General features: G+C 53.5%; 41 protein-coding genes, 1 tRNA gene, 3 rRNA genes and 3 pseudogenes (2 of these 48 only partly in view). 21 read left to right on the top strand and 27 right to left on the bottom strand.

Annotated features, from left to right (window positions below; all coding sequences use genetic code 11):
- The 5 genes and pseudogenes from SPI6313_RS08685 to SPI6313_RS08705 form a co-directional block, all read right to left on the bottom strand.
- Positions 1–496, bottom strand: the 5' portion of a protein-coding gene (locus SPI6313_RS08685) for a hypothetical protein (RefSeq protein WP_072623065.1). Its footprint begins 173 nt before the window's first position; only the first 496 of its 669 coding nucleotides appear in the window; its start codon is at positions 494–496; its stop codon lies off the left edge, out of view.
- Positions 497–635: 139 nt separating this feature from the next.
- Positions 636–968 carry a Uma2 family endonuclease gene (locus SPI6313_RS08690; protein WP_245788664.1) on the bottom strand — a complete coding sequence of 111 codons (333 nt, stop codon included), beginning with the start codon at positions 966–968 and terminating at the stop codon, positions 636–638.
- Positions 969–1,190: 222 nt separating this feature from the next.
- A pseudogene (locus SPI6313_RS08695) lies at positions 1,191–1,490 on the bottom strand (Uma2 family endonuclease); the annotation flags it as partial.
- Between the two features lie 120 nt (positions 1,491–1,610).
- Entirely contained in the window at positions 1,611–2,375 is a 765-nt protein-coding gene (gene tatC / locus SPI6313_RS08700; RefSeq protein WP_072620638.1) for a twin-arginine translocase subunit TatC, read from the bottom strand.
- Between the two features lie 129 nt (positions 2,376–2,504).
- Positions 2,505–2,822, bottom strand: coding sequence for a DUF3067 family protein (locus tag SPI6313_RS08705; RefSeq protein ID WP_072620639.1), 318 nt, complete (start codon positions 2,820–2,822; stop codon positions 2,505–2,507).
- Between the two features lie 219 nt (positions 2,823–3,041).
- On the opposite strand from SPI6313_RS08705, the gene petC reads away from it, so the two are divergent.
- Both petC and petA read left to right on the top strand, forming a co-directional pair.
- Positions 3,042–3,578: a cytochrome b6-f complex iron-sulfur subunit gene (gene petC / locus SPI6313_RS08710; protein WP_072620640.1), complete on the top strand. Its 537-nt coding sequence runs from the start codon at positions 3,042–3,044 to the stop codon at positions 3,576–3,578.
- A gap of 65 nt (positions 3,579–3,643) precedes the next feature.
- Positions 3,644–4,606 (top strand): cytochrome f, encoded by a 963-nt coding sequence (gene petA / locus SPI6313_RS08715; RefSeq protein WP_072620641.1) that lies wholly within the window; start codon positions 3,644–3,646, stop codon positions 4,604–4,606.
- Between the two features lie 316 nt (positions 4,607–4,922).
- Here petA and SPI6313_RS25070 read toward each other — a convergent pair.
- A pseudogene (locus SPI6313_RS25070) lies at positions 4,923–6,088 on the bottom strand (RRXRR domain-containing protein).
- Positions 6,089–6,436: 348 nt separating this feature from the next.
- Positions 6,437–6,754: a P-II family nitrogen regulator gene (locus tag SPI6313_RS08725; RefSeq protein WP_072620642.1), complete on the bottom strand. Its 318-nt coding sequence runs from the start codon at positions 6,752–6,754 to the stop codon at positions 6,437–6,439.
- 938 nt (positions 6,755–7,692) lie between these two features.
- Between SPI6313_RS08725 and SPI6313_RS08730 the strand changes: the two genes are divergently transcribed.
- Positions 7,693–8,763 carry a sodium-dependent bicarbonate transport family permease gene (locus SPI6313_RS08730; RefSeq protein ID WP_072620643.1) on the top strand — a complete coding sequence of 357 codons (1,071 nt, stop codon included), beginning with the start codon at positions 7,693–7,695 and terminating at the stop codon, positions 8,761–8,763.
- A gap of 340 nt (positions 8,764–9,103) precedes the next feature.
- Here SPI6313_RS08730 and SPI6313_RS08735 read toward each other — a convergent pair whose 3' ends face one another.
- Together SPI6313_RS08735 and SPI6313_RS08740 are read right to left on the bottom strand one after the other, a co-directional pair.
- On the bottom strand, positions 9,104–11,305 hold the full coding sequence (locus SPI6313_RS08735) for a PhoX family protein (RefSeq protein WP_072620644.1): 2,202 nt from the start codon (positions 11,303–11,305) through the stop codon (positions 9,104–9,106).
- Between the two features lie 246 nt (positions 11,306–11,551).
- A complete protein-coding gene (locus tag SPI6313_RS08740; RefSeq protein ID WP_072620645.1) occupies positions 11,552–12,634 on the bottom strand; it encodes a metal ABC transporter substrate-binding protein in 1,083 nt (360 codons plus the stop codon).
- A gap of 345 nt (positions 12,635–12,979) precedes the next feature.
- On the opposite strand from SPI6313_RS08740, the gene SPI6313_RS08745 reads away from it, so the two are divergent.
- The 6 genes from SPI6313_RS08745 to SPI6313_RS08770 all read left to right on the top strand — a co-directional run bounded on the left by SPI6313_RS08745 (position 12,980) and on the right by SPI6313_RS08770 (position 18,318).
- Complete coding sequence (locus tag SPI6313_RS08745) at positions 12,980–13,699, top strand: metal ABC transporter ATP-binding protein (RefSeq protein ID WP_072620646.1); 720 nt, start codon at positions 12,980–12,982, stop codon at positions 13,697–13,699.
- 17 nt (positions 13,700–13,716) lie between these two features.
- Positions 13,717–14,583, top strand: a complete 867-nt coding sequence (locus tag SPI6313_RS08750; protein WP_072623066.1) for a metal ABC transporter permease — start codon at positions 13,717–13,719, stop codon at positions 14,581–14,583.
- Positions 14,584–14,643: 60 nt separating this feature from the next.
- Positions 14,644–15,255, top strand: a complete 612-nt coding sequence (locus tag SPI6313_RS08755; RefSeq protein ID WP_072620647.1) for a Uma2 family endonuclease — start codon at positions 14,644–14,646, stop codon at positions 15,253–15,255.
- 140 nt (positions 15,256–15,395) lie between these two features.
- Positions 15,396–16,079 (top strand): ATP-dependent Clp protease proteolytic subunit, encoded by a 684-nt coding sequence (locus SPI6313_RS08760; RefSeq protein WP_072620648.1) that lies wholly within the window; start codon positions 15,396–15,398, stop codon positions 16,077–16,079.
- 45 nt (positions 16,080–16,124) lie between these two features.
- Positions 16,125–16,757 carry an ATP-dependent Clp protease proteolytic subunit gene (locus SPI6313_RS08765; protein WP_072620649.1) on the top strand — a complete coding sequence of 211 codons (633 nt, stop codon included), beginning with the start codon at positions 16,125–16,127 and terminating at the stop codon, positions 16,755–16,757.
- 124 nt (positions 16,758–16,881) lie between these two features.
- Positions 16,882–18,318 carry a cyclic nucleotide-binding domain-containing protein gene (locus SPI6313_RS08770; protein WP_072620650.1) on the top strand — a complete coding sequence of 479 codons (1,437 nt, stop codon included), beginning with the start codon at positions 16,882–16,884 and terminating at the stop codon, positions 18,316–18,318.
- Between the two features lie 17 nt (positions 18,319–18,335).
- Here SPI6313_RS08770 and uvrC read toward each other — a convergent pair whose 3' ends face one another.
- From uvrC to SPI6313_RS08795, 5 genes are all read right to left on the bottom strand, one after another.
- Positions 18,336–20,219: an excinuclease ABC subunit UvrC gene (gene uvrC / locus SPI6313_RS08775; protein ID WP_072620651.1), complete on the bottom strand. Its 1,884-nt coding sequence runs from the start codon at positions 20,217–20,219 to the stop codon at positions 18,336–18,338.
- Positions 20,220–20,252: 33 nt separating this feature from the next.
- Positions 20,253–21,182, bottom strand: a complete 930-nt coding sequence (locus SPI6313_RS08780; RefSeq protein WP_217650551.1) for a Cof-type HAD-IIB family hydrolase — start codon at positions 21,180–21,182, stop codon at positions 20,253–20,255.
- A 15-nt stretch (positions 21,183–21,197) separates the two neighbouring features.
- Entirely contained in the window at positions 21,198–21,455 is a 258-nt protein-coding gene (locus SPI6313_RS08785) for a hypothetical protein (protein WP_072620652.1), read from the bottom strand.
- A 144-nt stretch (positions 21,456–21,599) separates the two neighbouring features.
- The gene (gene phoU / locus SPI6313_RS08790; protein ID WP_072620653.1) at positions 21,600–22,271 is read right to left on the bottom strand and encodes a phosphate signaling complex protein PhoU; all 672 of its coding nucleotides are present in this window, start codon (positions 22,269–22,271) and stop codon (positions 21,600–21,602) included.
- 83 nt (positions 22,272–22,354) lie between these two features.
- Positions 22,355–23,659 carry a sensor histidine kinase gene (locus tag SPI6313_RS08795; protein WP_072620654.1) on the bottom strand — a complete coding sequence of 435 codons (1,305 nt, stop codon included), beginning with the start codon at positions 23,657–23,659 and terminating at the stop codon, positions 22,355–22,357.
- A gap of 263 nt (positions 23,660–23,922) precedes the next feature.
- Between SPI6313_RS08795 and SPI6313_RS08800 the strand changes: the two genes are divergently transcribed.
- The 7 genes and pseudogenes from SPI6313_RS08800 to SPI6313_RS08835 all read left to right on the top strand — a co-directional run bounded on the left by SPI6313_RS08800 (position 23,923) and on the right by SPI6313_RS08835 (position 35,022).
- Positions 23,923–24,552 (top strand): 7-carboxy-7-deazaguanine synthase QueE, encoded by a 630-nt coding sequence (locus SPI6313_RS08800; protein ID WP_072620655.1) that lies wholly within the window; start codon positions 23,923–23,925, stop codon positions 24,550–24,552.
- 13 nt (positions 24,553–24,565) lie between these two features.
- Positions 24,566–24,952, top strand: coding sequence for a 6-carboxytetrahydropterin synthase QueD (gene queD, locus SPI6313_RS08805; RefSeq protein ID WP_072620656.1), 387 nt, complete (start codon positions 24,566–24,568; stop codon positions 24,950–24,952).
- A gap of 94 nt (positions 24,953–25,046) precedes the next feature.
- A complete protein-coding gene (locus SPI6313_RS08810; protein ID WP_072620657.1) occupies positions 25,047–25,817 on the top strand; it encodes a CAP domain-containing protein in 771 nt (256 codons plus the stop codon).
- Positions 25,818–26,002: 185 nt separating this feature from the next.
- Positions 26,003–26,791 (top strand): annotated as a pseudogene (locus SPI6313_RS08815) (hypothetical protein); the annotation flags it as partial.
- Between the two features lie 20 nt (positions 26,792–26,811).
- On the top strand, positions 26,812–27,678 hold the full coding sequence (locus tag SPI6313_RS08820; protein WP_072620659.1) for an Rpn family recombination-promoting nuclease/putative transposase: 867 nt from the start codon (positions 26,812–26,814) through the stop codon (positions 27,676–27,678).
- Between the two features lie 88 nt (positions 27,679–27,766).
- Positions 27,767–28,896, top strand: a protein-coding gene (locus SPI6313_RS22300; RefSeq protein ID WP_139276586.1) for an IS630 family transposase whose coding sequence is annotated in 2 segments (ribosomal slippage) — positions 27,767–28,184 and positions 28,184–28,896 — 1,131 coding nt in all. Because the reading frame shifts where the segments join, the coding sequence is not laid out codon by codon here.
- A gap of 159 nt (positions 28,897–29,055) precedes the next feature.
- The gene (locus SPI6313_RS08835) at positions 29,056–35,022 is read left to right on the top strand and encodes a DUF7507 domain-containing protein (protein WP_072620660.1); all 5,967 of its coding nucleotides are present in this window, start codon (positions 29,056–29,058) and stop codon (positions 35,020–35,022) included.
- Here the strand turns inward: SPI6313_RS08835 and SPI6313_RS08840 are convergent.
- The 5 genes from SPI6313_RS08840 to SPI6313_RS08860 all read right to left on the bottom strand — a co-directional run bounded on the left by SPI6313_RS08840 (position 35,019) and on the right by SPI6313_RS08860 (position 43,277).
- Positions 35,019–37,157 carry a CHAT domain-containing protein gene (locus SPI6313_RS08840; protein ID WP_072620661.1) on the bottom strand — a complete coding sequence of 713 codons (2,139 nt, stop codon included), beginning with the start codon at positions 37,155–37,157 and terminating at the stop codon, positions 35,019–35,021. The two genes, SPI6313_RS08835 and SPI6313_RS08840, sit on opposite strands and share 4 nt — an antisense overlap.
- Before the next feature lie 87 nt (positions 37,158–37,244).
- Positions 37,245–38,000, bottom strand: coding sequence for a fatty acid desaturase (locus SPI6313_RS08845; RefSeq protein ID WP_072620662.1), 756 nt, complete (start codon positions 37,998–38,000; stop codon positions 37,245–37,247).
- An 837-nt stretch (positions 38,001–38,837) separates the two neighbouring features.
- On the bottom strand, positions 38,838–39,434 hold the full coding sequence (locus SPI6313_RS08850) for a hypothetical protein (RefSeq protein WP_072620663.1): 597 nt from the start codon (positions 39,432–39,434) through the stop codon (positions 38,838–38,840).
- A 94-nt stretch (positions 39,435–39,528) separates the two neighbouring features.
- Positions 39,529–42,459 (bottom strand): PAS domain S-box protein, encoded by a 2,931-nt coding sequence (locus tag SPI6313_RS08855; RefSeq protein WP_072620664.1) that lies wholly within the window; start codon positions 42,457–42,459, stop codon positions 39,529–39,531.
- 218 nt (positions 42,460–42,677) lie between these two features.
- Complete coding sequence (locus SPI6313_RS08860; RefSeq protein ID WP_072620665.1) at positions 42,678–43,277, bottom strand: rhomboid family intramembrane serine protease; 600 nt, start codon at positions 43,275–43,277, stop codon at positions 42,678–42,680.
- Between the two features lie 131 nt (positions 43,278–43,408).
- Here SPI6313_RS08860 and SPI6313_RS08865 point away from each other — a divergent pair, with 131 nt between their 5' ends.
- Positions 43,409–44,179 (top strand): pentapeptide repeat-containing protein, encoded by a 771-nt coding sequence (locus tag SPI6313_RS08865; protein WP_072620666.1) that lies wholly within the window; start codon positions 43,409–43,411, stop codon positions 44,177–44,179.
- A 54-nt stretch (positions 44,180–44,233) separates the two neighbouring features.
- On the opposite strand, the gene aqpZ is transcribed toward SPI6313_RS08865, so the two are convergent.
- Complete coding sequence (aqpZ, locus tag SPI6313_RS08870) at positions 44,234–45,010, bottom strand: aquaporin Z (RefSeq protein ID WP_072620667.1); 777 nt, start codon at positions 45,008–45,010, stop codon at positions 44,234–44,236.
- Between the two features lie 236 nt (positions 45,011–45,246).
- On the opposite strand from aqpZ, the gene SPI6313_RS08875 reads away from it, so the two are divergent.
- The 3 genes from SPI6313_RS08875 to SPI6313_RS08885 all read left to right on the top strand — a co-directional run bounded on the left by SPI6313_RS08875 (position 45,247) and on the right by SPI6313_RS08885 (position 48,638).
- Positions 45,247–47,010: an ABC transporter substrate-binding protein gene (locus tag SPI6313_RS08875; protein ID WP_072620668.1), complete on the top strand. Its 1,764-nt coding sequence runs from the start codon at positions 45,247–45,249 to the stop codon at positions 47,008–47,010.
- A gap of 137 nt (positions 47,011–47,147) precedes the next feature.
- The gene (locus SPI6313_RS08880) at positions 47,148–47,669 is read left to right on the top strand and encodes a YbjN domain-containing protein (RefSeq protein WP_217650552.1); all 522 of its coding nucleotides are present in this window, start codon (positions 47,148–47,150) and stop codon (positions 47,667–47,669) included.
- A 141-nt stretch (positions 47,670–47,810) separates the two neighbouring features.
- Complete coding sequence (locus SPI6313_RS08885; protein WP_072620670.1) at positions 47,811–48,638, top strand: ABC transporter permease; 828 nt, start codon at positions 47,811–47,813, stop codon at positions 48,636–48,638.
- A 119-nt stretch (positions 48,639–48,757) separates the two neighbouring features.
- Here SPI6313_RS08885 and SPI6313_RS08890 read toward each other — a convergent pair whose 3' ends face one another.
- From SPI6313_RS08890 to SPI6313_RS22850, 6 genes are all read right to left on the bottom strand, one after another.
- Complete coding sequence (locus SPI6313_RS08890; protein ID WP_072620671.1) at positions 48,758–50,116, bottom strand: DUF3370 domain-containing protein; 1,359 nt, start codon at positions 50,114–50,116, stop codon at positions 48,758–48,760.
- Between the two features lie 268 nt (positions 50,117–50,384).
- A 5S ribosomal RNA gene (gene rrf, locus SPI6313_RS08895) occupies positions 50,385–50,502 on the bottom strand.
- Between the two features lie 35 nt (positions 50,503–50,537).
- A 23S ribosomal RNA gene (locus SPI6313_RS08900) occupies positions 50,538–53,357 on the bottom strand.
- 270 nt (positions 53,358–53,627) lie between these two features.
- Positions 53,628–53,701, bottom strand: a tRNA-Ile gene (locus SPI6313_RS08905).
- Between the two features lie 145 nt (positions 53,702–53,846).
- Positions 53,847–55,334: ribosomal RNA gene (locus SPI6313_RS08910) — 16S ribosomal RNA — on the bottom strand.
- Together the 16S, 23S and 5S rRNA genes with 1 tRNA gene alongside form the textbook arrangement of a ribosomal RNA operon.
- 26 nt (positions 55,335–55,360) lie before the next feature.
- Positions 55,361–55,681 carry a hypothetical protein gene (locus SPI6313_RS22850; protein WP_139276589.1) on the bottom strand — a complete coding sequence of 107 codons (321 nt, stop codon included), beginning with the start codon at positions 55,679–55,681 and terminating at the stop codon, positions 55,361–55,363.
- A 45-nt stretch (positions 55,682–55,726) separates the two neighbouring features.
- On the opposite strand from SPI6313_RS22850, the gene SPI6313_RS08920 reads away from it, so the two are divergent.
- Positions 55,727–56,803, top strand: coding sequence for a D-alanine--D-alanine ligase (locus SPI6313_RS08920; RefSeq protein WP_072623068.1), 1,077 nt, complete (start codon positions 55,727–55,729; stop codon positions 56,801–56,803).
- Between the two features lie 4 nt (positions 56,804–56,807).
- Here SPI6313_RS08920 and SPI6313_RS08925 read toward each other — a convergent pair whose 3' ends face one another.
- Positions 56,808–57,671: the 3' portion of a DUF58 domain-containing protein gene (locus SPI6313_RS08925; RefSeq protein ID WP_072620673.1), read on the bottom strand. Its footprint extends 282 nt past the window's final position; only the last 864 of its 1,146 coding nucleotides appear in the window; its start codon lies off the right edge, out of view — the gene reads right to left on this strand; it ends in the stop codon at positions 56,808–56,810.

A 57,671-nucleotide genomic window follows, 5' to 3' on the forward strand; every position in this document is an offset into this window, starting at 1 on the left:
ATGGAAGCTCTTGCTCAAGAATTAGGGGCATAGCAATGGACAGCGGTATCATTCCATCTATACCGAGAGGCTTATCCCAGTTGCACTTAACTAAAATCGGAGTTGTGTCTGGATGATATAACTTTGCATTAATTCGCTCGGCGGTGATATATGCAATCGGGTGGGGAAGCAATGACTTCACCGAATCGATGACATCCTGACCGTTGCCGTATGGGCAAGTGATGAATCCCCTGGCGAAGTATCGAGTATGGTCGAGCCCTTTATAACCACAGCAGTCCTGGGGTGTAGTCACAGGATATTGACGTTCATGATTGCAGACCAGCGGATGCCATGTTGGGTAGGAATCAACCACAGGGCCAATTTCGTCAACTATCTCTGCTAGTGCCTCTTTGCTACGTGCCCTAGCGGATTGGTCTGCATACTGCGGTCCAGGGATGAAGTACGCTGCTACCTGCTCATAACCTCGTTGTGCTGCTTCGTCTGCTCGAAATACCATACGTTTAGCCCACATGAGTAAATAGATATTTGCATAGAATGCAATACTTTTACATGATACTGCAATTTCATGCACAAATTACGGACTTTAATTGTAGGGTGGGCGATGCCCGTCGCCGCTCAATAACTACAAAGATGAGCTATGACCCCGAAAACTCCCGTAACAGCCAAGCGCCCACCTGTCCTTGATCCTGCTGCCGACTGCGCTCCAATGCTGTGGTCAGCACCGCCATCGGCAAGCCATTTAAAACCTTTGACACATCCAGCCGCTGGCTACCCTGGGGGGTGAGGGCATAGGCTAACATAGCGATCGCCTGGACATCCACAACCCAATATTCTTTGACACCCAGTACCTCATACAAAGCACGCTTATTGCCCTGATCATCCAACAACGAACTAGCCGCGATCGCAACCACCAAATCCGGCGCAGGATAGCGATTTAAATCCACAATCGTTGTGCCCCAAGGAATCATTATGATTATGGCCAACGAGTGACATTTCAATCCTCATGTGGTTGTGATGATAATAGCCTTTGGCTTTGGCCAGCGTTGGTTCAGCAACCATTTGAAGATAGTCTTCCCAGGATGCCGCGATCCACGTATTAGTCGGTAATGCGGATTCTGAAGATGTTTTGAGCGAACTCATTGCTTGTACCTCTGGATTGACCTGACTCTGCATTGTAAACACTCTCTCCTTCACGCCCAAACCCGCTTCAAAGTTAACGTAAACCCTGGCAAAACCTGCTCTCCAGACAAGGTTATCGGATTCTCTAATTCCTCAACGTCTTGACCCGGACGATAAATTTCAACCCGCTTATTGTTCGGGTCAATTAACCAGCCAAATTGTGCCCCATTCGCTAAATACTCCTGCATCTTTGCCTGTAGATGTTTGAGACTGTCAGTTTCTGAGCGCAACTCAACCCCAAAATCTGGACATAGGGGTGCAAAAGCCTTTTGTTGTGTTGGGGTCAGCACCTCCCAACGCTCTGGGTGTACCCTTAACTTCTCCCCGGATTAAAATCACGGGGAGAAGTCAAGAATCGTGAACCCATCCAAGAACTCCGTCAACAAATCGCCCAAGGTCGCGTCACCGATGGCGAAGACCTGTTCGAGCGTTTATTTACCCATTAGCCGTACAACACCGATACCGCCAAAATAGAGACCCAGCACCGCGCCTGCAAGCAGGGATTGAGTTACAGGATCGGTCGAGGGGGTGAGAATGGCTCCTAGGATGACGGCGACGAGGATTACGTAGCGCCAACTTTGGAGCATTTGCCCAGAGGAGACAATCCCAAGCTGGCCCAAGATAAGCTGCAACACCGGCACTTGAAACACTAATCCGGTGCAGAACATCAACACGAGCACAAATTCAAAATAACTCTCAATCGACCAGGCTTGCTCCACCACATCCGCACCGTAGCTGATGAAAAAGCTCAGCGCGGCGGGGGTCAACACCCAATAGGAAAAGGCAAGACCCGCGAAGAAGAGGACACCGGAAGCCAGGACAGCGGGGCCAAGCAGCCGCCGCTCGCGCCGGGTGAGACCGGGGAGGACAAATTTAATGACTTGGTAAATGATGAAGGGGCTAGAGATAATCAGCCCGCTGTAGCCTGCGACCTTGAAGGAGACGAAGAAAAATTCACCGGGGGCAAGTTGCAGGAATTTCACATCCTGGGCGGGTTGTTCGAGCCATTCAACGAGGGGGCGAACGGCGAGGAAACAACCAACACAGGCGATCGCTACGGCAATCAGCGAGACAAAGAGGCGTAGGCGTAGTTCTTCGAGGTGTTCAAAGATCGACATTTCAACGTCGTCGGGGACTTCGTTGACGGTGAGGTCAGGATCGGGGGGAAGTTTGGGTTTGGTGTCGGCGGTAGCCATGGGTGCAGCAGGGGTAGGACGTGCAACAGGAACGGGAAAAACGCGAAGATAATCCTGGGCTTCAGGGTGTGGGGGTAAGAGTCCCATGTATTGTATCGAAGCCTGGGCAGAATCTAAATGATTCGGAGCTTAGATCCCATCGAGGAGCCATTCCGAGGCGCGATCGCCCAAGTCCAGGGGAATACTCACGGCTTTACCGAGGCGGGGTCGTTCGCGGGTGGCATCGAGATAGGCTTTGACTTGGGCGATCGCATCCCAGGCATTGAGATAATTCGCCACGGCATCCAAATGGGCGAAATATTCCGCCTCATCCATCGGGAAAGAGGCCTGCTCCCGATATTTCCACATCACTTGCACATACATTTTGCCCTTCGTTTGACGAACTTGCAGCGCGTAAGAACGCCCCCATTTGTCCAGTAACCATTGGTGAAGATCTTGTCCAGTCATGTTGAGAAGCGATCAATCGCCAGTAAATGCAACTTTTCTGTAATAATTTAACGAGAGTCTTAGGACTTCCATGGCTGATCGAGCGTTGTTGCTACGCTGCAATGATTGATTAATCCATACCTGCACGCTGCTCGCGTTGTCGATGTCAACGAAGCCAGTCTGATTGTACGCATCAGACCCCTAACACTTAACAAAAGTATAAACTTGATCCGTTGAGTTATGACACAAATTTCAGCTTCTGATGCCCCCAGCATGGGCCGCCGTCAGTTCATGAACCTCCTGACATTCGGCACCATTACCGGCACAGCCTTAGGGGCCTTATATCCGGTCGTTAAATATTTTATTCCACCTTCTAGTGGTGGCGCAGGCAGTGGCGTAACCGCCAAAGATGCCCTCGGTAATGATGTTCTAGTCAGTGAGTTCGTCGCCAATCGCAAACCCGGCGATCGCGCCCTCAGTCAGGGACTCAAAGGTGACCCCACTTACTTAATCGTCAACGAAGAATCCGAAATCACCTCCTACGGCTTAAACGCCATCTGCACCCACTTAGGGTGTGTTGTGCCCTGGAATGGCAGTGCAAATAAATTCATCTGCCCCTGCCATGGTTCTCAATACAACGCCGAAGGCAAAGTGGTGCGTGGCCCTGCCCCCCTCTCCCTCGCTTTAGCCCACGCTGAAGTCAGTGACGACAAAGTCATTCTCACCCCTTGGACAGAAACCGATTTCCGCACCGGCGAAAAACCCTGGTGGACTTAGGGAGCGACCCCCTTGACTTGCTAGATCAATCACCCTTTGCTTTAGGACTTTTTGTAACGTTACCGATGAAACACTTGCTTAAGAATGTCATTCGCCGGGCTGCGAAGACCCTCGCCATAGTTGCCCTGGCTACGGTTGTCCTGTTAGGCTTTGCGGCTCAACCGGCTGCCGCCTATCCGTTTTGGGCCCAAGAAACGGCCCCAGAAACGCCCCGTGAGGCCACCGGACGGATCGTTTGTGCGAACTGTCACCTTGCCTCTAAACCCACTGAGGTGGAAATGCCTCTCGCGGTTTCCCCGGACACGGTGTTTAAGGCCGTGGTCAAAATTCCCTACGATCTAGATGCTCAACAGGTGTTGGGGGATGGTTCCAAAGGGGGCTTGAATGTGGGTGCGGTGGTGATGCTTCCCGAAGGCTTTAAGATTGCCCCGGCCGATCGCATCTCAGAAGAATTGAAAGAAGAAGTGGGCGGGGTTTATTTCCAACCCTACCGCGATGATCAAGAAAATGTGGTAATTGTGGGCCCGCTGCCGGGTGAGCAATACCAAGAGATTGTCTTCCCGGTACTCTCTCCTGACCCGGCCACAAATAAGGATGTTCACTTTGGCAAATTCGCCATGTATGTCGGGGCTAACCGGGGCCGCGGCCAAGTGTATCCCGCTGGTAATTTGACCAATAATAATGTGTTCAAAGCCAGTGCAGCGGGTACGGTGAGCGCGATCGCATCAGCGGATGACGGCAGTTCGACCGTGACCATTGATACGGCTGATGGCAGTGTTGATGTGGCTGTGCCGGCGGGCCCTGCGTTGATTGTGGCCACCGGTGACACCGTTGAATCGGGTCAAGCCCTGACCAGCGACCCGAACGTAGGTGGCTTCGGCCAAGAGGAAGCGGAAATCGTTCTCCAAGACCCGACGCGCATTCAATGGTTACTGGTCTTCTTTGCTGCGATCGCCCTCTCGCAACTCTTCCTCGTCCTGAAGAAGAAACAAATCGAACGAGTCCAAGCCGCTGAGATGAATTTCTAGACCCTTGATCCTTAAGGTTTGAATAATCCCTGGGCTTCAACCCAAGCGCACCATCGTGATTCACGATGGTGCGCTTGGTCTGTGAACCGTTAATCCCCAATCCATCGCCCCAATTAGTCTGTTTCCATCAACCCTTCAAAAAGGGGATAAAAAAGCACACTGTAGTTTTATCTACAGTGCGCTTTCAACTCATGCATTAAACTGACGATCACAGGGGAATAGACGCTGCCCCCGTGGTAATTGCCCCGTTTAGATTCATCAAAAACTCCTTGTGGAAACCCCCACCTCGCACCGCAGGTGGGGGAGGAAACAAGCGTCAGGCAGCGGGGTTAAATGCCCCACTGACTGACAATCTCTGCGGGCAACTGACCAAAATACCCGTGGCGCGATAGAGTAGCTCAACCTTGGCAGCACTAAACTGCCCAATACGCTTCCAAGTGAACTCAGAAACAGAAACTTGCCGAGTTGTATCCCCACTCACATAGCCCACCGAGACGCGACCTGCCATCTCAGCCCGCACTAGATCGCCCTTCCGGAATCCATGGCGGGTTACTGTGCCCCCATATTTGCGGCGTAGACCCTTCTGACGGGGAACCATGAGGTGCAGTTGCCTGCGACTGATGGGTGGCCGTTTAATCACCACAAATGGGGCAGATGTGAGCTTAACCTCTCCAAACCAAAGATAACCGTGACTGCGTTTCCGGTGGAAGGGACGATACTCGATGAAGTATCCACAGGCTAAAGCGATACCATCTACCGCATGGGTTTGGGGAATTTGTTCTGCTTTGTCCTGAGACTTCTTCAATCCCAAAGCAGAGCGAAGTTGAGCGGTGCCATTGCCATCCTGCTGCCACCCGTAGCGAGTGTAGACGGGGGCAATCTGCTCCCATTTTCTCATGGCGTAGGCTTGCCCCACCATGACCGGAGAGAAACCTTTCCCAGATTTGCTCCCTTTCGACCTGAGGTTAAGTCCACGTCGGCGCGAACTTTCTCGTAGCCAATGGTGGCAATGGGGAATAGTTGGGACAACTCCTGAACAACTCGAAACTCTAGGTCTCGGTTGGCTCGGATACTGGGGGGCACTTTCTGCTGTTTACGGTTGTTAAATCGCTTTTGGCGATGATTTCGTAGCTGGAAGGGTAACTCTCGATTAATCCGCCGACTGCGGCGAGAACGCCGTAGCATTCTGCGATGATCCATCCGTTCACGCACCCTGGGGTAGGGGAGTTCTAGGTGGGACTGGAATAATGTCGCTTGAGCGGATTGAACGGCAATCCCTGAATAGAGTTTGCCGGGATCGACCCCGACCACGATGGGCTGGGTATTACGACCCGATGGCTCCGCTTTCAGGCGCACTGCCTTGATCCGTAGATTGGTTTTCACCCATTGGGCCTTGCCCTGCGCTACCCACTTTTGAGCGCGACTACTCTTAGTGGGCATGGCAGGAGTACCATCAGGGTTTTGGACTGGGATGCGTTGCATGGAAGATAATTCCAAAACTATAGGTCTCTTCAGCCAGTGAGTACGGTGTTTCTGGGCTGAACCCACTCCCTGAGATTCCAGGGCCTTACAAATAATCCGATTTAGAGAAGCAACCGGAAGTGTTGCCGTACTAACCTTGGTGGCCTATTCGCAGCTACGACCGGGTTATCTCCGGTCACTCCCCCACCTCGGCGGATGCCAGGTGGGGGTCATTGAAGGATGCAATAACGATTTCAAAATATTGCATCAATGTTGGGGATGATCCTCAACATCAGGTCACAGCGATCGCGCCAAAGTCACAATCACTTTTTTTCGCATGAATGTGCTGGAGAACTCAGGCAGGCTGAGTTAAAACTTGTGCGCGTGCAGCACTTCCATCACATCACAGACATAACTAATGCCTGAATAGTCCTCAAAAAACTGCTTAGCGACCTCATCCGAAATTTGCACGGCCATCTCTCGACTAGGAGTCAGCACCTCGAACTTAACATTCGTGTAAGTATCGCCAACGGCAGGTTGTCCCGACGAGCGCACGCCTCGACTGCCTTTACCGCCAGCCGCCACCACCGTATAGCCGGTAGCACCAACCTCATCAATGATCTTGGCGACCTTGTTCAATAGCACCTTTTCCGTGACAATCACGAGCTTGCTGGCTTTTTGGGTCATGTGAGTTACCTCTTGATGTGTTTGATAAAAACTCAAGGCAAGAATCTATGGTTTTATCTTGAACCATATCCTTAAGATTATGACAAAGATCGGTAAACCCACGACATTCAGCCGCAAAAGATCCACTCAGATTAGCGGAATCATTTTATAAAAAACACTTATCTGTGTTGCGCAATGACCGATCCCAGCAAGCAACAGAGGTCATTGATCGCTCATTTGATCCAGCCCAGTAATTTTGTTGCCCACACAGCACCTCTGATCGGGAAGACAAAGCCCCTTGAGCCGATCAACCTGACACGATTCAACCACAACCTACCAGAGCGTTAGAGCGTGTGGATTGTTGCATCGATACTGTGCGTGATCGGGCGGGATGGCTGTGACACCGCCGTTGAGGGAGCATCCCATTTTTGACCAGTGATGTGTTGACTGACAATGTACCCACTTCCCCCCTGCGGGGTACTCCTCCCAGGAGGAGATTTTTGATCTAATCCCCTCCTCGAAAGGGGTGTGCGGAGTGCGGGGTGGGTTCACAGCGAAACTGGGATGCTCCCGCCGTTGAGATGCCTTAACTCCCGCAGGTAGGCGCAGAAGGACAAGCCCTGCCCACGATAAAAATTGCTATGTAAAAGCAAAACTTATCATTTGAATTTGAGATTGCGTTTCAAATTCAACGCCAGGACTGCAAAAATTTGCGAGTTTCAGGATAGACTTAAGTCCATAGAGATTTAGATCTTGATAGACCAAGGTGTATGGAAGGCACGCAAAACCGCGATCGCCATCCTGCCCTGCTCAAAGAGTCACTCTCTTTGAACTCCCTAGCGATAGGTTCCCTCGTCGTCCCTGCGTTGTCGGAGTGAAGCACTTCACTCCCAATGTTTTCAAAACTCATGTATTCACACTAATTGCTCCTCATTCGAGGAGGCTGAAGGAGGTATTCATTGGATTTTCTAACGGAGTTCTTGACAAAATTTGGATCGCAGTTACAGTCCCCAACCCTTGGATTTTTACTGGGTGGCATCATCGTTGCCGCCCTCGGTAGCCGCTTGGCAATTCCCGATGCGATCTATAAGTTCATCGTCTTCATGCTGCTTATCAAAGTCGGCTTGAAGGGCGGCATTGCGATCCGCTCGTCCAATCTGCAAGAAATGCTGTTGCCCGCGCTGTTCGCTGCGGCAACAGGAATTCTCATTGTGTTCATCGCACGTTACACATTGGCCAATCTGCCGGGCATTAGAATGACGGATGCCCTCGCGACCGGAGGCTTGTTCGGTGCGGTGAGTGGCTCGACTCTCGCCGCTGGCATCACGGTCATGGAAGGACCAGGTGTTGACCTCGAATTCGAGGCCTGGGCCGGTGCACTCTATCCCTTCATGGACATCCCCGCGCTCGTGACGGCCATTGTCTTGGCTAGCATTTATACCAGTAAGAAGAAGCGCGAGCAGGGCAGCGAAAAAGGCGACTATCCGAGTACCGCTAGTGAGTATCGTATGCAGCAAGGCCACGGGGTCAAGATTTGGCCCATCGTGCAGGAAAGTCTGCAAGGTTCTGCCTTATCGGCGCTGTTACTGGGTCTTGCGCTTGGTTTGCTCACCCGCCCAGAAAGTGTTGTTGAAAGCTTTTACGAACCCCTCTTCCGTGGACTTCTTTCCATCTTGATGCTGGTGATGGGGATGGAAGCCTGGTCCAGAATTAACGAACTGCGCAAGGTGGCTCAATGGTACGCTTTGTATGCTGCGATCGCGCCTCTGCTCCATGGGTTCATTGGTTTTGGTTTCGGTATGGTCGCCCATTACACCACAGGGTTCAGTTTTGGCGGCGTTGCCATCTTGGCAGTGATTGCGGCTTCCAGTTCAGATATCTCCGGGCCGCCCACGTTACGAGCCGGTATCCCGTCAGCTAACCCCTCTGCCTATATCGGTGCATCTACAGCCGTCGGGACACCCGTTGCGATCGCGATCGGCATCCCCCTCTATGTCGGACTGGCCCAAGCACTGATGGCCGGCGGCTAATTCGCAATAGAGATGCTCTGCCGCTGCTCTCTTAGCCCGGCGGCGGTTCTCTCTCAGGGAATGTCCTTTCCCGTTCCGCAAGTCAGTCGGGGTCAATCAATTTTGATTCAACGCTAACGTCCCACGGACATGAATAATAGCCACTTAAAAGCTGGGGGGAATCTCCCGGCTTTTTGATGTCAGACCTCCGTCACCCAAAATCCCTCGCCCGTGCTGGGAGAGGGATTGAGGGTGAGGGTCAATTGTCGAGCTTGCCTCGAAAACGGGTATGGTTCGGGAGAAAGAGAGGAAGTGTGATCTCACGCCCTCTCTTTCTCCTGTCATCAGTGTTCAGAATCCCTTACCGTGCGATCCGGCCGCCGTCATTGCGGGTGATCACAATCGTGGCCGAGCGCGGCCGAGCCGAACCGCCATCGGGCCAGTGGCTGGTAAATTCCGCCGGATTGGTGGCAGAGGTGCTGTTTTCGCCGGGGTGTTGAATGTTGACGAAAATTGCTGTGCCGTCGGGGGTTTCGGTGATTCCGGTGATTTCGCAATCTTTGGGCCCCACTAAAAAGCGGCGTAAGGTGGTGGGGTTTGCCGCCTGTCCGGCGTAGGTGGTGACGGTTTGATCCGCGCCCCCGTTGGCCGGAACGGCTTTGTTGGCGATCGCCTTCATGCCGCCGTCGCCCACTTGGCCAGGAATCGCCGCCAACATCATGCAGTTGGATTGATCCGTGTAGGCACTGTCATCGGTTTGAATCCAGAGGAGACCAGGGGCAGCGTCACTAAACCACAGCCCATCGGGGCTAGAGAAATCATTCTCCGCACTCAAGCCGGACAGGTTTACCTCATCGCCCGCATCGGCCTGCGCCCCAAACAAATACACATCCCAGGTAAACGCGGTGGCGGCGTGATCGTTCCCCGCTTCTCGCCAGCGGATGATGTGACCGTTGACGTTGCCTGCGTTGGTTGCATCACCTTTTTCGTCGCGGTAAAAGCGGGGATTGGCTGGATCAAGGGGGGTTTTTGTGCCCCGTCCGCTGCTGCTAGAAACACTGTTGGTGAGGGTGAAGTAGACTTCACCATTAACCGGATGCACGCCTCCCCATTCGGGGCGATCCATCTTCGTGGCCCCGACGGCATCGGCGGCGATCCGGGAGTTGATCAGCACATCGGCTGGGTCGGCAAAGGTGTAGTTGGTGTAGGTGGCGATCGCCGGATTATCCAGCGTCAAAGGTAACCATTCCCCAGACCCATCAGCGTTAAACTTCGCCGCGTACAATGTGCCCTGATTGAGGTATTTCGCCCCCGCTTCGAGGCCGCCCTCTTGGTCGCGATCGCTCCACATTTGAGCCGAGACAAACTTATAAACATATTCATTCCGGGCATCATCCCCAGAATAGAACACCACCGGCCGCCCCGCCTGAGCCGGAGCAGGCCAGCAGCCTTCATGGAAAAAACGACCCATCGCCGTCCGTTTTTGGGGGCGCGAGTCCGGTTCGAGGGGATCAATTTCCACAATCCAGCCGAAGGTATTCGCCACATTAGAAAAGTCACGATCAGGGCGATCGCTCGTTTTCGCCGTATTCCAGCGAGCATAAACATCCGTCGTATCGTTCGCCCCCAACCGCGCCCAGTTATAGCGTCCCGACGTATCACCCTTGATGCCGTAGCGTTGTAGCGCGTATTCTTCCTGAGCCGGACGCACATCCGCCCCTTCCCGACGCGCAAAATACCCCCACCAGTTTTCCTCACAGGTGAGATAAGTTCCCCAGGGAGTGTAACCATTGGCGCAATTGTTCACCGTGCCCCGCGTCGCGACCCCTTGGGGAGAATAGGACGTGACCATTTTTTGATGACCGCGCACCGGCCCCGTCAAGTCGCAGGGCGTAGCCGCAGTGACGCGACGGTTATAGCGCGAACCTTTATTGATGGCGTAGGAATTTCCCTGTTTCACCACTTCAACAATGCTCACCCCGTGGGCGTTCACTTCTTTGTCAATTTCCGCCATCGGGCGAGCATTAGTGTTGTCCGCACCATAATCTGTCGGCCCATTGGCATGGACAAAGCCCAAATCTTCGCAAACTTCATGATTAACACAGAGAATGCCCCGATTGACATTACGCGGATTCAAGCTAAAAAAATGCATCCCGTCATGGTGATCCCCACTGCGGAATTCAAAATCCGTGTCGGTGCCATCGTTTTTATAGGGCGCAACACGATTCGTCAGGGGATCGCCCGTCGCCATCAAAACATTCACCGTATAGCCCGCCGGGACAGTCACTTGGTCAGTAAGGGTTTTCGCCACAGGGGAAAAGTTCAGATCTAGACCCTCAGGGGTTGCCGCCCTCGCAGCAATTTTATCGGGCTTGAGGGTATCCCCTAGCACTGCTAACCCCATCCCTACCATTGACGCAGCGATCAGGGATGATCCCCCTTTCAGAAACGAACGACGGCGCAGGGTTGCCCGCTGCAAAACAGTGACAAAAGACTCATTATCGGACGGATTCATGCCGCGATCTTCCGGCTCCCAAGGTGAGCGATCGTGATGTGGTGTCATAGGACTAGCGTTTGGTATTGGATACGTAAGGGGCTACCCTTTGCCCCCATGCAACGGGTCAGGTTCCTGAATCGAGTTCAGGGAATGGGGGTGCTCAGGATAGCCAAAACCAATCCTAAAAACGGGAGATTAACAACCCTTTAACTCAATACTGTGTGCAAACTAAGCCTCCATTAACATTGCCATTGAGCGAACCCCAAGAACAAACCCAAGTGAGAATTGCTGGGTAGACCGAGGGGAATCAGGTTAATTCGTGGGGTTAGGCGGTGCAAAGTCTTGGCATTGCCCACCGAGACCCGTGGCGATCGCACAGGTATTCGACACCATCATGTCTACATAGCTCCCCAAAGACCCCCTAGACCCGGTGAGCAGTGGCGTTGCTGAGGACTTAACTCCCGCTTCCCGCGTCACAGTGTCGAGGACCGTATTGTTAGCGATGTTTTCTGGGAAGACCGTGGGGACTTGGGTGGCTTGAATTTGCTCGACGAGACGTTTAAGCGTGGCGGCGCTAGGAGCATCTTCGGTGCTGAGGCCTTGCAGGGCTTCGGCTCGCGTTAACCCATAGGCAGCCACGAAGTAGTTAAACGACGCATGGGTTGTGACGAGAATGCGCTGGTCAGCGGGAATCGTAGCGATTTGTTCCCCGATCCAAGTATCGAGGGTGGTGAGGGTTTGGGTAAATTGATCGGCGTTGCGGGCGTAGGTGTCGCGGTGCTGGGGCGCGATCGCACTCAATTCAGCGGCGATCACCTCAACGGCGGCGATCGCTTGTTCCACATCGTGCCACACATGGGGGTCGGGCTGTTGTGTTTCCTTTTCCTGGTCATTCCCTTCATGGCCGTGATCCTCATGCTCCGGTTCCTCGTGATCATGTGCCCCATGCTCGTCTTCGTGGCCATGATCATGATCATGGTTATGGTCATGGTCAAACATCAACGGATTCGGCACAGCCATTTCAAACACCGCCACCGTTTTCACCCCCGTTTCCGCAGAGTCCGCCAATTGTGCGATCGTCGGTGTCAGGTTGTAGCCGTCATAGAAAAAGAGTTGCGCTTGGGCGATGGCGCGGCGATCCGATGGGGTGGTGGCATAGGTGTGGGGATCTTGGTCAGGGCCCATTAAACAGGTGAGATCAGTGGTCTCTTGCGTCGCCCCCATCACCTGCTCCGTTAAGTCACAGAGGATATCGCTCGACACCACCACCGTCACGGCGGGGGAGTCGGGAGAAGAATCCGACGCTGAGGCGGCCGAGTCTTGGGAATCAGGGGCTGGGGTTGTACACCCGGCGAAGAGGAGAGAACCGAGGGTCATCCAAACAGCAAAACGCATGGCAATAAAAAATGATAATGATTATCATCCTAGTTAATTTTGCCCCCCATCGCAAGCTACGGCTGATTCATAACGCGCCAAGGTTGACCGATATGATCCCCCGGATCAAGGTAGCGAGGGAGACACTCGCGCGATCGCGCTGAACCCTGCTCCGCCAAAAACTTCAGTTCTTGGCGGATAGCGAAAGTGGGCTAAAGCCCACTCTGGAACCCGGTTTAACGAGTTTTCGGTCTGAGGCGGGGATTTCAATTCTCGACTTTGGAAGAGCGATCGCTTCACCCCCCCCACCCCACCGCCTCCATCCTAGAGTATATTAATGATAGTCATTCTCATTTTCACTTCCCCATGCTCGAAGTCCGCAACGTGACCGCCGCCTATCGCGATCGCTGGGCCATTCAAAACGTATCCTTTGTGCTGCAACCGGGACAAGCGACGAACCTATTAGGGCCCAATGGGGCGGGGAAAAGCACGTTAATGAAGGTGATGCTGGGGTTAGTGCCGCCCGTGAGTGGGTCGATCCTGTGGCATAACCAGCCCTTCGCCCCCTATCGGCAGCGGGTCGCCTATGTGCCGCAGCGGACGGTGATTGATTGGGACTATCCGATCACGGTGCAGAATGTGGTGCGGATGGGACGGACGCGGCAAACGGGATGGTTGCGAAGTTTTTCGGCGGCTTCTAATGCGATCGCTCACCACGCCCTCGATCGCGTCGGCATGGCCGACTATGCCCACCGTCAAATCGGGGAACTGTCCGGCGGCCAACAACAGCGCGTTTTTATCGCCCGCGCCCTCGCCCAGGAAGCCGATCTATTTTTTCTCGATGAACCCTTTGCCGGGGTTGATCAAACCACCGAAACGATCCTATTTGATCTCTTCGCCGAATTAAAAGCCGCCGGTAAAACCCTGTTGGTGATTAGTCACGACTTCGGCGACACCCTCGCCCATTACGATCAATTTCTCTTACTCAATCAAACCCTGATCGCCGCCGGAACCCAAAGTGAAGTGATCTGCCCCGCCTGCCTCGAACAAGCCTACGGAAAACGCTTCTACCTCGCTGCGGCCTAGGGATCGCCATGACTGCGTTGCTAGAATGGCTCCTGGACCCGTTGCAATTTGCCTTCATGCGCGATGCCCTGGCGATGGGGGTGGTGTTGGGGGTGCTCTGCGCGGTGACGGGGAGTTACTTGATCGTGCAGCAGATGAGCATGATCGGCGGGGTGATTTCCCATTCCATTGTGCCGGGCCTGTCGATCGCATTTTTCCTGGGGATTGATGTGGGGATTGGGGCGTTTGTGGCGGGGGTGTTGAGTGCGATCTGTGTGGCGCTGTTGGAGAAGCGATCGCGCCTCAAGGTCGATGCCGCCATGTCCCTCACCCTGACGACGTTTCTCGCGTTTGGCATTTTATTAATTAGCCTGTTGAAAACGAATCAGGTGGATCTCTCTAGCCTTCTGTTTGGCGATATTTTGGGGGTGACGCGGGGGGATTTGGGGCGGACGATCGCGATCGCGGCCTTGATCATCACCTTGGTCAAACTCTTTTATAAAGAACTCCTGTTTTACAGCTTTGATCCCCTCGGTGCGCAGGCCAGCGGTCTCCCCGTCCAAGGTTTGTATATGGGTTTAATTAGTGCGATCACCCTGACGATTGTCGCCACGATGCAGGTGGTGGGGGTGTTGCTGGTGATGGCGCTGCTGGTGGGGCCCGCGATTACGGCCTATTTACTCGTCAAAGAACTGCATCAGATGATGTGGGTGGGGGCGGTGTTGGGGGCGATCGCCAGCATCAGCGGCATGTATGCGAGTTACTACCTCGATCTACCGTCGGGCCCTGCGATCGTGATGGCGATTTTCGCCGGTTTTCTCCTCGCCCTCTGTTTCAGCCCCCGCCGGGGTTGGCTGAGCAGGAGAGGCGATCGGTCAACCCTTCCGGCCGATAGCGGTTCCTAAACTTATCTCGTATGATCTAAAGCCAAACCCTCAACACCAACCCAATCCCGCATAACCACCATGACCCAAACCCTCACCAAACCGATCTCCTTCGATCAATTCGTGGCATGGTATCCCACCGACTCATCATGCAAGTATGAATTACACAGTGGAGTCATTGTCGAAATGCCCCTTGGAACTGGCCAGCACTCGAACATCACCGGATTTATTGCAGGCGAATTACACTTTGAAATCCGACGACTTAACCTGCCCTACTCAATTCCGGGGGATTGCTTAATCAAATACGCCGAAGACGAATCCGGTTATCTGCCCGATATTGTTGTCCTCGATCGCGCCGCTTTAGCCAACGAACCCCGCTGGCAACCCGAATCGGTGATTACCTCCGGTCGTTCCGTGCGGCTCGTGGTGGAAGTGGTGAGCACAAATTGGCAGAATGATTACGGCAGAAAATCCGGGGACTATGAGGTGCTGGGTATCCCGGAATATTGGATCATCGACTATCGGGGCTTGGGGGGACGGCGATTCATTGGGGCAGAGAAAACCCCGACGATTTCGGTGTATCAGATGGTGGATGGGGAATATGATGTGAAGCAGTTTCGAGGCGATGAGCCGATCGAATCCTTGGCGTTTCCGGACTTGCAACTAACCGCTGCCCAAATTTTTCAGGCCTAGGGACGATCGCACAGGGGACACATCCAGGGCGCGATCGCCAAATGCCCAGAGCAAATACGTTAAAATGCCTTAATACTTATCAATCAGCCATTGAGCACGTTTTAAAACGTCCCCTTTGCCCTATCGAGTCAGACCTAGAAATGAACTTACCGATTCAGGCCGTTCAAGCCCCCTATCGCGGCGGGACGAACTATCGCACCCCGCCCCCGGATTTACCCTCACTGCTACTCAAAGAACGGATCATCTATCTAGGTTTACCCCTAGTTTCCTCCGATGAGTACAAAGAGCAGATGGGTTTGGATGTGACCGAACTGATCATCGCGCAATTGCTCTATCTTCAGTTTGATGATCCGGAAAAACCCATCTTCATGTACATCAACTCCACCGGCACTTCCTGGTACGGCGGCGATGCGATCGGCTTTGAAACCGAAGCCTTCGCCATTTGCGACACGATGAACTACATCAAACCCCCCATCCATACGATCTGCATCGGTCAAGCGATGGGAACTGCTGCGATGATTCTCGCCGCCGGGACTCGTGGCTGTCGTGCCAGCCTCGCCCATTCCACGATCATCCTGCATCAACCGCGCCAAGGGGCACGCGGCCAAGCCTCCGACATTCAAATCCGCGCCAAAGAAGTCTTGGCCAACAAACGCGCCATGCTCGGCATCTTAGCCAAAAGTACCCAGCAAGACATCGAGCGCCTGGAAAAAGACACCGATCGCATGTTGTACATGACCCCCCCCCAAGCCAAAGACTACGGCATTATCGATAAAGTGTTGGAGAGTTCTAAAGACTTACCCAAAGCCTTACCGGCTCTCTAGACCCTTCCCCCATTGCATTCCTGTTCCTCATTCTTCACTGTTATCATGCCCATTGGTGTTCCGAGAGTCCCCTATCAAATGCCCGGTCAGCCCTATTCTGACTGGATCAACATCTACGATCGCCTGTACCGGGAGCGAATCATCTTCCTCGGTCGCGGCATCAACGACGGTATCGCGAACCAAATCATCGCGATCATGCTCTATCTGGATTCCGAAGATTCGAGCAAGCCGATCTACCTGTACATTAACTCCCCCGGTGGTTCCGTCACCGCTGGCCTCGCCATCTTCGACACGATGCAACACATCAAGTCTGAAGTGGTGACGATCTGCGTCGGGCTGGCCGCCTCCATGGGAGCCTTCCTCCTCGGAGCCGGAACCAAGGGCAAACGCCTCGCTCTCCCCCACGCCCGGATCATGATTCACCAACCCCTCGGCGGGACACAAGGCCGTCGTCAAGCCACTGATATTGAAATTGAAGCCCGCGAAATCCTGCGCATTAAGCGGCAACTCAACGAAATCATGGTGGCGCAAACCGGCCAACCCCTGGAAAAAATCGAAAAAGACACCGATCGCGACTACTTCATGTCGCCCCATGAAGCCCTCGAATACGGCATCATCGACAAGGTGATCGAAGAAACCCCCGACAAAGCGGCGGCGGCGATCGCATCACAACATTAAGCCGGTTCAATTGAACTCGTATTAAAAGCAACAGGGTGAAGCAAATTCACCCTGTTTTTTATGGTAGGAATCATCGATATTCCGATTGCTTTAAGCCATAATGGATCATCTCTAGACTGCCATTATGTTTGCTCAAATCCAGCGCACCATCATTCAAACCCTCCAGAATCCATTACTACAGATCGGTGACACCGAAGTCACATTGCTCTGGATTCTGCAAATTATCTTTGCCTTTTTAATCGTCTTCCTCGTTTCACGTACCCTCAAGACATTCATTAAATACAAACTCCTGGCCCGCTTAAATATTGACCTCAGTAGTCGGGAAGCCATCTCAAGCTTTGGCAGTTATATCATTGGATTTCTGGGGTTGATTCTCGTTTTGCAGGGGACGGGGTTTGACTTTTCATCACTGATTATTATTGCGGGAGGTCTAGGGGTTGGGATTGGGTTTGGCTTGCAGAATGTCACCAACGATATCATTAGTGGAATCACATTATTACTCGATCAAAAAGTCAAAGTTGGCGACTTTGTCGAATTTGAAAAAGTCACAGGCACAATCACAGGAATTTTTATTCGAACAACCATTATTGAAACCCTAGATGAAAAGCAATTAATTATTCCCAATAGCCACCTCACCACCACTAAAATCACAAACTGGACATCAAGAAAAAACGGGGGTTGGATTTCTATTGAAATTGATGTAGATAAACATAGTGATCCATTAGTTGTGACCGAAATCTTACTGGATTGTGCCAGCTTAGAACGTGATATTGCCACTCAACCCACACCCGAAGTCGCCCTCTGCAAGGTTAGCGGTACTGGCTATACCTTTGTGCTGTGGGCGTGGACTCCTGAAGTTGCGCAATACTATTCCATTCAAAGTTCTCTCTACTATTCTGTCGAATATTTTCTCCGCCAAGCCAATATCAACTTAGCCAAGCAGCGGATTCAACTCGAACGCATTGAACCCTTTCATCTCAGAATTGATCGCCCCCTCCGTAATACCATTGATGCCACCACATTCCCACCACCAGAGGAACCAAAATCCACACATTATCTTCATCATTACCTGTATCAAGTTCCCTATTTTGAGCATTTTAATGATTTAGAAATGCGCCAATTAATCGAACAGGGCTACCGGCAGCGTTTAAAAGCGGATGAAATTCTTTTCCAGGAAGGAGATAAGGGGGACAGTTTTTATATTATTTTGTCGGGGTCAGTGGATGTATTTGCGAAGAATCTTGATCGATCGCTTCAAACCTTAAAACGGGGTCAATTCTTTGGAGAATTGGCCTTAATGTTGGGCATTCCGCGCACAGCGTCGGTGCGAGCGTTAGAAGAAACCCTCGTTTTTGCCATCAATCAGCATGGGTTCCAAAATTTACTCCAGCAACATCCTCAACTGGGAAAACAGATTATTCAAGAATTTCAAAATCACCAAGCTGAACTTGAAGATCGTCAACACTATTTGCGGGAGTTGGGGTTAATTTCACCGGACGAAAACGCGAGCATTATGACATTGGTGCGTAAGCGATTACAGCAGTTGTTCAATATTAGTTGAGGGGGGATGAGCACGGTTTAGGAGAGGGTTGATTCGTCGGGGGTGGGGTGGAAATAGTCATGGATGGCGCGGGCGAGGTGGGGGCCAACACCGTTAACGGCTTGGAGTTGGTCGAGGCTGGCGGCGCGGATGTAATCCACGGAGCGGAAATGGGCGAGGAGGAGTTTTTGGCGGTGAAAGCCGAGGCCGGGGACTTGGTCGAGTTGCGATCGCCGACTACTTTTTAAGCGTTGTTGGCGGTGGAAACTAACGGCGAAGCGGTGGGACTCGTCCCGAACGCGGCGCAGGAGTTGCACACCGGGCTGATCTGGGTCAGTGGGGAGCGGCTCCGATGCACCGGGTACAAAAATTTCCTCGCGCCGTTTGGCCAAACTAATCACCCGCAGATCGTCGAGCACATCGAGTTTTTGCAACATCTGCACCACGGCGGAAAGTTGCCCTTTCCCACCATCGATCAGCACCAGATCGGGAAATTCGGGGTCTTCGTGGCGGGGCACGTTGCGATCGCGATAGTTACGAAACCGACGACCGATCACTTCAGCCAGGCTGGCGAAATCGTCCGAACGACCGATCCGCACATCCGGGTTTTGGATTTTGTAGTGGCGATAATGCTGTTTGGCGGGCATCCCGTCGGTGAAGACCACTTGGGAGGCGACGGCGTTGGAACCTTGGCTGTGGGAGATGTCGTAGCCTTCGATGCGTTGGGGCAGGTCGGGGAGGTCGAGGAGGTCGGCGAGGTCTTGGAGGGCGTGGGTGTTGCGATCGCTCAATCGTTGGGTGCGATCGAGTTCGTATTGGGCGTTACGTTCGACGAGTTCGATCAGGTCGGCTTTTTGTTGGCGTTGGGGCGTGAGGAGGGTGACTTTGCGGCCCCGGCGTTGGGTGAGCCAATCCGTGAGTATGTCCTCGGCGGGTAACTCATGCTGCACGAGAATTTCGCTGGGGATTTCCACAGCATCGACGCGCCAATAATGCTCTTCTAAAACACGCTGTAAAATCGCGCCGGGGGTCAAGGATTGGGACTGGGCAAAAAAGCCCAAACGCCCCACCAATTTCCCCGCCCGCACTTGAAAAAGTTGGATACAGCAGTGCTGATCATTGGCGGCAAGGGCGATCGCATCCCGCGACACGGTATCGTCGGGCAGGGTCATTTTTTGATCGCCATGGAGGGCGGTTAAGCCTTGAATTTGATCCCGCAATCGAGCCGCTTTTTCAAAGTTTAAATCCTGGGCTGCCTGCTCCATTTGGGCGGTGAGTTGGGTGATTAATTCCCCCGATCGCCCTTGGAAAATCATCGCCACTTTTTGGACAATTTTGTGATAGTCCTCCGGGGTGATCAAGGCCTGACAGACCCCCGGACAACGGCCAATGTCATAGTTTAAACAGGGACGATCTTTGAACAGGGGGCGACGACGTTGACGGAGGGGAAAAATACGCTTAACGAGGTTGAGGGTACTCCGGAGCGATCGCACATCCACATAGGGGCCATAGTAGCGATCGCGCTCATTTTTAAACCGCCGTTTCCGCGTCAAGAAAATACGCGGATAGTCTTCAGACCAGGTAATACAAACATAGGGATATTTCTTATCATCCTTGAGCAGCACATTAAAGTAGGGTTGATGCTGCTTAATTAGGTTCGCTTCGAGGGCCAGGGCTTCGGCTTCGCTATCGGTGACAATAAATTCAATCTCCACCACCTGCCGCACCATCAACGCGATCCGATGGGTATGGTGTTGCCCCTCTCGAAAATAGGAACGCACCCGCGATCGCAACCGTTTCGACTTGCCAATATACAAAATCCCATCGGTGCGATCGCGCATCAAATACACTCCCGGCTCGGTGGGAATTTCTTTGAGTCGCGTTTCTAACCGTTCAGGATTTTGAAGCAGTGGTGTGGCCATGGGTCAGCACAGGAGCAGAAAATAGAGTTTCCCTCACCCAACCCTCTCCCGCTGGAGAGGGCTAAGAAGAAATTTTTGTACCGCCACGGCCACCCCGTCGGCTTCCACCGACGGCGCGACCCAATCGGCCGCCGCCTTCACCGCCTCCGGTGCATCCCCCATCGCAATTCCCAAGCCGACCGCTTGGAGCATATCGAGGTCGTTGTAATTATCCCCGATCGCCATGACTTCTTGAAGATCAAAACCGTAGTGATCTTGGGCGAGATGGGTGACGGCGTGGCCTTTACTGGCTTGGGGATGGGTGAATTCTAAAAATGTGGGGGAGGATTGGGTGATGTAGAGGTGATCGGGGGGGTAGGCGGTTTGGCACTGGGTAAGCAGGGTCGCGATCGCCTCCGTATCCGCGCAGAGCATCAGCAATTTCGTCAACGGGCGATCCAACAATTGCCGCAGATCCCCGACGGGATGGGCCGGCAAGCCCGATCGCGCCATGTACGATTCGGTTTGGAGCGTAATCTCCCGCACATAGAGGCGATCGTCATGGTACACATGGACATCAATTTTATCGACCCAATCGGGATGATCGGCGAGATCCAGCAGTTCCGCGAGACGTTCCGGGGGGACAGGACGATGGAGGAGGCGATCGCCCGTTTCGGGGTGCTGAATCCACGCACCGTTATAGGCAATGATCGGCTCACGGCTGCGGATTTGGTCGCGAAACCGTTGGGCCGAGCAATACATTCGCCCGGTGGCGATCGCCACCAAGATCCCCCGCGCCATCACCGCCTCTAGGGCCGCACAAACCCCCGGCGACACGGCATTACTCTGACCTGCGATCGTGCCGTCAATATCCAAAATCAAAAGTCGAATGCCCATGCGATCGCACCAAAAACACCCTTCAAATCCTAGCGTGGCTTGCGGTGTTTGGCCGCTGGCTGTGGGGCGCGATCGCGAAGCCACCATCGCTGGCTGTGGGGCTTAACCCTCGTCGCCGTCCGGCTTGGCAAACCGTTGACCTAGTTTCCGAAACACCCAACTCAACACCGCGCCCATCACTAAAATCGAAATCGCCGGGTTAAACAATGGCTGCCATAGGGCATACCAAAGATCCCAACCGAGGGGAATCCCCGCCGAACGACCAATTAGCGCGATCGCAAACCAAATAAACCCCCCCAACACGAGGAACACATCAAACACCAAAATCCGATCAATCCACTCTAAAACCTTGCCATTCATAGTTCAAATACGGTTGTTAAAAACACCTTGAAATCATTGCTTCGGTTCCCAATTTTGCCGCAAACCAGGCTAGAAATCAGCAAGATTGCCCCATATCTTAATGGTTTTGTACAGTTAGGGCCTAATCCGGCGAAATCACAATCATTAACCCCGTTTTCCCGTCACAATATAGGCCACGCGCTGGCCGATATTCGTGGCATGATCCGCCATGCGTTCAATGTGCCGAATCGCCAACACCATCAGCAAAATCGGCTCCACAACCCCTTGAATATCCCGTGATTCTGCCAAGGTGCGATAGAGGCGATCGTAAGCATCATCAATGGTGTCATCCATGGCTTTTAACTCCGCCCCTGCCCCCGGATTGAGATCCGCCAAGGCAATGAGACTCACCGCGAGCATTCCCTGGGCCTGTTGCGACATTTGCTCAATTTCACCGAGACAGGCATGGGGCGGATAGTTAAACAGTTTGACTGCTAATTCCGTTAAATCCTGGGCGTAGTCCCCAATCCGTTCAAGGTCACGCACCAACTGCATAAAGGCGCTGAGCAGCCGCAAATCCTTAGCAACGGGGCGTTGGAGGGTCATCAGTCGCGCACATTCGAGTTCAATACTGCGATAGTAGCGATCAATTTGGCCTTCAACGGCGGTGATATCTGCGATCGCCTGAAAATCGTGGTGAAAGAAGGCCTGATGACCCAGGCGGCAGGACTGTTCGACCAAGGTTCCCATCCGTAATACCTCCTGACTCAACTGTTTTAAAGCACGTTCAAGTTGGGTGGCATGGGGAGAAGTGGAAGCGGAAGCTGATAAAGTCATATCCGAAAAATACTATTTAATTGTTAAGGGCTTTTATGAATTCTTTCTATCTTAGACAGGAGTTGATCAGACAAGATTAAGATTTAGTGAATGTTTGGTAACTGAATTTGCAGCCATGCGCCCCCAGTGTGGGGATGATTTTGGGCGGTGACTAGTCCACCATGGGCGATCACAATTTGTTGAACGATGGCAAGGCCGAGACCGCTGCCGGAGTTGGTTAAGGGAGATTTGATCTGAGGGTGGGTCTCTAAACGCTGGCGCGAGGTGTCGCCTCGATACAGACGTTCAAAAATGAATGGAATTTCGTCCTCGCGGAAGCCAGGGCCGCTATCAATAACATCAATTGTATGCCAATTTGCTAAATCACTATCGGGGCCGGGGGTATTTAAGGCAACCAGAATTTCGCCACCTTCGGGACTATGTTTAATGGCATTGTCCAAAATATTCAGCAGCACTTGGATGAAGCGTTCGACATCTACTTCTAGTTCGAGTTCCGCTGAGCCGTGGTAGCAGAGTCGAAGTTTTTTTTGTTCGGCGATGGGAACGAGGGTTTGCCAGGCGGTCAAGATTAGGGTGGTGACTCGGACGGAGCGACAGTGCAGGAGTTGATCGGGATGGGAGGTGAGGCGGCTGAGGTCAAGGCAACTTTGGATCAGATCCATCAGGCGTTTCAGTTCGCGCAGCATTTGTTCAACCCATTGTTTTTCGGGGAGGTCAAGGCGGCGCAGGAGGGTTTCGGCGACGAGTTGGATCGAGGTGAGGGGGGTGCGGAGTTCGTGGGTGAGGTCGGAGAAGGCGCGATCGCGGGCCTGCAAGGCCTCTTGAATCGATTGGCGATTTTCCAAGAAGACCCCCACATGGTTATCGGGAAGGAGCAGAGTGGAGGCCCGCAGGGCGATCGCATAGGGCGTGGGAACGGCCCAATCTTCCTTCGCCACCGTGGTCGAGCGATAGATCCATTCTTGATCTTGAGATTGCCCCGTGGCGCGGGTGGTTTCAATCAGTTGATCCAGTTCGTAGGAGCGGACAAGTTCGAGCAGGAGGCGCACCTGTCCCGGTTGCCAGCGGTCAATGTTCAGGGTTTGACGGGCGATGGGATTACACCAGAGTAATTGGTTAATCGCATCAACGCGCAGGTAACCAATGGGGGCCACTTCAAGGATTTTTGTCCAAAGTTGGCCTTGTTGTTGGCTGGTTTGTTGGGTTTCGAGGAGGCGGTGAAGCGATCGCCGCAGTCGATAGAGCGGGGCGAGGGATGACGTATCTTGCAACGCAACGGGCAAAATTTGGAGCAGTTGTTCAACCTGTTGGGCAAAACGGTACTGTTGCCACGCATTAATCAGCAACCCTGTACATAACCCCAAAACAAACACAAGGACAAGGGACATAGAGCAGCCATCAACAGTGAACGGTGATTGAAACGAGCAACCTCACCGACCCGGAGGCAATGGATCGGACATGTTGCGCCGATGTGATCACGAAGCGTAGAATACGGAGCGTGGCATAAGCACTCAGGCATTCTCCTCTGTAACCCTGTAATTTTTAGCCCTATCTTAGATCATCTCGATCCTCCGGACTCAAGATCATCGCGGGTCTTGTCCTGAGCGATGCTTGAACCTGTCAAGATGAAGAAAATTCCGCAGCGTTGATTATGGTCACTCCATCCCTAACCCCTCACCCCGCCCCGCCGAGCTATCCGATCGTGGAACTGTTCCACTCGATTCAAGGCGAAGGTGCGTGGGCGGGGGTGAGTGCGTTGTTTATCCGGTTGGGGGGGTGTGATGTGGGCTGCCCTTGGTGTGATACGAAAGAATCCTGGCCCCAGGATCATCATCCCCGGCAGACGGTGGCGGCGTTGGTGACTGAGGCGCAAGCGGCAGCACCGGCTATGGTGGTGATTACGGGGGGAGAACCCTTGATGCATGATCTAGCGCCATTAACCACGCAGTTACGAGAGGCGGGGCTGCGGGTGCATCTGGAAACGTCGGGGGCCTATCCGTTGCGGGGGGTGGTGGATTGGGTGACGCTGTCGCCGAAACGGTTTAAGCCGCCCCATGGGTCAATCTATCCCCAAGCTCAGGAGTTGAAGGTGGTGGTGTGCGATCGCACTGACCTCGATTGGGCCGAAACCCAAGCCGCCCAAGTGCCAGAGTCTACCCTCTGTTATCTGCAACCGGAATGGCAGACCCCCACGAGCCAGGCGTTGATTTTTGACTATGTGCGCCACCATCCCCGCTGGCGCATGAGCCTGCAAACCCACAAACTCTTAGGGGTGCGTTAATCCTGAGGTTGGTATGACTGAAACGTGGACGATTTATAAAGAGTTCCGGTTTGAGGCGGCGCACCGCTTGCCAGACCACGATGGGAAATGTCAACGGCTCCACGGCCATAGCTGGGTGGGGCGGGTTTATGTGCGGGGCGATCGCCTCACGACCCACGGGCCAAAAGCGGGAATGTTAATGGATTTCAGCGAGATTAAGGACTATCTGACACCCCTGCTCGAAACCTATTTGGATCACCATTACCTCAACGACACCACCGGCCTCGCCAATCCCACCAGTGAATGCCTCGCTCAATGGATTTATCACCACCTTGAAACGGCAGGATTACCGGGTTTGGATGGGGTGGAAATTCGGGAAACCTGTACGTCGGGGTGTCTGTATCGGTGCGATCGCATCTAGCGGCGATCGTGACATTTGATGATCGAAGGGGCAAGAACCCCGATTCAGCTTGCTAGCATCATGATCATAGTCATATTGTTTCCTAAACTGTTCCATGGTGTCTTTCAAAATCGTGTCAGTTCTTGCGATCGGTGCTGTGTTGAGTGCGCCACTGGTTTCCACTGGGCGCGATCGCCCCGCAACCCCGCCCCCGTCCTCCACACCCCAAATCGCGCAAGTGACCACCGCCGCCGACTTTTATCGCCGTCATCAAGACAATCCCAGCGCCATCCCCCTACCCGACTGCGCCACCACCACCTCCGGACTCAGCCGCGCCGAAATCCAAGCCATCCTCCTCGAACACAACCGCTCCCGGATGGATGCCGATCGCCACGTTCCCCAGGGTCTCCCCCCTTTACCCGCCGTCGCCTGGAACTGTGATGCTGCCGCCGTCGCTCAAACCTGGGCCAACCAAAGTAAGGGAACCCAAGGCCACAGCAGTAACCAATGGCGACAGCAACAATTCAGCGATCGCACCTCCCTCCGAGGCAATGCCGCCGGTTTAGGAGAAAATCTTGGCTGGGCAGGCGGTAGCAACGCCTCGATCATTCAGCCGGTACTCAGTAGCGTCATCGCCTGGGACGCTGAACGCAGCGACTACAACCACAGCAATGGCGACTGTAGCGGGGTCTGCGGCCACTATACGCAAATGGTCTGGCGCGAAAGTACCGCGATCGGCTGCGGCGTGCATCGCGGGGCGGTGCGCTTTCCGGGGAGTAGTCAAACCTGGCCAGAAGGATACTTCCTCGCCTGTACCTATCACAACGCCGGCAACATCAACGGCGACAACCCCCTGATTCAACATCCCGATTGGTACTATCAATAACCGTCGGGGCCGCGTGGTAATTGCCCCATGATGCGCCTCAGATTCGGGTTGAAATCCGAGGCGCAGCGTTGCCAGCCATCCCAGCCCGCTACAATAAAAAACCCTTGCTCAAGTGGGCATAATCACCTTCATTGCATCCGGACTACCCTATGTTGACTGCCACTCCCACCCTCACCACCCCCCAAGACACCCTCACGATCGCCGGTCGCACCTTCACCTCGCGTCTGATGACCGGAACCGGCAAATATAGCAATTTTGCCACCATGCAGCAGAGCATCGCCGCCAGCGGTTGCGAAATCGTCACCGTCGCCGTGCGCCGCGTCCAAACCCAAGCCCCCGGCCATGAAGGCCTCGCCGAAGCGATCGACTGGGGCAAAATCTGGATGTTGCCTAACACCGCCGGTTGCAAAACCGCTGAAGATGCGATCCGCGTTGCCCGCCTCGGTCGGGAAATGGCGAAACTCCTCGGCCAAGAAGATAACAACTTCGTCAAACTCGAAGTGATCCCCGATGCGAAATATCTCCTCCCCGACCCCATCGGCACGTTAGAGGCGGCAGAACAATTGGTTAAAGAAGGGTTTGCCGTGTTGCCCTACATCAACGCCGATCCCCTCTTGGCGAAGCGCCTCGAAGAGGTGGGCTGTGCCACGGTGATGCCCTTGGGGTCGCCGATCGGGTCGGGGCAGGGGTTGAACAATCTCGCCAATATTAAAATCATCATCGATCAGGCTCAGATTCCGGTGGTGGTGGATGCGGGCATTGGTGCGCCCAGTGAAGCCGCAGCGGCAATGGAAGCGGGGGCGGATGCGTTGTTGGTGAATAGTGCGATCGCCCTCGCCCAAAATCCGCCTGCGATGGCCCAAGCGATGGGCATGGCTGCGATCGCGGGTCGTCTCGCCTACCAAGCCGGTCGCATCCCGATCAAAGCCTACGCCGCCGCCAGTTCCCCCCTCACCGGAACGATCACAGGCTGAGGGAATAGCATCAAACCATCATGAAAACCGATAGTATCTTCTATCGCATTTTTCAATGCTATCCCCAGAGTTTCTTCGAGTTGCTGGGCTGTCCAAGCGTCAGCAGTCAGTATCAGTTCACCTCCATTGAAGTGAAACAACTGGCCTTCCGCTTGGATGGGATTTTCTTGCCCTCACCGACTGACCCGGATGCACCGTTCTACATCACTGAAGTGCAATTTCAGCCGGATGACGACCTCTATTACCGCATTTTTGCGGAACTCGGTCTTTATCTCCGCCAATATCAACCCAGTCATCCTTGGCGAATTCTGATCCTCTACGCCAGTCGGAGTGTGGAACGAGAACAGCCCCATCAGTTTCAAGAATTTTTAGATTGTGGGCGGGTGACTCGCCTTTACCTCGACGAACTGGATACGTCTGCGAATAGCTTCGGGATCAGCCTCATTCAATTGGTCGTGGCATCGGCTCAAACAGCCGTGGATTCAGCGCGGGTGTTACTCCAACAGGCTCGTGAGACGCTGCCCCCAAGTCCTATCCAACGGGATATCATTGAACTAATTGAAACCATCGTGGTCTACAAATTACCCCAGGCCAGTCGGGAGGAAATTGCAACAATGCTCGGACTTGCAGAATGGAAAGAAACGCGCTTTTACAAGGAAACATTTGCCGAAGGAGAACAACAGGGAATTCAACAAGGACTTCAACAAGGACTTCAGCAGGGACTTCAAAAGGCTCAACGGGATTTTGCGTTGCGTTTGCAGGCGATTGGCTATGATACAGCGGCGATCGCCCAAATCCTCGATTTGCCTATCGCTGGGGTTGAGGCGTTGTTGACTTCGTTTGCACCTCGTCTTCAGCCCCCCCAAGGTTTAGAGGAGGAAGGCTAACCGGTTGGCAACATCGCTAGTGCTTAGTCAAAGAGATAGTGCCGAGTGAGAAGAGTAAGATGAAGTCAGTTTCTCAACCAAGGCTGACATGGTCAAAAAATACGTTGTGCGCTTAAGCGACGAAGAACGACAAAACCTCCAGGAAATTGTCACCACGGGGAAACGAGCTGCGGCTCTGATCAATCATGCCCGAATTCTCCTCAAAGCCGATTGCCAGCAATCCCCCGGTTGGCGAGATCAGGATATAAAAGAAGCCCTTGATATTAGCCTTAGAACCATTGAGCGAGTGCGGAAACGATTTGTCGAAGAGGGGCTAGAGGCAGCCTTAAGCCCTCGTCCCCATCCCCGTCGCCCCCGAAAGTTGGATGGCACAACGGAGGCACACTTAGTGGCGTTGTGCTGTAGTGAACCGCCCGCAGGTCAGGGGCGATGGACGTTACGTTTATTAGCACAGCAGATGGTGGAGTTGGACTATGTCGATGACATCAGCCATGAAAGCGTGCGGCAACTGCTAAAAAAAACGAACTCCAACCCTGGCGACAAAGCTGTTGGGTAATTCCACCGAGCCAAAGCGCAGAGTTTGTCTGGCATATGGAGGCAGTCTTGACGGTCTATCAGACGGATTACACCCCAAACATGCCTGTGATTTGCATTGATGAAGCGAGCAAACAGTTAGTCAAAGAAACCCGCCTACCCATTCCGGCTCAACCGGGGCAGCCCGAACGGGTGGATTATGAATATGAGCGCAACGGGACAGCCAACCTGTTTATGGTCTGTGAACCGATGATTGGGTGGCGGCGCGTGACGGTCACAGAGCGTCGCACCGCAGTAGATTATGCCCACTTGCTCAAAACGTTAGTGGATATCGATTACGCCCAAGCCCAAAAAATCATTGTCATTCAGGATAATCTCAATACTCATTCCCCGGCCTCACTCTACAAAGCCTTTGAACCGGCAGAAGCACAACGCATCTTGAGTCGATTGGAATTCTGCCATACCCCCAAACATGGCAGTTGGCTGAATATGGCCGAGATTGAACTGAGTGTTTTGAGTCGTCAGTGCTTAAGTCGCCGGATTCCTGATCAGGAGACACTCAAGCGTGAAGTGGATGCCTGGCAAGACGAGCGCAATCATCAGGAAACATGGATTGATTGGCGATTTACAACGGCTGATGCCAGGCTAAAATTACAACATCTCTATCCGTCAATTGATTGTTGACTGGACACTAGTTCCCCCCTCAACGGCACCATCAGCTAAACTGCATTAAATTCCCCACGTATAAAAATTCGCTGATTCTTGGGTATGATGGGCGGGTTAGGGTGCGCTTTCACGGTTTGATGCTATATTTCCGATTCGCTACGATCTAGCCATAGATTCATGTTCCGCACCCGCGCCTGCCTTTTAACCCTCGCTACGTTGTTGCTCTCGCCTGCGATCGCTCATGCTGAAGGGAGCGTGGATCTGGTCAGGAATGGTGAAAATCGCCCTTTTTTACTGGGCCGCAATGGATTTGACGATTCTGGCATTATTCCACGCCAAAATGTGATCAAAGTCTATGCCAAAGTCGGTGAAACCATCCAAATGGGATCATCCGCCGTGGACATCGGTAACGGCCGCATTGAATATATTTCTCCCAGTGGTGCTGTTGCTTCGTGTCCCTCTAATAGTTTTGATACTTTTGGGCGTGCGATCGGTTTTATTGAAACGAAAGCCCAAGAAACGGCTGGCCCCGACCCCAATAACACTCTAGGTGGCTACAGTCCTTGCACCGTCACGGCTGGTGAAGGCGGCATTTGGCAAGTCCGTTTTATCAGTCCAAACGTGGGGGGATCGGGTCAAAGCGCTGCCCCTCCTGAGCCACCCTCCGGCGATGATTGGATTGCCCAAGATAGTGATGACTTTTTTGTGGCGGCTTGGGATGTCACTGTTCGAGAAGCCCCAAGCGGTCGGGTTTTTGCCAACTACCTTCCCCTCCGTCTGAGCACGGTTAATTCTAATGGAACTGAAAATCTTGGCAAACAAATCACCTCCCAACTGCTCGCCCTTACCCGTGATGGCTATCAATACGATGTGCAATTCAATGGTCTTGCCCCCCAAGGTTTCACATTCTTTGCCAATAACAAAGGATTTACCACTACCACCTCTGACCCTGACCGTGATATCAAAGTTGGGGATGCCAGTTTTCAATCCATCGTAGCCAACACCATTGGGGGGAGTTTCGACCTCCATAATCCGGCTACGGGTGATACATCTGGCAATATTACCCACAAGCTGTTTTTCAATCTGCCCGACAGCAGTACTGAAAATGATGTGGTGGGTAACGGTGAGTGGTGGTTGCGATCGCCTGATCCTCCCCCCGATCCAGAACAGTTTAAATTTATCGGCGAAGAAGGAACCGTTGGCCAAGCCGGAACCAGCCCCCTCAAAGGCTCCTTCTACTTCAACAACCCCTCCACCACCCGCGAATTCACCTACACCATCGGCCTGGACGTAGATCAAGATGGGCAAATCACCACAGGTGGACGAGATGTAATCCTGATTGGGACAGCAGAACCGGGCACAAACCAAGTGAACTGGGACGGTAAAGACGGCCAAGGGGTTGACCTTCCCGCCAGCAACCTGACCTATCAAGCTGAAGTCACTCTCTCCGGTGGTGAAGCGCACTTTCCCCTCATTGACGTGGAAACCAACAGCGGCGGCATCATTATCAACCGTTGTGATGAATCAATCCGAATCACCTGTAGTTCTGTCTCCGACCAAATCTTTTACAACGATACGGATCTAGGGGGTGATCAAGCCATCCTAGGTACGAGCAGCACCACAAATCCTCACACTTGGGGAACGAACTTTGGCGATCAACGGGGGATTGATACTTGGGTCTCCATTCCCAGCCAAGCCATTCCCCTCCAAGACTCAATTACCATCAAAGAAGCGAACCTCGTCACCGACAAACAAGCCGAAGGCTCTGATTTTTTTCCAGGTGGAGTGATTAACTACACACTCACTGTTCAAAACAACGGCCCCAGTGACTTACTCCCCACCACCGCCAACGATCCAGATACAGGGCCGCCGAGTGAAGATCGCGCCCGTGTTACTGATACGTTTCCCAGCGGTATTGAAAACGTCACCTGGACTTGTACGATTAGCACTATCGCTGACCCTAACACTGTCCTGCGGGCTTGTGACGCTCCTAGTGGTTCTGGTGATATTGATGAGTATGTTGGCTTGGCTGCTGGGGAGCAGGCTAGTTTTGCGATCGCAGGTGCGATCTCATCCACCATCACCGCTGGCACAACCATCACCAACAGCGCCACATCCAGCGTCCCCAACGATGTCACCGACCCCAGCACCGATCCCAACAGCCAAAAAGAAAACACAGACGATGCCCAAATTGTCGTCGCTGCCCTCGACCCAACCGAACTGACCATCATCAAAGAAGCTAATGAGGTGGGGGATGCCGATGATCAATTCACAATTGGCGACACGATCAACTACACCATTACCATCGAAAATATCGGAACTGCAACCGCCTATGGTGTAGCCGTCACCGACCCCACCCCCCCAGGTCTCACCCTAGACAGCAAAACAGACACTTGCGCCGACACCTTTAGCGGCACTCTCCCCAGCGGCCAAACCTGTACCGTCACCCTGACCTACACCGTCCCCGCTGACTATAGTGGCTCCGACGACATCACCAACACCGCCACCGTCACTGGGACAAACCTTGAAGACAGCAACGGGAATGCAATCGACCCCAACATCGGTATTGATGCAACTGAAACAGTTTCACGGGTCTTTCAAGCTGACTTAAGCTTGAACAAAACCGTCAGCGCTAACACCGTTGGAAACACCACCACCGTCACCTATACCCTCACTGTCCAGAATGCTGGTATTGATGATGTCACAGGAGCCGCTGTCACCGATAATGTGCCGGATACGTTGACCAATGTGCAATGGACTTGTACCGCGAGTACAGGAAGTGTGTGTGGTGTAGCGAGTGGAACAGGGGATTTAAGTACGACGGTTGATCTGCTCAAAGATGGGTCAGCAGTCTACACCATTACAGGGGATGTGGCGAGTACGTTTAACGGGACACTGACAAATAATGCTAGTGTTGCGCCGCCCGCTGGAATTACCGATCCGAATAATGCGAATAACGATGATACGGAAAACATTATTCTGCCTCTCAACACAGCAGATTTAAGTCTGAATAAAATCGTCAGCGCGAACACAGTCGGCAACACCACTACAGTCACCTATACGCTCACTGTTAACAATGCGGGAGAAGCGAATGTCACGGGGGCTGCTGTTGTTGATGATGTGCCGGATACGTTGACTAATGTGCAATGGACTTGTACCGCGAGTACAGGAAGTGTGTGTGGTGTAGCGAGTGGAACAGGGGATTTAAGTACGACGGTTGATCTGCTCAAAGATGGGTCAGCAGTCTACACCATTACAGGGGATGTGGCGAGTACGTTTAACGGGACACTGACAAATAATGCTAGTGTTGCGCCGCCCTCTGGAATTACCGATCCGAATAATGCGAATAACGATGATACGGAAAACATTATTCTGCCTCTCAACACAGCAGATTTAAGTCTGAATAAAATCGTCAGCGCGAACACAGTCGGCAACACCACTACAGTCACCTATACGCTCACTGTTAACAATGCGGGAGAAGCGAATGTCACGGGGGCTGCTGTTGTTGATGATGTGCCGGATACGTTGACTAATGTGCAATGGACTTGTACCGCGAGTACAGGGAGTGCGTGTGGTGCAGCGAGTGGGACGGGGGATTTGAGTACAACGGTTGATCTACCTAAAGATGGATCAGCGGTGTATACGATTACAGGAGATGTGGCGAGTACATTTAACGGGACATTAACCAACAGTGCGAGTGTTAGCCCGCCGGCGGGGATTACTGACCCGAATGAAACTGATCCGAATACGAATAATCGTGATGATGCGCCGATTACGTTACCCGTGAATACTGCTGATTTGGGGATTACAAAAACGGTGAATAAAACCGTGAGTAATAATCAAACCACGGTGGTCTATGAACTCACGGTGACGAATGGAGGGGCGGCGAATGTGACGGGGTTGCGGGTGATTGATGATGTGCCGGATGCGATCGCTAACGTCACATGGACTTGTGTCGCCACCAATGGAACCTGTAGCGCGGCCAATGGCACGGGAGATCTAGATACGACGGTGGATTTGTTGAACGGGGGGAGTGCGGTGTATCGCATTACGGGGACGGTTCCGGCGAATTTTAGTGGTGCTCTGAATAACAATGCGCGGATTGAGCCGCCGAATACCATTGTTGACAGCACCCCCAACAACAACACCGCAGTTGCCCCTACCACAGTCGCAAGTGCTGATGTTGTCGTGACCAAAGATGTGTCCAACAATGGGCAGCCAGGCCAGTACACTTACCTCCTCACCATCAGGAACAACGGCCCGGATACGGCTGAAAATGTGGTGGTTCAGGATCGACTAGCGACGGGGGCAACGTTCCAAACGGCTTCGGATGGAGGGGCGTTTGATAGCACGACTAATCGGGTGAACTGGACGATTGGCAATCTCACCAATGGACAAACGGTGACGCGATCGGTAACGGTCAGCCTGCCTGATGATAACAACACCTATACCAACATTGCGTCTGGGTCGTCGGATATTCCTGATCCGAACTTGGGTAATAATGACGGGTCGCGGAGTGATGCTCAGGTGACGACTACACCCGCCGCCCCCCCTGCCGAACTGACGATCGCCACCGATGGCCCCACCACCTTTAACCCTGGCGAAACAATTACCTACACCGTTAACCTCAGCAATCTAGACAATGTTGATGCCTTGAATGCAGTGCTGGATAACCCTTCCTTACGTGATGCCGGGTTTACCTTTATCCCTGATCCAAACGGCTGTACAACCTTGCCCTGTAATCTGGGCACGATTCCCGCCAACAGCACCGAAACGATTACCCTCACGTTCAAAGTTCCCGACAATTACGAACTCACCACCCCCCTCACCAATACCGCCGTCGTAGACTACAGCAACGATCCCACCCCGGACACGAACCCCACCGCCACCTCGCCCACCCGCTTGGCCAATGCTGATCTGATCACCACCAAAACAGGGGAGCGGAGTGGCCCACTTGGTGACTATACCTACACCATTCGGACGGAAAACCTCGGCCCCGATACCGCCACTAATGTACAAATTTACGACACCATCCCAGCCGGGGTAACGGTGAAAGAGATCTCTGATGGCGGACGGCAGGAGGGCGATCGCATCCTCTGGGATCTGGCCAGCCTTGCCCCCGGCGCACAAAATGCGATCGTTCGTACTGTGACCCTCACCCTCAGTGATGACGGAACCTACACCAACATCGCCCGCAGCACCTCCGACACCCTCGACACCGACCCCAACAACAACAACGGCAGCAGCGACACCGCCAAGGTTGAAACCATCGTCCCCCTCGAACCCACGGATGTGCAGCTTGAGATTCAACCCCCAGCCTCCTTCAAACCGGGTGAAGAGATTACCTTCACCTACACTCTCACCAACAACAGCCCCAGCATTAATGCTGAAGGAGTTGCGTTGGATATTCCCCTGCCGGATAGCTTGGAGTTTGTGAGCACCAGTTGTACTAATGATCTTCCCTGCGACTTTGGCACAGTACCTGCGGGGGAAGTTCGCACCATTACAGTGACCTATCGTGTGCCTGAAGACTTCAGCGCCACCACGATCACCGCCACCGGTAATGTAACCCTCAGCAATCCTGACAGCGTCCCCACCAATAACGTAGCGGAGCAAACAACAGAGCTATTTGTGGGTGAGCCAAATTTGCGGTTGGTGAAGCGGATTACGGAGGTGTTGCGGAATGGGGTGCGTTTGGCGGGGGTGGATTTTGATCAGGTGGTGGATGATCCGAGCGATGCGGATGATAACGCGGCGGGGTGGGGTGATTTGCTCGGCGTGGTAACGATTCCCGATTCGATTCAGTTGCAGAGTGGGGATGTGGTGGAATATGCGCTGTATTTGCTGTCCGATGGGACGGCGGCGGTGGAGAATGTGCAACTGTGCGATTTGATTCCCGAAAATACGACATTTTTAACCGATACCTACGGCACGGGGCGGGGCATGGTCTTGGAGTTGGGGGATCAAGAGACGCGGTTGAGTAATGGGGCGGATGGGGATTTGGGACGCTATTTCCCGGCGCTGAACCCGGTCACGGCTCCCTGTAGTAATGGGAATAATCCCAATGGGGCGGTGTGGTTGGAGGGGTTGACCCTTGAGCCGGAGGCGATGGCAACGCTGCGGTTCCGCGTCGTGGTGGATTAGGGGGCGAGGGTTTGCCAGGTGGTGATCATTGCGTCTGTCCAGATCCAGTCTTGGCTGAGGGCTTGGGCTTGGAAGGCTTGGGGCTGGGCGGTGAGGACTTGGCGTTGGAGGGCGATCGCTTGCTGGCGGAGTTCGTCACTGTTGCGGGCGTCGGGTTCCGTGGCAAGGGCATTGAGACCCAAGGCGAGACCGGCGTAGGGGGTTTGTTGGGCGGCGCTGGGGGTGTTGGTTGCGGCTTCGACTAAGGCGATCGCATCATACCAAGCCTGATTCGCCCGGTCGATCAAGCCTTCGCTGTAATAGGCAAAACCGAGAGCCGTGTGGTAGGGGATGACATCGGGCGCACCCTTGGCGGCGGTTTCCCAATAGCGGCGAGCATCGCTGATCGCGTAGGTGGTGTTGCCACTGGCGATCGCTTGCCAGGCCAACCGCCCCCGGAGAAAACTCACCGCCGGATCATCTAAGCGTTCCACGGCCACCGCAGCGAGGGCCGATTCCGCCAACGGTAAAGCATTGCGATCGAGCAACGCGGTCACCGCTTGCAGGCCATCTTCAATATTGCCCTGGCTGAAAGATTCAATGGCCAAACTGGTGACGCGATCGCTGCTCACGGGGTCTAAATTTTGCAAATCCGGCGACGCTTCCACCGCCTCCGGCGTGGGTGATCCCACCTGTTGCGCCACCCAGCCCCCTGTTAACGCCAGAGCGATCGCACCCATCCCTCCCACCACATAGGGCCAGATCGGGCGGGATTTGGGCGGGGTGATCCGGACTTGGGGTGTAGGGGCGATCGGAGTCGGGGGCGGGGCGGGCACGGGCTCGGCGGCGGGAGTGGAGACCGGAGGGCGATCGCTCTCATCTAAGGTCGGAAAAATATCTTTAATCAGGGTCGCCAACTCCGCATCATCCGGCTCGGTATCGTCCGCAGGTTCGGCTGCGATCGCTTCCGTCTTTAACCAATCCGGTAACACATCCTCGTCATCGGGCACAGCCAAGGGAATCGTTAAGCGGCTCTGGAGGCTGGGATTGAGATACAGCACCGGTAACGCCCAATACAACTGCGACGACCCGTAGGCCGAGAGCAACCCCTGCCGCGCCCGACTGAGGCTGAGATCCAGGGGATAACCCAGACTCAAATTGCGATAGAGCAACCGCGTCAGGGTTAACGCCACTTCATCGGGAATCCGTTCCGCCATGGCCAGCACCGCCGGAACCCCCTGCTGAATCAGAGCCTCAGCCAGGCTTTGCTCTTGCTCGCTGTTAAAAATCGTGTGACCGCTGCGGCAGGAATTGAAAATCGCCAACTGAATCCCATTGTTGACCAACAGCCCCGCCAGATCATCGCCGTCAATCTGCTCGGCCAAGCCAGACATGGGATTGACCAAATACACATCGCCGCCGGAATTGCCTAAGCCGCTGTGGCCGGAATAGTGAAAGACATGGTAGTGACCTTGTTCGAGGGTTTGGGTCAGGGTTTCGCGCCCCGGTTGTTGGAGGAGGGTGAGTTCGATCGGGGTGGGATGTTGGTGGGCGAGTTCGGTTTTGAGGTGTTTGACTTCTTGAGCGAGGGTGAGGTTAGCTTGGTCGCTGGGTTGCGCGATCGCCATCAAGACCCGCACCGGTTCAGATTCTGTGAGCGGGTCGCTCCCTTTGAAATCCACCAGGGGGCCGCTGTGGTAGCGGGAAAACAGCACCTCTGTCCCCGTAGCCAGGGGACGAAACCGATCCGAACCGCTGGCCGTCGGGGGGGCGTGGAGCACTTCCCAGGGGAGGCGCGGCAGGCGATCGCCCTTTAACCCCAGTCGAAATCGCAACATCGCCTCTTGATGATAGGCAATGCTCCGCGATGCAATCCAACTGTCGTACAAACTGCCGTGGAACAGATGGCGGTAAAACTCTTGGCCCAGAGTCAATAAATCCGGGCGCGGTGTGGCTGAGGAGTCGGACTCTGCCGGATTGAGGAATTGCACAATGGGATCATCCATTAACTGTCGCGTTAAGGCGATCCAATCCGCCACCGGCCACGAGACTTGCTCTTCCGCCAACGGCACACCCGGCTCCACTTTTTCCGTGCGGATGAGATACCGATCCTCTCCCAGGGGCGTGACTGAGAGTTGAAACTCTAAAATTTTCATAGCGATCGCGGCATGGCGCAGACAAACTCCTGATCAAAACGGTGTCCCAACCCCGATCGCCACTGCCGTCAAAACCGCTGCCCAGCCTTAGCCCTGGGGGGGGTGAGCATGGTAGGCCGGGAGGCGATACCACGGGACATGGGGATACTCGTGATGTTCCCAATGGTAGCCAAAATGATAACAAGCCAACCATGACCAGAATACCGGTAATGGCAAAGTTGTGGAGCGGTGTTGATTTTGATGGCCATCAGGGGGATCGCGGTGGGGAAGATAAATCCCAATGAAAAACAGTTGCATCGAACTAATCACATTGGGCAGCACCCACAGCAATAGCAAGTTACTTAAGGGCACATGACCCAGCCAAAACAAACTATGGAAGAGTAGCGTCATCCCACCCAAGACAATCCAGCGGTGCGGGCCTTGGAGATAGTCCCAAATGAAACGGCCATACCAAAGAGCAGGGTTACGTTGGGCATCGCTGTAGTAGTCGGGGTCGTCGGCGGTGGCGGGGTTGGCGTGGTGTTGGAGGTGTTTTTCGCGCATCACCGGATAGAGGAACAGGGCGTAGAGAAAGAGCGCGATCGCACCAATCCCATCATTAAGGCGTTGATTTTGCGGAAACACTGTGCCATGGATCGCATCGTGGGCGGTGATGAACAGCCCCGTATGGCAAAAGGTGCGAAACGCGATCGCTAAGAGGATCAATCCCCACGGTAAGGTCGCTAAATCGAGCCGCAGCACACCATACCAACTGCCAAGATACGCGGTAATAATCACTAGGGCGATCGCTAATCCGACCCAGGAATGGGCGGGTGCTGCGGGACGGGAAGATAAAGCGGTCATACCAAATTGAAAGAAGAGAAAAAAATCAACAGACTCACTTAATATAGCGTTACAGTCTCAGGTTTAAACCACAACACCCTTAAATCATTCCAAAAGATCGACACCCCATCACCCATCAAGATCCCATGGGAATCGTTCCGAGCGATCGCCCCGTTCAACGAATACAATGGAGTCAAAATTATGAAGTTTCGTAAAATGCCATTGTGTTCTTCTCATCCCCAATGCTACTTTTATGACATAGAGCACAAGACAAGTTTAAACCCCTTGTTTCCAACCCAAGATTAAAAGAGTTGTGTTCTCCATCTTTTGATCACCCCGCTTTTTCGTTGACACAATAGCAGCTCCAAAAATAGGGTGGCGAACGTTCCAGAACTATTCCTGCATGAACCCTGGAAACCACAATCCCCACATCCGAAACGGTGAAGTGACTGCTAAAAGCTGAATGAAAAAAAGGGTTATTGCAAACCACAAGTCATTCATTTTCATCAACTAATTTGCTAATCATTTTTCACGTTTTTTCTTCTAACTCTAGTCATTTGATCGACAACTAAAAACCCATCTAGCATCAGTTGTTTATTCTCTTTTTGATGTCCGCTAGGTGGGTTTTGCGCTGTCAATTTTTTCGCATCTTGAACTGAGACGAACAAGACACCCCTGTGACGCATTCTCTGCACCGCGTGGCATGGGTGTTCTGATCATTGAGGGTTTAAAACAGCCTAGGTCACGACACAGCTAAAATAGTGCTCTGTTGTGGTTTAGGCGGCTTAAACTCTCGCCATCACTGCAATCTAGCAATCCGCCGTAACCCACCTTGCAAGGTGGGTCATGCCACTAAGATTAGAAAAAACCGAAGGGATCGCGGCGGGAGGGCTGCATATCAATTTCGCATTGGAGGGCATCGGCTTCGGTTTCGCAGGCATAGATGGCGAGGCATTTCGGTAGACGGTTGAAGATGCGGAGTTGATAGCCTGCGTCGCGGGCAACGGCCCCGAAATGATTGACGATGCGATATTGTTCGAGGGAATCGAGTTGAGACCATTGAAAGCGGTTGACGATCAGTTCGATGCGTTTTTCGTCGGGCAGAATAAACCAGTCTTCGACGAGGGTTTGGCGATCGCCTAACAATTGTTCACTGGCCCACCAAAGACTCGGATGGGGCATCCGTTCTTGGGACACCATTTGAGCCGTGTAGATCCCTTGCTCGGCCAGGGCTTTGGTGTCTTGGGTGGTCAGTAGTTTTTCGTCAAGGGTGCAGGCGGTGACGGAGACGGTGAAGAAGTCGCCGAAAATTGCGCCGGTTTCGGTGATGGTGTCGGTGTCGGTTGCTTCCGCTACGGGGCTGAGTTCCGGCGGGGGAACTTGGGCCCAAACATTTCCCAGATCGAGACTGGGGAGGAGAAGGGCGAGGAGAAGGGCAAGGGGGGACGTGCGCATAGGTTTTGGGGAGAATGATCGCAGCGATCGCAGTCTCAATGCTGTTATTGACCCTAAGACCCCACAAGAGCAGGGCAAAGTTCCCGACACGATGTTAGCGGGGGGTATCGCCGTCAATCATGCAGATGCGATCGCGCCCTTCGACTTTCGCCCGACTCACCGCCATTTCTGCACTTTGGCAGAGGGATTGCCAGGTCATGCCATTCTCCGGGAAAATCGCCACCCCGATCGACACCGTAATCGGGTCGAGGTGTTGGTTCGCGTGCTCACAATGGAGTTGCTTCACCCCGTCAAGAAGTTGCTGGGCGCGGCTGCGAATGTCATCAAAAGCGGCATTGGGCAAAATCACCACCATTTCCTCGCCCCCGTACCGGCCCGCAATATCGTTATTGTGCAGCGTCCGACTTAGGAAGCCCCCCAAACTCCGCAGCACTACATCCCCCGCCTCATGGCCGAAAGTATTGTTAAACTGCCGGAAATGGTCAATATCAAGCAAGATCAGGCCGATGGTGCGCTGTTGACGGGCGGCGCTGTAGATTTCCCGTTCTAAGGCTTCTTCAAGGTAGCGGCGGTTGAAAAGACCCGTTAAGGCATCGTGAACCCGGTCAATCTTCAGGTTTGACCCCAGTTTGACGTTGGCGAGGGAGGCGGCTAACTGTTCGGCGACGGTTTGGGCGAAACTGCGTTTGCCGTCGGTGAGTACCCCGGCTTGGGGCGAGGTGAGGTAGAGCATCCCTTGGAGGCTGTCTTGGGCGATCATCGGGATGCTAAGACATTCGGCGGGGAGGGGTTCACGGTGAATATGTTTACTGAGGAGGCGGGGGTGTTCGTGATCCACCCAGTGGGTGCGGTTGCGGCGGATGGCCCAACTGTCTTCGGGGGCGAAGATAGGTTCGCTGTTGAAGTGGTCGCCCCAGGTGGTGAGGGCTTCGAGGAGGTTTCCAGCATCATTGCAGAGGAATACCGCTCCGGAACAGTCGGGGAAAAGAGGGCCGACAAGTTCCGCGATCGCATCATGGGCATCGCTTAAACTGCGACTCGCTTGCAGGTAGTCGTTGAGTTCGGCGAGTTTGTCCATCTCGCGGCGGTGGGCGTTGAGTTGGACGGTGGAGCTTTCTAGTTGAGCATTGGCGCGGCGCAGGGCTTCGGCTTGGGCCCGCTGTTCGGTGACATCTTCCACCATGTAGGAATATTTCCCCTGGCCGGGAATGGAGCACACCGTCGCCGCTAGCCAGCGCACCGCCACCCCATTATTTGTGTCGTAATCCGGCTCGTAGGTATATTCAAACTGCACCGGAGACCCTTGGCGATCGCTCTCCAAACAATGGTCAATCCAATAGCGGCGAATGTCTTCGGGCACGCCCATGGCGCTGGCAGTTTGGTTGTGCATCGTCACGGGCGAGAGGCGGAAAAACTCGCTACTGACGGCATTGTCCGACAGATGGCGAATGTCATCATCCACCACTTCGATCACCCCCATCATCATTGAGGTGCTGTTAAAAAAGCTGCTCAGGGTGGATTCACTGGCCGCGAGGGCGGCTTGGGTAGAGACGCGATCGCTAATGTCCTCCACCACACCAAGGAAATATTCCACATCCCCGGCCAAATCCCGCACCACCGACCCGCTCACCTGCACCCAAACCTGTCCCCCATCCTTGCAGAGATAGCGTTGCTCAACGCAGAGATCGGGAATGTCCCCCGCGATCAATTGGCGAAACTGGCTCACCACCACCCCAAGATCGTCAGGATAGGTAATGTCTTGGAAGGTTTGGGCTTGGAGTTCCGCTTCGGTGTAGTCGAGGAGATCCAGCAGCCGGGTATTGACGGAGAGAATTTGACCCGTGGCACTGGTTTGCAGCACCCCCACTTCAGACTGATTGAACAGAGTGCGGAACCGCTTTTCCATTTCCTGGAGGGTTTCTTCAGCGTTGTTCCGTTCGGCGATTTCGTGGAGCAGTTCTTCATTGAGGTGGGTCAATTGATTGGTGCGCTCTTCGACCCGCAATTCGAGTTCATCGTTGCGTTTGCGCAGGGTTTCTTCGATCTGTTTGCGATCGCTGATATCCCGCACCATCAGCAAATATCGCTTCGTTTTCCCCATCGTCAACCGCGACACCGCCAACTCCACCGGAAAAATCGAACCATCTTGACGTTGGCCCATTAACTCCCGTTTCGTGGTGGTCATCGGACTCAAGGCCGCCGCCGGTACAGTTTGGATCTGCGTCGAATTTTGGGCCGTGGTGGGAGGAGCCGTTGCTGCTGTGCCGAAGAGTGCCGCTTCTACTTCCCCATCGGCAAACGCCAGCATCAAACTATCAATCCCCTGGCCAATCACCTGTTTTTCGCTGTAGCCAAACATGGCCGCCGCTGCGGGGTTAAAGGTTTCAATCTTGGCCTTTTCGTTAATCGTGATCACCCCTTCGGGGGCATGTTCCACAATGGTACGGTGGCGGGCTTCACTGCGGGTTAATTGCCGTACCGAGGCCCGATTAATCAGCCAATAGATCGCCGTCCCGATCGCATTAAGCAAAATCGCCACGATGATCGTAATCATCGCCACTTGCAGATAGCTCGAACTGAATTCCCGCTGCTGTGTTTGCAGCACTACCCCCCAGCCCGATTGATCCGGAACCGGGGCATAGGCCGAAATCGTACTCCAATCGGTAGCCGTGCCGCTTTCGCCTGCGATCGCCTGCGTCAATACCGCCGGTGGCTCAGCCCCATCATCCCCATTGGTTTGATCCAGCGAAATCGACACCGCCTCCCCATCTTGCCGACCCACAATCAAAAACTGCTCAGGAGCATCAGGATCAGGGGTAGCCGTCCCTTGGGTCTTAAAGGTTTGAATCGCCACGGCGGGGTCTGCGGCTAATGCTTGCAGCGGTGCATCGAGAGCCGCCACCAATTCTGCCTGATACGCCTTCAGAGCCAGGCGATAGAGAATGCCAATCCCAGTGCCCGCGACGAGGAGGGAAAGAAGCGTCGTTTTAAAGAAAAGGAGGCCGAGTCGCTGCGGGTTGTTCATCGTCAATCGTTACATTAGGGATGGAGGAAATGACCCAGGGATTATGCATAGGGTAAACTGCACTCAACAATACATGAATTATTGCTGTGCAAACCAGATCCTTGGCGTAATTTAGCCAAGGACTCCCGAAGTTTAGAGCAATTTTAAAAGATTATCGAAGGATAAGGGCCGTCTGTGGCGAGGGAATTTTCTCACGCCCCGGAGCAATCGACTCAGACTCAGACGGCGCGGCGCGATTTGCTAATGGAGCGGGCGGCTAAGACTCCCCCGATAAATCCAAACAGATGACCTTGCCAGGAAATCCCCGACTGACTGGGAAACACGCCCCACACTACACCGCCGTAGAGGGAAAACACCAGGATTGAAATAATAATGGAGGGAATATTACGCTCAAAATAGCCCCGGAGCAGCAAAAAGCCTAAATACCCATAGATCAAACTACTCGCACCGATATGCACTTCCCCAGGCATCCCAAATAACCAAGTCCCAAGACCGGCAACGGCGATCGTGGTGAAGGTAACCATCCAAAAGTCGCGGGTTGCTTGAAACATCACGAACCAGCCCAAGATCAAAAACGGAATAGTATTGGCAATCAGGTGACCCCAGCCCCCATGGAGAAACGGCGCAAACAAAATGCCGCGTAAGCCAATCAAGCTGTGAGGACGAATCCCAAAGCGATCTAAACCCCCAGGCACCACGGCTTGAAAAATGAATTGATCGAGAATTTCAAGGCTCCAAAAAACACTGATAAAAAAACCGAGGATTTTGAATTGAGCTTTTAATTCGGCGGTTACGGACCCGTCATCCTGATGGCGCATAAAACTTGAAACGGCTTGCAGATTGTCTGTATTTAGTATGGCATTCTCTTTTAGAAAATGGAGCAGGGGCGGATGGGTCTCGGTGGGGAGCGTTTACACTGAAATAAAAGGATTGTCCAGGGCAGGAATGTATGATGAGACGATGGCTGGGGCAGGTTGGATCGGGGATTTCGTTGGGTCTGCTGATCCTGAGATCAGAAATTGCAACGGCACAGGTGCAGGAAAATATCCGCCAATTGGATGAAAATATTCAACGGTTAATGGCAACGCGGGGTTGCGATCGCTGTGATCTCCAAGCAGCCCAATTAGGAGGAAAACACCTAGAACGAGTGTCGCTGCAAACGAGCGATTTAAGGAGGGCAAATCTACAGTTTGTGGATCTGAGTTTTGCGAATTTACGCGGGTCGAGCTTGCAGGAAGTGGATCTCACCTCGGCCCATTTGCGGGGCACGATCTTGATGGGGAGTTCCCTGCGTCAGGGGGTGTTGACTCAGGCGGTGTTGGTGGATGCCCAATTGCAGGGGGTAGATTTGAGCGAGGCGGATCTGACGGGGGCGGATCTGATGGGGGCAAATTTAACCGATGCGGATTTAAACCGGGCCAGGCTTCAAACGGTGCAAGCTCAAGGGGCGATCGCACTCCGCAGCAATTTTGTATGGGCGAATCTCCAAGGGGCGAATTTTCACGGCGCGGATCTCACTGGGGCAAATTTTGACCATGCCGATCTCCGGGGCGCGGATCTCAGTGGGGCGAATCTGAGCGGAGCCAATTTACAGGATGCGCTGATCAGTGGGGCGCAGATTGAAGGGGCAATCTTTTGTGCAGCGGTGATGCCCGATGGAACGGTCTCCACCCAAGGGTGTGAGGCAGAATCAGCCCCTACCTTGGATGCAGACCGTTAATGGAGTCAGACTGATGGAACACAATAGGAACGCGATGGGAGTGTTGACCACGTTCTAGGGAGCTTGGGGCGTAATCGTTGGTTCAGCGGGATCATCCGCGTCAGCACTGAAAAATGTGGCATAGACAAAGCCCGCGATCAGAGCGCCAGCAATGGGAGCTAACCAAAATAGCCACACTTGACTGAACAACTCCGGCCCCGCAAAGATCGCCACACCGGTACTGCGGGCCGGATTGACGGAGGTATTGGTGATCGGGATGCTGATCAGGTGAATCAGCGTCAGGCAGAGGCCGATGGAAATCGGGGCAAACCCAGCGGGGGCGCGATCGTCCGTGGAGCCCAGGATGACAAAGAGAAACACAAAGGTCAGCACCACTTCAATCAACAGACAGGCCAGGAGACTATATCCTCCCGGAGAATGAGCACCGAAGCCGTTGGTGGCTAAGGGATTCGAGCCACTGAGGGTAAAGCCCCCCTCACGACCACTGGCGATGACGAAGAGTAGGCCACCGGCAATAATCGCCCCGAACACTTGTGAGGCAATGTAGGGCAAGAGATCTGCCCCACGAAATCGTTTCGCGGCCCAAAGACCGAAGGACACTGCCGGGTTGAGGTGGCAGCCGGAAATATGGCCAATGGCGTAGGCCATCGTCAACACCGTTAAACCAAAGGCCAGGGACACCCCTAAAAAGCCCAGTCCGAAAAAGTTGCTCGCCCCATCGGGTGCGGCACTGTAGGGAAAACCTGCGGCGAGAACGGCGCTACCACAGCCGCCAAACACGAGCCAAAAGGTTCCGATCAACTCAGCAATACACCGTTTCACTAAAGGCATATTGAGTACTCCTTGCAATTTGGATAGATCACAACAGTAATGCACAGCACAAACTGTGAATCTACTGATTTCAAAATCTTTACGATCGCCCTCAATAATGTGTTACACAAAAAGTCAGGACAGTTCGATCATTCTGGTTTGGGAGAGCGGGAAATGTCGGTCAATCCCCACAACTCCCTCGCACCTTTGGGCAATCGTGCTAAGTTTGATCGGTGAAGAGTACGAGCGGTAACACTATGCGTGGGTTGAGATGGCGAGCGATCGCGTTTGGGTTGGTGTTAGTGGGTGCGATCGCGCTCTCCGGATGTCGCAGCTTAATCACCGCTAGCGTGGACAATGCCCCCCAATTGGTGTTTTCCAGCCCTAGTGACCCGGCCACCTTTAACGCGCCCCTCAACACCTCCGCCTACAGCGTGTTCGGCTACATCAATGCTGGTCTGATCACCCAAAACGGCGAAACCGCCGAACTCGAACCCGCCCTCGCCGAATCCTGGGAAATCTCCGACGATAATCTGCGCATTGTCTTCACCCTACGCGAGGGATTGCAATGGTCGGATGGCGAACCCCTCACCGCCGAGGATGTGGTGTTTTCCTATAACGATGTGTATCTGAATCCGAAAGTCCCCACGGGTTTAAAAGATATTCTTCGGGTTGGGGATGGTTTTCCGACGGTACGGGCCTTGAGCGATCGCGACGTAGAATTCACCGTGCCGCAACCCTTCGCCCCCTTCCTGCGCTACGCGGGCGGTATTTCCATCCTCCCTAAACACGCCCTGATCGACGCGATTAACGAAACCGACAGCGAGGGCAACCTCAAATTTCTCTCCACTTGGGGCACGGACACCGACCCCACCGCTATTATTGGCGCGGGTCTCTACCGAATGGTGCGCTACGTGCCGGGTCAGCGGGTGGTGTTCGAGCGCAACCCCTACTATTGGCGCAAAGATGACCAAGGCAACCCCCAACCCTACATTGAGCGCGTCGTGGTGCGCACTATTGAATCGGACGAAACCCAGTCGATCGCCTTTCGCTCCGGAGAACTGGATAGCCTTTCGGTACAGCCGGAGGTGTTTAGTCTTCTGAAACGAGAAGAAGACCGGGGCGGCTACACGATCTACAACGGCGGGCCGTCGTCCGATAGCCGGTTTGTGGGCTTTAACCTGTCCCAAGCGAAGAACGCCCAAGGTGAGCCTTTTGTTGATCCGGTGGTGTCCAGTTGGTTCCAAAAAACGGAGTTTCGCCAAGCGATCGCCTACGCCCTCAACCGCGAAAAAATGAAAGATAGTGTCTATCGTGGTCTAGGGGAAATTCAAGACTCGGCGATTGGCGTGAGCAGCCCTTACTATCGCGGCCCCGAAGACGGTCTCAAAACCTACCGCTACGACCCCGAAAAAGCCAAAGATCTCCTTCTCGCCAATGGGTTTCAATACAACAGTGTCGGCGAGCTTGAAGATGAGGCGGGCAATCCAGTGCGGTTCAATATGTTGGTGAAATCCGAGGAAAAATCCCGCGTCGATGCGGCGGTGCAAACCCAGCAAGATTTGAAAGCGATCGGCATTCAAGCGGATTTACAAGTGCTGAATTTTAATACCGTCATTCAAAAACTCCAAAACCGCGATTGGGAGGTGTATGTGGGCGGGTTTGGTGGCGGCGGTGTGGAACCCCACAGCGGGTTTAATATCTGGTACAGTGGCGGCTCGCTCCATCAATTTAACCAAGGGCCGATGCCCGGCGAAGACCCAATCCAAAATTGGCAGGTGTCGCAGTGGGAAAAGGAAATCGATCGCCTCTTTCTGGAAGGGGCAGGGGAATTAGACGAGGCCAAGCGCAAGGAAATTTACGGCGAATTTCAGCAAATCGTCGCTGAACAAGTGCCGTTTATCTACTTGATCAATGCGCTGTCCTTAGAAGCGGTGCGCGATCGCATCGAAAACATTAACTTCACCGCCCTCGGTGGCGCATTCTGGAACATCTACGAACTGGAAATCAAAGCCAACTAACCCCAAATTCACAGCAATTCTGGCGCAACACCGCCCGCTAGATTGGGTTTTGTGCTCACAATGGAAGGGTTGTTTCTACCTGGTATTGCATGGATATTGCTGCGATCGCTCCCCTACTCACAAACCTATTTCCCGCCGTGGCTATTGCCGCCCCGACCCCCAACACCTGGCAAGTGGAGTTGCCCGATGCGCGGCTGCTGATCTTGCTGTCGGAGGATCAAGCGTGGCTACGGTTGCTCCTGCCCCTCGCCCCACAACCAGAGGCTGCACCCTACCTCGAATCCCTCTTAGCGTTGAATTTTGATCTGACCCAAGAAGTCCGCTTTGCCCTCCATCAAGAAGTGCTCTGGGGGGTGTTTCAATTCAATCGCCTCACCCTCACCCCAGAAGATCTTGAAGCAGCGATCGCTCGTCTATTAAAACTCGCTCAATCCTGGCGAGACGAAGCCTTCCGCTACCAATCCGACCGCCAACTGCGCCAAATCATCGCCGCTGCCAAAGCCCAAGGTCAAACCCTCACCCAAACCCTACAAAACCTCGATCGCATGTATAGCGAAGGGATGCTCGGCGACCTAGGCCCCACCGAAGAGGTGAAAGACCGTATCTTACTCGCATGGCAAACCCGGCTCAGTCTGTTGTGGGAACAAGTGAATCCTTAACTGAGGGCAAAAGATGCAGCGTTAATCCTGATCAATATCAATTACCCCGCCCACAAGAGGATGCGGTTTCCCGGTGATGATCATGAAAACCGGCCCCACCTGTTATAGTAGTGCGGACTTTCCTCCCGTTCTGCCCTGCCCATGTCTCGCCCTCCTGAATTGATCATTGAAGCTGGCAAAGTTGAAAAGCACTATTGGCAAGATCTGTGGCGCTACCGGGAGTTGTTTGGTTTTTTGGCCTGGCGTGACATTCTGGTGCGCTATAAACAAACGGCGATCGGCGTGATTTGGGCGCTGTTGCAGCCATTTTTGACGATGGTAGTGCTGTCGGTGGTGTTTGGCAATTTGGCGAAGTTGCCCTCGTCGGGGGTTCCTTATCCGATTTTGGTGTTTGCGGGAATGTTGCCGTGGCAGTTTTTTGCGAATTCTCTCTCGGCCTGTAGTAATAGCTTGGTGACCAATGCCAATATGCTGGCAAAGGTGTATTTTCCCCGTTTGATTGTGCCTGCGAGTGCGATCGTGGTGAGTTTTGTGGATTTTCTGATTTCGGGGATCATTTTGCTGGGTTTAATGGCGTGGTATAACTTTGTGCCGAGTTGGCGGATTGTCCTGTTGCCGGTGTTGGTGGCGATCGCAGCCTTGGCCAGTTTGGGCGTGGGGCTATGGCTCGCGGCGTTGAATGTGCAGTACCGTGATTTTCGGTTTGTCGTGCCATTTATGGTGCAGTTTGGTCTCTACATTTCCCCCGTGGGTTTTAGCAGTGATGTAGTTCCAGAACGGTGGCGCTTGCTCTATTCCCTGAATCCGATGGTGGGGGTGATTGATGGGTTTCGCTGGGCCATTCTGGGGCAGGCCTCGCCGCTATACCTGCCGGGGTTTTTCCTATCCTTGTTGTTGTTATTTGGGGTTTTGCTGGGAGGAATTTGGTATTTTCGACGGATGGAGCGCACCTTTGCCGATATCATTTAACGGGTTGAACGGTGACGTGGCGATCGCAACACCATAGCCAGAATTTCGCGAGGATCAACCCAACACCAAAACTCTCCCCCAAACCGCCAGCCCTCATCATGGCGCGGCGCATTATTCAATTATTCAAGAGTTTGAATCGTCACCACCTGCGGCGGGGTCGCATCCGGAGGATAAGCCAGATTCACAGTCACGAGACGCTCCTCGCCCGGTTGCAGCGTCACCGTCACCAGGGGCGTTCCCGCCTGACCTCGACGGTGAATCAAATGATAATACTGCCGCTGTGCCTGACCCTGATCATCGCGATACTGCACCCGCACCGTACCCCGGAAAAACGTGGGCGTGGGTAACGGCTCGAAAAAGCGCAGACCGGGAGCCGGTTGGTCAAACTTAATCGGCGTTTCCAGTGCGACGGTCACTGTTTGGAGGATGTTCGTGGGGTTATGGAGGGGAAAATCAAGGTTATATTCCACGCCATAGTTACCATGGGCACGATAGGCGGTGTCGGGGTAGCGTCGCACCAATTCAGCACTTTGCACCTGTCCCGTCCCCAACGTACCCCGATCCAACAAACTTACCCCGTAGGATACCGCTGCACCAGGGGCGGGAATCGTTAAGCGGGTAGATTCTGCACCATCGGTTAAGCGGGCATCCCATTGCGACCCGATCGCCACCCCAGCCACCCGGCCATAGAGAAATTGACCGGTGGTATCAAGAGGGGTAGCGGCGCGATCGCGTGGCCCCGCCACATTCCCCGTTTCCAACAGATCCACCCATTCCCGGAGCCTCGGAGCCCGTTCCTCCCCTTGGGCATTGGTGGGGGCAAACTGTGCCAAACTTGCCAAGTACAGGGGGCCATTACTCTGGAGTCGCAGGTAGGTCGAGCGTCCATTAATCGGGGGGTCAAGTTCCCGCACGGGAATGGGGGCATTGAGCAAGAGTTTTGTCGCTCCAGGCGGCACAATCACCCGCAGCGGAAACGATGGTTGGAGGCGATCGCGAATTAAATCACTCATCACCCGACTTCCCGGCCCCGCATACACTTGACCCGCTGGATTTTTCAAAAAGGGGTCCATGGGCAAAAACGGCGCATCGGGCTGACTCAGATAGCTCGCCCCGGCCAGGAAATCAATGGCGATCGCTTGATCCGTAGGGTTATGGGCCACAACCGCCATGTAAAGAGTGCGGAGATCCTCAGGGGGATCAGCCTTGGCAATATGGTGCGCGAAAACATCAAAACGACCCGGCGGAAACTGATAGTTGAGGTGTGCATCGGGGTGCGCTTTGCGATCGCCCGGAAACGTCGAGAGTAAAATACCCGGTTCTAGTACCAGTTCAGGACTGTTGCTATTAAACACCGGCACTTGATCCAACCCATTCGGCAGGGCACGTACCTCTTGGGAGCGCAGAATTTCTTGGGGTTGAGGCGCGATCGTCTGAACGAGGAACGTCGGTTCTAACGGAAAAAAGAAAGGAAACATAGGAGACGGCTATTCACTCAATAACCGCCCATTTTATCCGAGGGGTGATAGAGAATTTAAGCACTTACAGCCTTTACCCGAATTATCAATCACAGTAAGCATTCCTCTTGCGGGCTAAAGTCAGCACCCTCGTAGGATGGCAGCACTAGGGTGTGCTTGATGTTATTAGTAAAGGCTGTAACAGCCATAAGTCATCCAAAATATCCTGCAAACACCCAACAAAAAAGTCCCACCGCAATAAGCAGTAGGACTTTTTTCAAAAAATAGAAGCTGGCATCGAGCTATTTTACCAGGAAGCAACCCTCCAAGTATCGTCGCCGCTGTAGCGTTTCACAACCGAGTTCGGGATGGAATCGGAGTGGGACCACTACGCCTTAGACACCAGCAATCCCTTCAAGACTGCATAGAAGAATCAAAAATAGAGGTCAAGCCCTCGGTCTGTTAGGATGCCTCGGCTGCATACATTACTGCACTTCCACCTAGCACCTATTAACGGGTAGTCTGCCCGTGACCTTACTGGCTTATGCCATGAGAGCACTCATCTTGAGGTGGGCTTCCCACTTAGATGCTTTCAGCGGTTATCCGCTCCGCACTTGGCTACCCTGCGTTTACCGTTGGCACGATAACAGGTACACCAGAGGTGCGTTCTTCCCGGTCCTCTCGTACTAAGGAAGAATCCTCTCAATGCTCTTGCGCCTGCACCGGATATGGACCGAACTGTCTCACGACGTTCTGAACCCAGCTCACGTACCGCTTTAATGGGCGAACAGCCCAACCCTTGGGACGTACTTCCGCCCCAGGTTGCGATGAGCCGACATCGAGGTGCCAAACCTCCCCGTCGATGTGGACTCTTGGGGGAGATCAGCCTGTTATCCCTAGAGTAACTTTTATCCGTTGAGCGACGGCCCTTCCACGCAGTGCCGTCGGATCACTAAGGCCGACTTTCGTCCCTGCTCGACTTGTCAGTCTCGCAGTCAAGCTCCCTTCTGCCTTTGCACTCTGCGGCTGATTTCCAACCAGCCTGAGGGAACCTTTGCGCGCCTCCGTTACCTTTTTGGAGGCGACCGCCCCAGTCAAACTGCCCACCTGAAACTGTCCCCTTCCCGGCTAACGGGTTAGGGTTAGAATTCTAGCCTCAATAGAGTGGTATCTCACCAGTGGCTCCATAACTCCCACAAGAGCTACTTCAACGCCTCCCACCTATCCTGCGCAATTGAGGCCCGAACACAATGCCAGGCTACAGTAAAGCTTCATAGGGTCTTTCTGTCCAGGTGCAGGGAGTCCGTATCTTCACAGACAATCCTATTTCGCCGAGCCTCTCTCCGAGACAGCTCCCAGATCGTTACGCCTTTCGTGCGGGTCGGAACTTACCCGACAAGGAATTTCGCTACCTTAGGACCGTTATAGTTACGGCCGCCGTTCACCGGGGCTTCAGTCGCTAGCTTCATCCGAAGACTGACCAACTTCCTTAACCTTCCGGCACTGGGCAGGCGTCAGCCCCTATACTTCCTCTTGCGAGTTGGCAGAGACCTATGTTTTTGGTAAACAGTCGCCTGGGACTCTTCACTGCGACCACCTCTCGGTGGCACCCCTTCTCCCGAAGTTACGGGGTAATTTTGCCGAGTTCCTTAGAGAGAGTTACCTCGCGCCCCTCGGTATTCTCTACCACCCTACCTGTGTCGGTTTCGGGTACGGGTTCTAAGCTTTCATCACTACATAAGCTTTTCTTGGCACTATCGTTCACCTTGCAGAGTCCGTAGACTCCTCCCAATCCAATCAGGGTAAGGCTAGTTTTCATGCGTCCCTTATGCAGCTCCCACTTAGAAGTCAGGGAATTTTGACCCTGTATCCATCGACTACGCCTTTCGGCCTCGCCTTAGGTCCCGACTAACTCTCCGCGGACGAGCCTTCCGGAGAAACCCTTAGGGTTTCGGGGTATGTGATTCTCACACATATTTTCGCTACTCAAGCCGACATTCTCACTTCTGTACAGTCCACATCTGCTTGCCGCTAATGCTTCTCACCATACAGAACGCTCCCCTACCACTTACGTAGTAAGTCCACAGCTTCGGTAGGACACTTAGCCCCGTTCATTTTCGGCGCAGGAGCGCTTGACCAGTGAGTTATTACACACTCTTTCAAGGATGGCTACTTCTAGGCAAACCTCCTGGTTGTCTATGCACTCCCACCTCCTTACTCACTTAGTGTCCATTTGGGGACCTTAGCTGGTGGTCTGGGCTGTTTCCCTCTTGACGATGAAGCTTATCCCCCACCGTCTTACTGGTTAAGTTTTACATGGGTATTCTGAGTTTGCCTCACTTTGGTACCGCTCTCGCAGCCCGCAGCGAAACAGTGCTTTACCCCCCATGCAATCTCTTAACCGCTGCGCCTAAACACATTTCGGGGAGAACCAGCTAGCTCCGGGTTCGATTGGCATTTCACCCCTAACCACACCTCATCCGCTAATTTTTCAACATTAGTCGGTTCGGACCTCCACTTGGTTTTACCCAAGCTTCATCCTGGACATGGTTAGATCACCCGGGTTCGGGTCTACAAATTCTGACTAACGCCCTATTCAGACTCGCTTTCGCTTTGGCTTCGACATTTCCGTCTTAACCTGCCAGAACCTGTAAGTCGCCGGCTCATTCTTCAACAGGCACGCGGTCAGACGTTAAATCGTCCTCCCACTGCTTGTAAGCTAACGGTTTCACGTTCTATTTCACTCCCCTCACTGGGGTTCTTTTCACTTTTCCCTCGCGGTACTGGTTCGCTATCGGTCACACAGGAGTATTTAGCCTTACGAGGTGGTCCTCGCTGATTCACACGGAATTTCACGTGCTCCGTGCTACTCGGGATTCAGTCGAGCTAGTCTAGTTTTCAACTACAGGACTTTTACCTTCTCTGGTATAGCTTTCAACTATTTCGTTTAACCTTTCTAGTCTCTGGTGACTGTCCCACGACCCCTATCTCCTTAGAGATAGGTTTAGGCTGTTCCCATTTCGCTCGCCGCTACTTAGGGAATCGCTTTTGCTTTCTCTTCCTACAGCTACTAAGATGTTTCAGTTCGCTGCGTTCGCTCTTTCCCGCCTATATATTCAGCGGGCAGTATGCAGGGTTGCCCCATTCGGACACCTCCGGATCAATGCTTGCTTCCAGCTCCCCGGAGCGTTTCGTCGGTCGCTACGTCCTTCTTCGCCTCTGTGTGCCAAGGGATCCACCGTTAGCTCTTTGTAACTTGACCTAACTTGTTTTAAGATTCCTGCTAAACAGGACTCTCTACACTTTTTGATTCTTGACTATGCAGTTTTCAAGGTTCTGGGCTGGACTTGAAATCCAGCATTTACTCTTCTTTCGAGCAGTGCTGAATCTTATCCTTACTTTTTTCTTCGACAGCGTTCTGATTCACTCTTAGAGATATCATGCAGCTTCACAGTGAAAACTTATGTCTTGACACTAGTTTGCTGTTACCTCATAGGTGCTACTGTCTTTCTGGTTCTGACTCGGTTAAATGTGGGCCATCCTGGACTTGAACCAGGGACCTCACCCTTATCAGGGGTGCGCTCTAACCACCTGAGCTAATAGCCCATTTTCCGAACCCCATAGTTTGAGAGCTTTATTGATAATCAGGTTCTCCGAACGACCTTGGGATGTCATTGAGTGAAGTTAGTTTTTTAGATTCCTCTGCTTTCGCTTTGGTTTCTGATGACTTCATCCCTTTGAGGTCTCCCTTAAAGGAGGTGATCCAGCCACACCTTCCGGTACGGCTACCTTGTTACGACTTCACCCCAGTCACTAGCCCCACCTTCGGCGCCCTCCTCTGTAAACAGTTGGAGTAACGACTTCGGATGTTGCCAGCTTCCATGGTGTGACGGGCGGTGTGTACAAGGCCCGGGAACGGATTCACCGCAGTATGCTGACCTGCGATTACTAGCGATTCCTCCTTCATGCAGGCGAGTTGCAGCCTGCAATCTGAACTGAGGCTGGGTTTGATGAGATTCGCTTACTCTCGCGAGCTTGCTGCCCTTTGTCCCAACCATTGTAGTACGTGTGTAGCCCAAGACGTAAGGGGCATGCTGACTTGACGTCATCCTCACCTTCCTCCGGTTTGTCACCGGCAGTCTCCCTAGAGTGCCCAACTTAATGATGGCAACTAAGGACAAGGGTTGCGCTCGTTGCGGGACTTAACCCAACATCTCACGACACGAGCTGACGACAGCCATGCACCACCTGTCTCCGCGTTCCCGAAGGCACTCTCCTGTTTCCAAGAGATTCGCGGGATGTCAAGCCTTGGTAAGGTTCTTCGCGTTGCATCGAATTAAACCACATACTCCACCGCTTGTGCGGGCCCCCGTCAATTCCTTTGAGTTTCACACTTGCGTGCGTACTCCCCAGGCGGGAAACTTAACGCGTTAGCTTCGGCACAGCTCGGGTCGATACAAGCTACGCCTAGTTTCCATCGTTTACGGCTAGGACTACTGGGGTATCTAATCCCATTCGCTACCCTAGCTTTCGTCCCTCAGTGTCAGTTATGGCCCAGTAGGGCGCTTTCGCCACCGGTGTTCTTCCCAATCTCTACGCATTTCACCGCTACACTGGGAATTCCCCCTACCCCTACCATACTCTAGTTCAACAGTTTCCACTGCCTATATGCAGTTGAGCTGCACGCTTTAACAGCAGACTTGATGAACCACCTACGGACTCTTTACGCCCAATAATTCCGGATAACGCTTGCCTCCTCCGTATTACCGCGGCTGCTGGCACGGAGTTAGCCGAGGCTTATTCCTTAGGTACCGTCAGGTTTCTTCCCTAAGAAAAGCGGTTTACGACCCAAGGGCCTTCCTCCCGCACGCGGTATTGCTCCGTCAGGCTTTCGCCCATTGCGGAAAATTCCCCACTGCTGCCTCCCGTAGGAGTCTGGGCCGTGTCTCAGTCCCAGTGTGGCTGATCTTCCTCTCAGAACAGCTACTGATCGTCGCCTTGGTAGGCTCTTACCCCACCAACTAGCTAATCAGCCGCGAGCTCATCTTCAGGCGATAAATCTTTCACCTTTCGGCATATCGGGTATTAGCAGTCGTTTCCAACTGTTGTCCCCATCCTGAAGCCAGATTCTCACGTGTTACTCACCCGTCCGCCACTATCTCCGAAGAGACCGTTCGACTTGCATGTGTTAGGCATACCGCCAGCGTTCATCCTGAGCCAGGATCAAACTCTCCATTTTGGTTTATCCTTAGCTTAGTTTCTTGTTTAACGGGGAACCTTTTTGTCGGCTCTCAAACTATTCTTTTTTCTAGGTTCGGGGCGCGTTTTGTTTGCCGCGCATTTATCAATATATCTACTCCCCCCTGAACTGTCAACCCCTTTTTGGAATGAATTTTTGGGGGTTGCTTGAGGAAATCGATGTAAGCCAGAGATAGCAAGGGTTTCAAGGCATAAAATATTTTTGATTTTCTCCTGATTTTGGGCATGATGTTTGATTGGGTAGAGCGTTTGACCTACTTTGGGGGAGGACTGCTGTGGGAAGGGGGTGGTGGTAGAATCGCGAGGATCTTGTAAGTGATTTTGCAAGAGGGTCTTTCGTTCTATATGTGGCAGGAGGATTGTATGGGTATGGTGCAGCAGTTGAATGTGGGGTTGTTGTTTGGGGGGTGTTCGGGGGAGCATGAGGTTTCGATTGTTTCGGCTCGGGCGATCGCCCAAGGATTCTCAACACCTGAAAACCAAAGTAAGTATTGTGTGATGCCCTTCTACATCCAAAAGGATGGGGTATGGCAGGGCCCGGAACTGGCTCAACAGGTTTTAGACAATGCTCTAGAGGTGACGGATATTCCGCTCTCGTCGGAGGTGAAACGATCGCGGTGGCAGTTCCCTCCCCAGGCGGCTGATGTGGATGTGTGGTTTCCAATTTTGCATGGCCCCAATGGCGAGGATGGCTCAATTCAGGGGTTGTTGCAGTTGATGCAAGTGCCCTATGTGGGGAGTGGGGTGCTGGGGTCTTGTGTGGGGATGGATAAGTTGGCGATGAAGACGGCGTTTGCAGCGGTGGGGTTGGCGCAGGTGAAGTATGTGGAGATGATGCGATCGCAACTTTCCGGCCCTGCTGCCGATCTGAATAAATGTTGTGATGAGATTGAAACCCAACTGGGCTATCCGGCGTTTGTGAAACCGGCGAATTTAGGATCTTCAGTGGGGATTGCTAAGGTGAAGACGCGCCCTGAATTGGAAGTGGCGTTGAAGGAAGCGGCTCAGTTTGACCGTCGCTTGATTGTCGAAGCTGGGGTGGTGGGCCGTGAGGTGGAATGTGCAGTGTTGGGAAATGAACACCCCAAAGCGTCGGTGGTGGGGGAAATTACCTTTGATGCTGAGTTTTACGATTATGAAACGAAGTACACCGATGGGCGGGCGACGTTAACGATTCCGGCACAATTACCGGAGGCTATTGTGCAACGAATTCAGCAAATGGCGATCCAGGCGTTTCAAGCGGTGGATGCTGCGGAACTGTCGCGGGTGGATTTTTTCTATGTGGAGGCAACGGGGGAGATTTTCATTAATGAAATCAATACGATGCCTGGTTTTACTGCGTTAAGTATGTATCCGCAACTGTGGGAATGTTCTGGTATTCCGTTTCCTGATTTAGTGGATCACCTGGTTCAATTGGCGATGACACGCCATGGGGTGGCGGTTGCCTAGGCGATTAGCGAAATTGAATGGGTTGGCTGAGTTGTTCGATCAGGGGGCGATCGCGCTCAATCACTAATGTCGGTGTTTGGGTGGTTTGGGTTGAGGTTGAGCCAAAGAGGAGAGTTAAACTACCGGGGGGTAAGGCGCTTGAAGCCTGCCCGGATGGTGTTAGCCATAGGAGAGGCATAGTCGCGGGGCGCTCGAATTGGAGTGCCTCTTGGTATTGAACGGCTGCCAAGGTTTCAAGCACGACCCGATTGCCCTGTACGGTTCCTGTCGCGGCTGTCCAGAGGGTGACGGCAAGTTGCGCACGGCTGGTGTAGAAGTAGAGAGAGGCCGCGGCAATGACGGCTTGCTCAAAGTCATCATGAGACCAAACGGCATGGCTATCGAGGGCAATCAGTACCTCGCGGCCACTGGTGAGAATTTCGAGTTCGCGCACTTGTAGATTGCCAAGGCGGGCACTGGTGCGCCAGTGAATCAGGCGGGTGGGATCACCAAAGCGATAGGGTCGGAGGGCTTTGGTGATGCCTTCGGTGGCGGCTTGGTAGCGGTGTTCTTGTTGGACGTTGAGTTGTTCGTTTTGTTGGATGGTATCGATCAGGGGACAACGGCGCAGGGGAAGGATCTGCGGGTAAATGATGACTTGGGCGGGGAGCGATCGCCACCGCCGACACCAAAATAGGCCTAAGGGATTGCCGGTGCGAAAAAAGAGGCCCGGCCAATGGTACAGGCCGCGCTGGGTGGCTTGGGTGGTGGTGGTATAGGTGCGGGTTTGCTGGGGGGCGATCGCTTCAATGGTGATGGGTTGGGGCTGTCCCAAGGCTTTGGGGAGCAGTTCGATCAATTGCAGCAGTGCTTTCGGCTGGGTGGTGGG

This window comes from Spirulina major PCC 6313, assembly GCF_001890765.1.
GTDB lineage: Bacteria > Cyanobacteriota > Cyanobacteriia > Cyanobacteriales > Spirulinaceae > Spirulina > Spirulina major.

What these genes read in the sequence shown, in the direction of transcription:
- SPI6313_RS08745 (WP_072620646.1), top strand. Translation starts at nt 12,980, where the DNA reads ATGCTCGAAGTCCGCAACGTGACCGCCGCCTATCGCGATCGCTGGGCC.
- SPI6313_RS08740 (WP_072620645.1), bottom strand. Translation starts at nt 12,634, where the DNA reads ATGCGTTTTGCTGTTTGGATGACCCTCGGTTCTCTCCTCTTCGCCGGG.
- tatC (WP_072620638.1), bottom strand. Translation starts at nt 2,375, where the DNA reads ATGGCTACCGCCGACACCAAACCCAAACTTCCCCCCGATCCTGACCTC.
- petA (WP_072620641.1), top strand. Translation starts at nt 3,644, where the DNA reads ATGAAACACTTGCTTAAGAATGTCATTCGCCGGGCTGCGAAGACCCTC.
- SPI6313_RS08690 (WP_245788664.1), bottom strand. Translation starts at nt 968, where the DNA reads ATGATTCCTTGGGGCACAACGATTGTGGATTTAAATCGCTATCCTGCG.
- SPI6313_RS08810 (WP_072620657.1), top strand. Translation starts at nt 25,047, where the DNA reads ATGGTGTCTTTCAAAATCGTGTCAGTTCTTGCGATCGGTGCTGTGTTG.
- queD (WP_072620656.1), top strand. Translation starts at nt 24,566, where the DNA reads ATGACTGAAACGTGGACGATTTATAAAGAGTTCCGGTTTGAGGCGGCG.
- SPI6313_RS08835 (WP_072620660.1), top strand. Translation starts at nt 29,056, where the DNA reads ATGTTCCGCACCCGCGCCTGCCTTTTAACCCTCGCTACGTTGTTGCTC.
- aqpZ (WP_072620667.1), bottom strand. Translation starts at nt 45,010, where the DNA reads ATGCCTTTAGTGAAACGGTGTATTGCTGAGTTGATCGGAACCTTTTGG.
- SPI6313_RS08735 (WP_072620644.1), bottom strand. Translation starts at nt 11,305, where the DNA reads ATGACACCACATCACGATCGCTCACCTTGGGAGCCGGAAGATCGCGGC.
- SPI6313_RS08875 (WP_072620668.1), top strand. Translation starts at nt 45,247, where the DNA reads ATGCGTGGGTTGAGATGGCGAGCGATCGCGTTTGGGTTGGTGTTAGTG.
- SPI6313_RS08890 (WP_072620671.1), bottom strand. Translation starts at nt 50,116, where the DNA reads ATGTTTCCTTTCTTTTTTCCGTTAGAACCGACGTTCCTCGTTCAGACG.
- uvrC (WP_072620651.1), bottom strand. Translation starts at nt 20,219, where the DNA reads ATGGCCACACCACTGCTTCAAAATCCTGAACGGTTAGAAACGCGACTC.
- SPI6313_RS08765 (WP_072620649.1), top strand. Translation starts at nt 16,125, where the DNA reads ATGCCCATTGGTGTTCCGAGAGTCCCCTATCAAATGCCCGGTCAGCCC.
- SPI6313_RS08705 (WP_072620639.1), bottom strand. Translation starts at nt 2,822, where the DNA reads ATGACTGGACAAGATCTTCACCAATGGTTACTGGACAAATGGGGGCGT.
- SPI6313_RS08770 (WP_072620650.1), top strand. Translation starts at nt 16,882, where the DNA reads ATGTTTGCTCAAATCCAGCGCACCATCATTCAAACCCTCCAGAATCCA.
- SPI6313_RS08850 (WP_072620663.1), bottom strand. Translation starts at nt 39,434, where the DNA reads ATGCGCACGTCCCCCCTTGCCCTTCTCCTCGCCCTTCTCCTCCCCAGT.
- SPI6313_RS08760 (WP_072620648.1), top strand. Translation starts at nt 15,396, where the DNA reads ATGAACTTACCGATTCAGGCCGTTCAAGCCCCCTATCGCGGCGGGACG.
- SPI6313_RS08800 (WP_072620655.1), top strand. Translation starts at nt 23,923, where the DNA reads ATGGTCACTCCATCCCTAACCCCTCACCCCGCCCCGCCGAGCTATCCG.
- SPI6313_RS08865 (WP_072620666.1), top strand. Translation starts at nt 43,409, where the DNA reads ATGATGAGACGATGGCTGGGGCAGGTTGGATCGGGGATTTCGTTGGGT.
- SPI6313_RS08755 (WP_072620647.1), top strand. Translation starts at nt 14,644, where the DNA reads ATGACCCAAACCCTCACCAAACCGATCTCCTTCGATCAATTCGTGGCA.
- SPI6313_RS08845 (WP_072620662.1), bottom strand. Translation starts at nt 38,000, where the DNA reads ATGACCGCTTTATCTTCCCGTCCCGCAGCACCCGCCCATTCCTGGGTC.
- SPI6313_RS08840 (WP_072620661.1), bottom strand. Translation starts at nt 37,157, where the DNA reads ATGAAAATTTTAGAGTTTCAACTCTCAGTCACGCCCCTGGGAGAGGAT.
- petC (WP_072620640.1), top strand. Translation starts at nt 3,042, where the DNA reads ATGACACAAATTTCAGCTTCTGATGCCCCCAGCATGGGCCGCCGTCAG.
- SPI6313_RS08785 (WP_072620652.1), bottom strand. Translation starts at nt 21,455, where the DNA reads ATGAATGGCAAGGTTTTAGAGTGGATTGATCGGATTTTGGTGTTTGAT.
- phoU (WP_072620653.1), bottom strand. Translation starts at nt 22,271, where the DNA reads ATGACTTTATCAGCTTCCGCTTCCACTTCTCCCCATGCCACCCAACTT.
- SPI6313_RS08725 (WP_072620642.1), bottom strand. Translation starts at nt 6,754, where the DNA reads ATGACCCAAAAAGCCAGCAAGCTCGTGATTGTCACGGAAAAGGTGCTA.
- SPI6313_RS08795 (WP_072620654.1), bottom strand. Translation starts at nt 23,659, where the DNA reads ATGTCCCTTGTCCTTGTGTTTGTTTTGGGGTTATGTACAGGGTTGCTG.
- SPI6313_RS08860 (WP_072620665.1), bottom strand. Translation starts at nt 43,277, where the DNA reads ATGCGCCATCAGGATGACGGGTCCGTAACCGCCGAATTAAAAGCTCAA.
- SPI6313_RS08820 (WP_072620659.1), top strand. Translation starts at nt 26,812, where the DNA reads ATGAAAACCGATAGTATCTTCTATCGCATTTTTCAATGCTATCCCCAG.
- SPI6313_RS08855 (WP_072620664.1), bottom strand. Translation starts at nt 42,459, where the DNA reads ATGAACAACCCGCAGCGACTCGGCCTCCTTTTCTTTAAAACGACGCTT.
- SPI6313_RS08885 (WP_072620670.1), top strand. Translation starts at nt 47,811, where the DNA reads ATGTCTCGCCCTCCTGAATTGATCATTGAAGCTGGCAAAGTTGAAAAG.
- SPI6313_RS08780 (WP_217650551.1), bottom strand. Translation starts at nt 21,182, where the DNA reads ATGGTGGCTTCGCGATCGCGCCCCACAGCCAGCGGCCAAACACCGCAA.